General features: G+C 51.0%; 50 protein-coding genes and 1 riboswitch (1 of these 51 running past the window's edge). Of the genes, 17 read left to right on the plus strand and 33 right to left on the minus strand.

The genetic code is table 11. The annotated features are described in order from the left end of the window. Positions 1–141 precede the first annotated feature (141 nt). Positions 142–2,085 (minus strand): acyltransferase family protein, encoded by a 1,944-nt coding sequence (locus JUF10_RS09910; RefSeq protein ID WP_203642018.1) that lies wholly within the window; start codon positions 2,083–2,085, stop codon positions 142–144. A 650-nt stretch (positions 2,086–2,735) separates the two neighbouring features. Between JUF10_RS09910 and add the strand changes: the two genes are divergently transcribed. From add to JUF10_RS09925, 3 genes are all read left to right on the plus strand, one after another. After that, positions 2,736–3,773 (plus strand): adenosine deaminase, encoded by a 1,038-nt coding sequence (gene add / locus JUF10_RS09915; RefSeq protein WP_203642019.1) that lies wholly within the window; start codon positions 2,736–2,738, stop codon positions 3,771–3,773. 261 nt (positions 3,774–4,034) lie between these two features. Then, positions 4,035–4,862 carry a site-specific integrase gene (locus JUF10_RS09920; RefSeq protein WP_203642020.1) on the plus strand — a complete coding sequence of 276 codons (828 nt, stop codon included), beginning with the start codon at positions 4,035–4,037 and terminating at the stop codon, positions 4,860–4,862. Positions 4,863–4,916: 54 nt separating this feature from the next. Next, positions 4,917–5,771: a polysaccharide deacetylase family protein gene (locus tag JUF10_RS09925; protein WP_203642021.1), complete on the plus strand. Its 855-nt coding sequence runs from the start codon at positions 4,917–4,919 to the stop codon at positions 5,769–5,771. A gap of 55 nt (positions 5,772–5,826) precedes the next feature. Here the strand turns inward: JUF10_RS09925 and JUF10_RS09930 are convergent, their stop codons facing one another. Beyond that, positions 5,827–6,726 (minus strand): 3-hydroxyacyl-CoA dehydrogenase, encoded by a 900-nt coding sequence (locus tag JUF10_RS09930; protein ID WP_203642022.1) that lies wholly within the window; start codon positions 6,724–6,726, stop codon positions 5,827–5,829. A gap of 480 nt (positions 6,727–7,206) precedes the next feature. On the opposite strand from JUF10_RS09930, the gene JUF10_RS09935 reads away from it, so the two are divergent. Continuing rightward, a complete protein-coding gene (locus JUF10_RS09935) occupies positions 7,207–7,740 on the plus strand; it encodes a L,D-transpeptidase (RefSeq protein ID WP_203642023.1) in 534 nt (177 codons plus the stop codon). A 381-nt stretch (positions 7,741–8,121) separates the two neighbouring features. Further along, positions 8,122–9,852: a hypothetical protein gene (locus JUF10_RS09940; protein WP_203642024.1), complete on the plus strand. Its 1,731-nt coding sequence runs from the start codon at positions 8,122–8,124 to the stop codon at positions 9,850–9,852. Between the two features lie 152 nt (positions 9,853–10,004). Here the strand turns inward: JUF10_RS09940 and JUF10_RS09945 are convergent, their stop codons facing one another. Both JUF10_RS09945 and JUF10_RS09950 read right to left on the minus strand, forming a co-directional pair. Further along, positions 10,005–10,676 (minus strand): putative quinol monooxygenase, encoded by a 672-nt coding sequence (locus JUF10_RS09945; protein WP_203642025.1) that lies wholly within the window; start codon positions 10,674–10,676, stop codon positions 10,005–10,007. Positions 10,677–10,691: 15 nt separating this feature from the next. Further along, complete coding sequence (locus JUF10_RS09950; RefSeq protein WP_203642026.1) at positions 10,692–11,276, minus strand: DapH/DapD/GlmU-related protein; 585 nt, start codon at positions 11,274–11,276, stop codon at positions 10,692–10,694. A 96-nt stretch (positions 11,277–11,372) separates the two neighbouring features. On the opposite strand from JUF10_RS09950, the gene JUF10_RS09955 reads away from it, so the two are divergent. Further along, on the plus strand, positions 11,373–11,654 hold the full coding sequence (locus tag JUF10_RS09955; protein WP_203642027.1) for a type II toxin-antitoxin system Phd/YefM family antitoxin: 282 nt from the start codon (positions 11,373–11,375) through the stop codon (positions 11,652–11,654). On the opposite strand, the gene JUF10_RS09960 is transcribed toward JUF10_RS09955, so the two are convergent. The 3 genes from JUF10_RS09960 to JUF10_RS09970 are packed head-to-tail and all read right to left on the minus strand — an operon-like array spanning position 11,651 to position 14,209. After that, positions 11,651–12,568: an amidohydrolase family protein gene (locus JUF10_RS09960; RefSeq protein ID WP_203642028.1), complete on the minus strand. Its 918-nt coding sequence runs from the start codon at positions 12,566–12,568 to the stop codon at positions 11,651–11,653. The two genes, JUF10_RS09955 and JUF10_RS09960, sit on opposite strands and share 4 nt — an antisense overlap. Before the next feature lie 12 nt (positions 12,569–12,580). Next, positions 12,581–13,222: an NAD(P)H-binding protein gene (locus JUF10_RS09965; protein ID WP_203642029.1), complete on the minus strand. Its 642-nt coding sequence runs from the start codon at positions 13,220–13,222 to the stop codon at positions 12,581–12,583. A 39-nt stretch (positions 13,223–13,261) separates the two neighbouring features. Beyond that, positions 13,262–14,209 (minus strand): aldo/keto reductase, encoded by a 948-nt coding sequence (locus JUF10_RS09970; RefSeq protein ID WP_203642030.1) that lies wholly within the window; start codon positions 14,207–14,209, stop codon positions 13,262–13,264. Between the two features lie 358 nt (positions 14,210–14,567). On the opposite strand from JUF10_RS09970, the gene JUF10_RS09975 reads away from it, so the two are divergent. Next, a complete protein-coding gene (locus tag JUF10_RS09975; protein WP_203642031.1) occupies positions 14,568–15,719 on the plus strand; it encodes a low temperature requirement protein A in 1,152 nt (383 codons plus the stop codon). Positions 15,720–15,845: 126 nt separating this feature from the next. Here the strand turns inward: JUF10_RS09975 and JUF10_RS09980 are convergent, their stop codons facing one another. Then, the gene (locus JUF10_RS09980; protein ID WP_203642032.1) at positions 15,846–16,199 is read right to left on the minus strand and encodes a MerR family transcriptional regulator; all 354 of its coding nucleotides are present in this window, start codon (positions 16,197–16,199) and stop codon (positions 15,846–15,848) included. Between the two features lie 19 nt (positions 16,200–16,218). Beyond that, complete coding sequence (locus JUF10_RS09985) at positions 16,219–16,596, minus strand: DUF2255 family protein (RefSeq protein ID WP_203642033.1); 378 nt, start codon at positions 16,594–16,596, stop codon at positions 16,219–16,221. A 117-nt stretch (positions 16,597–16,713) separates the two neighbouring features. Between JUF10_RS09985 and JUF10_RS09990 the strand changes: the two genes are divergently transcribed. Next, positions 16,714–17,595, plus strand: coding sequence for a LysR family transcriptional regulator (locus JUF10_RS09990; RefSeq protein ID WP_203642034.1), 882 nt, complete (start codon positions 16,714–16,716; stop codon positions 17,593–17,595). 204 nt (positions 17,596–17,799) lie between these two features. Here the strand turns inward: JUF10_RS09990 and JUF10_RS09995 are convergent, their stop codons facing one another. From JUF10_RS09995 to JUF10_RS10015, 5 genes are all read right to left on the minus strand, one after another. Continuing rightward, the gene (locus JUF10_RS09995) at positions 17,800–18,288 is read right to left on the minus strand and encodes a cyclophilin-like fold protein (protein WP_236008204.1); all 489 of its coding nucleotides are present in this window, start codon (positions 18,286–18,288) and stop codon (positions 17,800–17,802) included. After that, positions 18,281–18,868 (minus strand): sugar O-acetyltransferase, encoded by a 588-nt coding sequence (locus JUF10_RS10000; protein ID WP_203642036.1) that lies wholly within the window; start codon positions 18,866–18,868, stop codon positions 18,281–18,283. The genes JUF10_RS09995 and JUF10_RS10000 overlap by 8 nt, the downstream gene beginning before the upstream one ends. Before the next feature lie 385 nt (positions 18,869–19,253). Further along, positions 19,254–20,261: an aldo/keto reductase gene (locus tag JUF10_RS10005; RefSeq protein WP_203642037.1), complete on the minus strand. Its 1,008-nt coding sequence runs from the start codon at positions 20,259–20,261 to the stop codon at positions 19,254–19,256. 19 nt (positions 20,262–20,280) lie between these two features. Continuing rightward, positions 20,281–21,126: an aldo/keto reductase gene (locus tag JUF10_RS10010; RefSeq protein WP_203642038.1), complete on the minus strand. Its 846-nt coding sequence runs from the start codon at positions 21,124–21,126 to the stop codon at positions 20,281–20,283. A gap of 227 nt (positions 21,127–21,353) precedes the next feature. Next, the gene (locus JUF10_RS10015) at positions 21,354–23,009 is read right to left on the minus strand and encodes an FAD-dependent oxidoreductase (RefSeq protein WP_203642039.1); all 1,656 of its coding nucleotides are present in this window, start codon (positions 23,007–23,009) and stop codon (positions 21,354–21,356) included. A 249-nt stretch (positions 23,010–23,258) separates the two neighbouring features. Here JUF10_RS10015 and JUF10_RS10020 point away from each other — a divergent pair, with 249 nt between their 5' ends. From JUF10_RS10020 to JUF10_RS10030, 3 genes are all read left to right on the plus strand, one after another. After that, positions 23,259–23,960, plus strand: coding sequence for an ABC transporter ATP-binding protein (locus JUF10_RS10020; RefSeq protein WP_203642040.1), 702 nt, complete (start codon positions 23,259–23,261; stop codon positions 23,958–23,960). A 9-nt stretch (positions 23,961–23,969) separates the two neighbouring features. After that, complete coding sequence (locus JUF10_RS10025) at positions 23,970–26,546, plus strand: FtsX-like permease family protein (protein ID WP_203642041.1); 2,577 nt, start codon at positions 23,970–23,972, stop codon at positions 26,544–26,546. Between the two features lie 188 nt (positions 26,547–26,734). Beyond that, positions 26,735–27,841 (plus strand): hypothetical protein, encoded by a 1,107-nt coding sequence (locus tag JUF10_RS10030; protein ID WP_203642042.1) that lies wholly within the window; start codon positions 26,735–26,737, stop codon positions 27,839–27,841. A 225-nt stretch (positions 27,842–28,066) separates the two neighbouring features. Here JUF10_RS10030 and JUF10_RS10035 read toward each other — a convergent pair whose 3' ends face one another. The 12 genes from JUF10_RS10035 to JUF10_RS10090 form a co-directional block, all read right to left on the minus strand. Next, on the minus strand, positions 28,067–28,444 hold the full coding sequence (locus tag JUF10_RS10035) for a hypothetical protein (protein ID WP_203642043.1): 378 nt from the start codon (positions 28,442–28,444) through the stop codon (positions 28,067–28,069). A 14-nt stretch (positions 28,445–28,458) separates the two neighbouring features. Continuing rightward, on the minus strand, positions 28,459–28,767 hold the full coding sequence (locus JUF10_RS10040; protein WP_203642044.1) for a hypothetical protein: 309 nt from the start codon (positions 28,765–28,767) through the stop codon (positions 28,459–28,461). Next, positions 28,760–30,058 (minus strand): Y-family DNA polymerase, encoded by a 1,299-nt coding sequence (locus tag JUF10_RS10045; protein ID WP_203642045.1) that lies wholly within the window; start codon positions 30,056–30,058, stop codon positions 28,760–28,762. The genes JUF10_RS10040 and JUF10_RS10045 overlap by 8 nt, the downstream gene beginning before the upstream one ends. Positions 30,059–30,741: 683 nt before the next feature. Continuing rightward, the gene (locus JUF10_RS10050) at positions 30,742–32,568 is read right to left on the minus strand and encodes a bifunctional metallophosphatase/5'-nucleotidase (protein WP_203642046.1); all 1,827 of its coding nucleotides are present in this window, start codon (positions 32,566–32,568) and stop codon (positions 30,742–30,744) included. Positions 32,569–32,869: 301 nt separating this feature from the next. Then, entirely contained in the window at positions 32,870–34,480 is a 1,611-nt protein-coding gene (locus tag JUF10_RS10055; RefSeq protein ID WP_203642047.1) for a putative polysaccharide biosynthesis protein, read from the minus strand. Positions 34,481–35,002: 522 nt separating this feature from the next. Next, positions 35,003–36,928 carry an ABC transporter ATP-binding protein/permease gene (locus JUF10_RS10060; RefSeq protein WP_203642048.1) on the minus strand — a complete coding sequence of 642 codons (1,926 nt, stop codon included), beginning with the start codon at positions 36,926–36,928 and terminating at the stop codon, positions 35,003–35,005. Positions 36,929–37,672: 744 nt separating this feature from the next. Then, positions 37,673–38,329 (minus strand): thiamine phosphate synthase, encoded by a 657-nt coding sequence (thiE, locus tag JUF10_RS10065; protein ID WP_203642049.1) that lies wholly within the window; start codon positions 38,327–38,329, stop codon positions 37,673–37,675. After that, on the minus strand, positions 38,329–39,144 hold the full coding sequence (gene thiD, locus JUF10_RS10070; RefSeq protein WP_203642050.1) for a bifunctional hydroxymethylpyrimidine kinase/phosphomethylpyrimidine kinase: 816 nt from the start codon (positions 39,142–39,144) through the stop codon (positions 38,329–38,331). Before thiD ends, thiE begins: the two co-directional genes overlap by 1 nt. A gap of 19 nt (positions 39,145–39,163) precedes the next feature. Continuing rightward, positions 39,164–39,952: a hydroxyethylthiazole kinase gene (thiM, locus tag JUF10_RS10075; RefSeq protein ID WP_203642051.1), complete on the minus strand. Its 789-nt coding sequence runs from the start codon at positions 39,950–39,952 to the stop codon at positions 39,164–39,166. A gap of 90 nt (positions 39,953–40,042) precedes the next feature. After that, a riboswitch (TPP riboswitch) is annotated at positions 40,043–40,147 on the minus strand. Between the two features lie 48 nt (positions 40,148–40,195). After that, the gene (locus tag JUF10_RS10080; RefSeq protein ID WP_203642052.1) at positions 40,196–41,032 is read right to left on the minus strand and encodes an oxidoreductase; all 837 of its coding nucleotides are present in this window, start codon (positions 41,030–41,032) and stop codon (positions 40,196–40,198) included. Positions 41,033–41,395: 363 nt separating this feature from the next. Beyond that, a complete protein-coding gene (locus JUF10_RS10085) occupies positions 41,396–42,154 on the minus strand; it encodes an ABC transporter permease (protein ID WP_203642053.1) in 759 nt (252 codons plus the stop codon). Beyond that, complete coding sequence (locus tag JUF10_RS10090) at positions 42,151–42,801, minus strand: ABC transporter ATP-binding protein (RefSeq protein ID WP_203642054.1); 651 nt, start codon at positions 42,799–42,801, stop codon at positions 42,151–42,153. Before JUF10_RS10090 ends, JUF10_RS10085 begins: the two co-directional genes overlap by 4 nt. A 666-nt stretch (positions 42,802–43,467) precedes the next feature. Here JUF10_RS10090 and rlmD point away from each other — a divergent pair. The 3 genes from rlmD (at position 43,468) to JUF10_RS10105 (ending at position 47,244) form a co-directional block, all read left to right on the plus strand. Further along, on the plus strand, positions 43,468–44,823 hold the full coding sequence (gene rlmD / locus JUF10_RS10095) for a 23S rRNA (uracil(1939)-C(5))-methyltransferase RlmD (RefSeq protein ID WP_236008205.1): 1,356 nt from the start codon (positions 43,468–43,470) through the stop codon (positions 44,821–44,823). A gap of 82 nt (positions 44,824–44,905) precedes the next feature. Further along, on the plus strand, positions 44,906–45,349 hold the full coding sequence (locus JUF10_RS10100) for a hypothetical protein (RefSeq protein ID WP_203642055.1): 444 nt from the start codon (positions 44,906–44,908) through the stop codon (positions 45,347–45,349). Between the two features lie 1,037 nt (positions 45,350–46,386). Further along, entirely contained in the window at positions 46,387–47,244 is an 858-nt protein-coding gene (locus JUF10_RS10105; protein ID WP_203642056.1) for a DUF368 domain-containing protein, read from the plus strand. Positions 47,245–47,373: 129 nt separating this feature from the next. Here JUF10_RS10105 and JUF10_RS10110 read toward each other — a convergent pair whose 3' ends face one another. Further along, on the minus strand, positions 47,374–47,841 hold the full coding sequence (locus JUF10_RS10110) for a helix-turn-helix domain-containing protein (RefSeq protein ID WP_203642057.1): 468 nt from the start codon (positions 47,839–47,841) through the stop codon (positions 47,374–47,376). A gap of 545 nt (positions 47,842–48,386) precedes the next feature. Here JUF10_RS10110 and JUF10_RS10115 point away from each other — a divergent pair. Continuing rightward, entirely contained in the window at positions 48,387–48,998 is a 612-nt protein-coding gene (locus JUF10_RS10115) for a hypothetical protein (RefSeq protein ID WP_203642058.1), read from the plus strand. A 115-nt stretch (positions 48,999–49,113) separates the two neighbouring features. Here JUF10_RS10115 and JUF10_RS10120 read toward each other — a convergent pair whose 3' ends face one another. From JUF10_RS10120 to JUF10_RS10135, 4 genes are all read right to left on the minus strand, one after another. Further along, positions 49,114–49,713, minus strand: coding sequence for a hypothetical protein (locus JUF10_RS10120; RefSeq protein ID WP_203642059.1), 600 nt, complete (start codon positions 49,711–49,713; stop codon positions 49,114–49,116). A 326-nt stretch (positions 49,714–50,039) separates the two neighbouring features. After that, positions 50,040–51,581: a glycerol kinase GlpK gene (glpK, locus tag JUF10_RS10125; RefSeq protein ID WP_203642060.1), complete on the minus strand. Its 1,542-nt coding sequence runs from the start codon at positions 51,579–51,581 to the stop codon at positions 50,040–50,042. 134 nt (positions 51,582–51,715) lie between these two features. Further along, positions 51,716–52,363, minus strand: a complete 648-nt coding sequence (locus JUF10_RS10130) for an endonuclease III domain-containing protein (protein WP_236008200.1) — start codon at positions 52,361–52,363, stop codon at positions 51,716–51,718. 90 nt (positions 52,364–52,453) lie between these two features. Next, positions 52,454–52,714 (minus strand): hypothetical protein, encoded by a 261-nt coding sequence (locus JUF10_RS10135; protein WP_048734262.1) that lies wholly within the window; start codon positions 52,712–52,714, stop codon positions 52,454–52,456. 176 nt (positions 52,715–52,890) lie between these two features. Here JUF10_RS10135 and JUF10_RS10140 point away from each other — a divergent pair, with 176 nt between their 5' ends. Both JUF10_RS10140 and JUF10_RS10145 read left to right on the plus strand, forming a co-directional pair. Further along, on the plus strand, positions 52,891–53,625 hold the full coding sequence (locus JUF10_RS10140; RefSeq protein ID WP_203642061.1) for a gamma-glutamyl-gamma-aminobutyrate hydrolase family protein: 735 nt from the start codon (positions 52,891–52,893) through the stop codon (positions 53,623–53,625). Positions 53,626–53,891: 266 nt separating this feature from the next. Further along, positions 53,892–54,548, plus strand: coding sequence for a DUF6198 family protein (locus JUF10_RS10145; RefSeq protein ID WP_203642062.1), 657 nt, complete (start codon positions 53,892–53,894; stop codon positions 54,546–54,548). 73 nt (positions 54,549–54,621) lie between these two features. Here JUF10_RS10145 and JUF10_RS10150 read toward each other — a convergent pair whose 3' ends face one another. Beyond that, positions 54,622–56,460 carry a S53 family peptidase gene (locus JUF10_RS10150; protein ID WP_236008201.1) on the minus strand — a complete coding sequence of 613 codons (1,839 nt, stop codon included), beginning with the start codon at positions 56,458–56,460 and terminating at the stop codon, positions 54,622–54,624. Between the two features lie 155 nt (positions 56,461–56,615). Further along, positions 56,616–57,671, minus strand: partial view of a glycoside hydrolase family 13 protein gene (locus JUF10_RS10155; RefSeq protein ID WP_203642063.1) — the 3' portion only. Its footprint extends 621 nt past the window's final position; the window shows 1,056 of its 1,677 coding nt (coding positions 622–1,677); its start codon lies beyond the right edge, outside the window; it ends in the stop codon at positions 56,616–56,618.

A 57,671-nucleotide genomic window follows, 5' to 3' on the forward strand; every position in this document is an offset into this window, starting at 1 on the left:
GTTCAAAAAAGAGGCCCAATTCGAAAATGAATTGAACCTCTCAAATTCCCCTCATCAACACCCGTTGACAAAGAGCCTTTTGTTATATTACCGGTACGCTGGCAACCTGTTCGCGACCGTTGGTAAAGGTGACGCCCAAAACTAGCCGTTGACCTTCGCAATGGTTTTCGCAATCAGCGACGTAAAGTACTGGTTCCCGGTATTGTTCGGGTGAACGTGATCGTCCACAAACCAGCCAGAATGGTCCTTCGCCGTCGTATACCAGTCGATGACGTGAACGTTCTTGTACTTGTCCGCCGTCTTTTGAATCCGGTTGTTGACGGAGTTTTGCCATTCACGCGTTGGCACGTGGGCCGTGACCCAGAAAATCTGGTGGTCCGAACCGATGGCATGAATGATCTGATCGGACTGGGCCGGCGTGATGTAGCCGTTGGTCCCAATGTTGATCAGAACGTTTTTCGCCAACTGCCCGCGTTGGGCCATGCTGGAAATAACGCCAGGAACATCCGCCGCTTGCCGCCCAACGGCCCCATTGACGATGGCACCAGGGAAGACATCCTGCAAGTCACCGGAGTCATCCAACAACACGGAATCCCCGATGGCCGTCAACGCCGTTTGCTTGCTTGACTGCAGTTCATCAGCAGTCAAGAAGTAGAACTTCGCCGTCTTCTGGTCAGCCTTAGACATCTTGGAAAAGGCCACCGCTTTATCGTGCTTTTGTTTTTTCTGTGAGGCTGCCTTGGCTAAGGCCTTTTGTTTCTTAACCGCGGCTTCGTTTTTCTTCTTCGTTGCGGCTGAACGGGCCGTAATCGTCTTTTGTAAGGCGGTTGGTTTCGCAGCAGCTGGTTGTTGGACAAAGCCCACGGCGGTTAAACCGAACAGCAATGCCGCAACGACACCCAATGTGTTGGCCAAACGATGGGCCCGCGGTTGATGCAGGTAACGCACCACGTCGTTGGTCAACTGACCATAGTGGTAGTGCCGCATTGGATTTTCGATCCAGCGGTAACTGGCTTCCGTGACCAACATGATCAGGGCCACTTCCACTAACGAGTTCAACAGTGGATGGTTCCCAATATTGACGCGTGATTCATAGAAAATCATGACTGGAAACTGGTACAGGTAGATGCCATAGCTCCGTTTGCCAATATAGGTAAAGGCCCGGTTGGTTAGGATCCGGTTCATATCACTCCCCGGATGGGCGACCGTGCCGACCAAGACCGCAGACAGCGCCGTGAACCAGAACATGCCGCCGCGATACGTGCTGGCTGCCTGCCCATTCATGGTAAAGAACATGTGAATCAGTAGCAGTAAGGACACGATTCCCACCGCATCTAACGTTAGGCGATGGGCGCGCGATACGTTAGCATTGAGCTTATGCGCCGGCCAAACGAACGCCATGCTGGCACCCAGCAAAATCGCAAACATCCGCGTGTCGGTCCCGTAGTAGACCCGATTGGTGTTGGCAGGGTCATACATTAAGGCCATTCCCAGCGCCGACAGAACGGCGACCGTTAATAGAATGGTCAAAATTCGTGACCGTTTACGAATAAATAATAGCAGTAAAATGACGACGACTGGCCAGACCAAGTAGAATTGGCCTTCGATCGACAACGACCAGAGGTGGGTAAACGGCGACTCCCCGCTGAAACGGTTGAAGTACGACTGGCCGTGATTGATTTCAAACCAGTTATAGCCGTAAATCAGGTTGGTCATCACCGTTGAACGAATATTGACCAATAAATCGCGCTGGAACAATGTGATATAGGCGGTCGTTCCCAGCAACATGGTGACCAGGGCTGGATATAGTCGTTTCAGCCGTCGCCCATAGAAGCCAAGAACGTCAATTGAATTATTAGTATCCCACTCTTGAATCAAGAGATAGGTGATCAGGTACCCAGAAACAACGAAGAAAATTGGAACCCCCAGATAGCCCCCCTGTAGCGTTGACGGCGCCAAGTGGTAAATGATGACCCCTAAAACGGCCAACGTCCGAATTCCGTCGAATCCGCTGATGTACCGCCGTTTCCCCGCGCGCTGGTTACGTAACAGTGTCCGCGTAAGCCGCGTGTTAGATTGATTCATATGAATTGCTCCTTCTCTTTAAAAGACCAGTAACGATGCTAACTGGTGATACTCCCCCGACGGTTGTACGCCTAGTTACTTAGGTTATGCTGATTCATTAGCTCATCGCTTTAAGTATTGGTTTAGACAGTCGACACCTGCCGACTCGATTTAACATTAATTTTTAATAAATCACAGGCAACTGATAGTTGGTGGCCTTGACATTCACTATGTTAATCCACCTGCCATAGAAAACACCGCGCAACTTTAATCCCGTGGCGACTTGAAATCTTCACCCATCGCAGTGTAAACGACCTGATGATTAGACTTATCATATAATGTTTAGCCCCGCGAAACAACGTTTTTCACTTAAATTTCTCATTTGTAAAATTTGAAATCAGACTGTTAAATCAGTCGTCGCTATTTTACCGGTATTGTAAGGGATTTCAACTAAATAAAATATTTTGTTGAATGGGATTAATTAGTTTAACTAACATTTATAAACGGAAAGTGCGAAATCCGTTGCCAACTACGCCGCTCACTGCGCCAAATGACGTCAACCTAAAGTCTTTTTTTCAGCAAATCCGGTTGGTTAATTTAGTATTTTAAGACTAGATGGCAAACGCTTTCATGGTATACTGTAAGGAAGTTAGTGAAGGAGGAGTTCAGCAATGTCCCAAGTTAAACCTTTTACCGAAACCGCAGTTCGTCAATATCCCAAGGTTGAATTACACTGTCACTTGGACGGGTCCATCTCACTGGCCGCCCTGCGCAAAATGGCGGCCGTTACTGGTGCGACATTGCCGGCCGACGACGCCGACTTGCGCCAGCTGGTCACGGCCCCGCTCGACACCGTCAGCCTGATTGATTACTTAAAACGATTCCAAGTGGTGACCGACCTGATGCAAACGCCGGAACAGCTTCGCATCGCCGGCTATGACATGGTCCAGACCGCCGCTGAAGATGGCATCATTTACTTAGAAACTCGCTTTGCGCCAGCAATCTTTACCGAAAAAGGCCTGTCGATCAAGGAAGCTCTGGCCGCCACGCTGGAGGGCCTGCATGAAGGAACCAAGCACTTTGGTATCCCCGTTAACGCCATCGTCTGTGCCATGCGTGACCGTCCCGTAGACGAATGTATCGAGGTCTTCCAGACGGCCGCCGAATTTGCCGACCAGGGTGTCGTGGGCCTAGACTTTGCCGGCGACGAGTTTAACCACCCCGCCCTCGAGTTGTCTGAGGCGGTCAAGGCGGGCCTCGCCACCGGATTGCCATTTACCCTGCACGCTGGTGAGGCCGGTCCCGTGGACAACGTGGCCGTTTCCCTGACCATGGGGGCCAAACGAATCGGCCATGGCGTGCACATGAGCGGCTTCCCGGCCACCATTCAACAGGCCAAGCGCGCCGGTGCCACCATCGAAATGTGCCCAACTAGCAACGTTCAGACCAAGGCCGTGGACGGCTACGAAAACTTCCCGCTGTCCGAATTTCTCAGTGCGGGCCTGAAGGTGACCATCAATACCGACGACCGGACCGTGTCCAACGTGACGTTGACGGATGAATTTGTCACGTTGCACGAAAAGTTCGGTTTGAACTGGTCGCTGATGGAACAGCTCACTTTAAACGCTATCGATGGTGCCTTCATTGATGATGCGGCTAAAGCTAAATTGCGCGAAAAGGTTCATGCCGCCAGTGAAGCCACTGCCTAGGTTGGTGGACCTGATTACTTAACTTAGTATTGATTTGGAGGATAGTTGCTTTTGGCGGCTATCCTTTTGTTTTGTCCCATTCAATTAGTGTGCGCTGATCGCACTGCGGTTGCCAGGGATTTCGCCTGCTAATGACGATTCTACTGGCATCCACACAACTTTCCGGTAAGATGACCGGGCTCAGGTAGCCTGCCTATCCAATTCCTCACAGAATATTTGTTATAATGAAGCTACTCATTCAATCAGAAAGGAGGACCCCTCATGACCCAACTCGACTATCCCTATCAGGACGCCTTTAACCGCCAGTTGGCTGACCGCAGTATGGCCGCCGCCACGCGTGACGAATACACGGCTACCCTCAAGGACTTTTTCAAGTACCTTGAGAACTTTAACCCGACCTACCAACGGGATCACCGCGTCAATCAGCTTCAAACGGCCGATGTGCAGCAGTACATGGCCATGCTGGTCGACTCGCGCCAGATTCAAAATCAGACTTATAATAAAATTCTGTCGCACCTGAACATCTACTTCAAGTTCCTCTTTTCTCACAATTGGACGCCCTACCTGCCCACGTTGGACCTGAAGAGTAAGCCTAAGCAGGCCGCCCAGCCCATCAACTATCGCTGGGTCGACCACTTGAGCGACCTGCTGACCAATCCACGACTGCACTACTATACGCGACTGACCCTCCTACTCATTTCGCAGGGGTATCCCGTGCAGGTCTTCCTCCGGCCCGATTTCACGGCTAAATTAACCACCACGACTTGGTCCGCGGACGCCCAAACGTTTCTCACTGAGTTCCGTGCGTTCATCACCCCCTTGCAGGACCGTTTTCAATGTGGCGATTGGTTCTTAAAACAGCGGGCGGCCGCCGATCCGCATCTAACGCTGCCCGGACTCCACAAGTATTTGAAACCCGATGAAGCCATCGTGGAATTCGCATTGAGTCCGACCGTTTTGTACCAAGGTTATTTAGTTAACTATCTCCGCCGACACCCGCAAAAGACCGACAGAGAGGTCATCGCGGCCCTTCATTTGGAGCCTGACTCTATCGATTATTACCGCCGCCTAGCGCAACGAGCGGACTAAATCCGCTTAATCCCCTATACTAATAGGTAAAAATAGTCTATTGGGGGGATTATCATGCTCAAAAAATGGCGGCTCTGGGGGAGCTGTCTGTTGTTGATTGCGCTGATCACGGGCGCAGTGGTGTGGACACAAAGCCGACCAAGTCGCGTCCAGACGGCCCCGGCAACGACCAACCACGTCGCACAACCTAGTCAGTCGGGCTCTGCGACGACCACGCTAGCCGAAAAACCGTGGACCAAGCTCAAGCACCCGTTGAAGCTCCCAATCTTGATGTATCATAGCATCTCGACCGGCAATCAGCTTCGCGTGCCCTTGGAGCAATTTGACCGCGAAATGGCCTACCTGAAGCAACACCACTACCGAACGCTGACCACGGCCGAAGCGATTCGCGCACTGACGACGAATACGGTGCCGCAAAAGAAAGTCGTCTGGGTCACGCTGGATGATGCCTACCGCGACAACTTGAAAATTTTGCCGATTCTGCGGCGAAACCACCAGCACGTGACCATCAACGCCATCACGGGCTTTACCACCAAACGTAATCACCTGTCGCTGGCCGCCATGCGGCGAATGCGTGATACCGGCCGCGTGGACTTTGCCAGTCACACGACCCGCCACCTCGACCTGACGACCCTCTCCGCAAAGCAACAACGCGTGGAACTGGCCGACTCCAAGACTTGGCTGGATACGAAATTCGACCAGGACACGCGCCTGTTATGTTATCCCGCCGGCCGCAACGACGCCACGACCCGGCAATTAGCGAAACAGACCGGGTACACACTAGCGCTGACCACGCGTGAAGGTGTTGCCCAGTTGAGTCAGGGTCGCTACAGCTTGGAACGGTTACGCATTGCGCCGGGAATGAGTCTGGCGGCATTTGCTAGCGTGGTTAATGTTACGAATAGCTAAAACATAACGAGGGACCGCGATTTTCATCGCAGTCCCTCGTTGTCTGTCATGGTCACTATCCAAGCACGAACCCTTGCCGCTGGAACGCTGGCTCTGGGTAATCGTAAAATCCATGTCCTGTCTCGACACCAATTTCCCCTTGGTCCAGCAGCTCCGTCTTCATCTTCTCCGCGGCGGCAGCCAGGTCGGCATGGCCCGGTGTCGCACCAACTTCTGTAAAGATGTTGTACGCCGTGCGCAGACCAACGACATCCAGCATGCCAAATGGACCGATTGGTGCTTTGGTCGACAGCATCCAGGTCCGGTCAATGGTCTCCACGTCGGCAACGTCCTTGGCCCATAAGACCAGCGCGGCCCCCACGAACGGAATCAGTAACGTGTTCAACACGTAGGCCGGTTGTTCCTTTTTGAGTTCAACCGTGATCATGCCGATCTTTTTCGCAAAGTCCACAATTTTCGCGTAGACCTCGGGATCAGTGCCCGCATGCCCCATGATTTCCGCCATATTATTTTTCCACACGTGATTGACAAAGTGCAGAGCCAAAAATTTCTGTGGCCGGCCCGTCGCATCTGCGAACTGACTGGGTAAAAACGACGAGGTGTTCGTGGTAAAAATCGTCTTCTCGGGGGCGACCTTCGCCAGCTGCTCATAGAGGCTCTGCTTGATGGCAACGACTTCGGGCACCGCTTCGATGACCAAATCTGCATCGGCCACGGCGTCCGCCAAGGTCGTGCTATAGCTTAGCCGCTCATGCGTGGCGTCAATCGCAGCTGCCGTTGCCTGGACATCGTGGGCATACGCCTTATCCCACGTTGCCACCCGCTTTCTGGCCGCCGCAATCGCATCAGCATTGATGTCATAGATGGTGACAGTGAATCCTTTAAATGCCGTTTGATAAGCAATTTGACTGCCCAACGTGCCCCCACCAACAACCACGACTCGTTTAATACTCATCATGAACACTCCTTTCAAAGCGCCTAACGTCACACCTAAACTCTGCCCCGAGTTTAGCGAAAAACGTTTGACAAGTGAACGAATCCAACTGCCTATGTTAATTGAGTGACACAAAGATTAAGTCGGAATGGTTACGACTTGACTTATCCTTTTGGTGGTCAAACATTTTGTAAGCGGTTCCTATTGCTTCAAATCAGCCTTCGCCGTACAATAGAGATAGTTAAAACGGTCACAAGGAGGTCTTTCAAATGGGGAGCATCGCAACGCTAGCCACCTGGTCGTTCATGTTGATTTTAATTGGCGCGGAAATTGTCCGGGGAATCTTTATGTTTAAGGGTTAAATTTGAAATTGAAGTGGACTGGTGCTGCGTGGGCACTGGTCCTTTTTCGTGTTGTCTTTGTGGTCATGCCGCTGATTCTTAATTCGAGATAGCCGAATAATGCTAAAATGGAAATTAGAACACAAGGAGGAAGACTCACTTGAAAACTGTAAAATTCTACTTAGCATCATTGCTTGTTATTCTGGGGCTTGCTGGCGGTCTGGCACTGACCATCCCCACGACCATCACGGCCAATGCGACCGCCACTTGGAAGCGCCCCTCACAAAAGAAAGCCTATCCTAACTTAAAGAAGTACAAGCACGCTTACATAAAAGTCTCCGTTGCCAAGCAGCGCGTCTATCTCATGAATGGTAAGAAATCCCTCTACACCATGGTCTGCTCAACTGGGATTAAGACCGCGCCAACCCCTAAGGGAATCTTCCACATTCAGAACCGGGGCAAGCATTTCTACAACGCTACGGTCAAGGAGGGCGCCTACTATTGGACCTCATTCAAGGGTTCCGGCGCTTATCTTTTCCACTCAGTCCCGGTCAACGCCAAGGGCAAATACATCGTTAGTGAAGCCCATAAACTAGGCAAGCGCGCCAGTCACGGCTGCGTGCGCCTCAGTGTTGCCGATGCCCACTGGATTTACAGTCACGTTCCCTATAGCATGACCGTCAAAATTCACTAAATATTAATTTCGCATATAGAGAGAGTGGGGCAGAAGGCGGTTAGTCAATGAGCATTAACGTCGATAGACGAATAATCCCGGTTTTGGATTGTTTGTCTATCGGGGTTAAACGGAGTTGACTGCCTTTTGGCGCACGTTTCCGCAATATACGTTCGGAGCGCACAAAGGGTCTGAGACTTATGTCTCAGACCCTTTGCTTATCGTCACCATCACGTTTTATCATTTGTCGTGTTCCCCTATCCCCTCACGTCTAACTAGGGTAAACTAGAGAAAGCAACCGTTTCTAACCAGACGCTGACTAGTTGACACGTGGCTGAATACCAGCTCACTAGTCCCCCACATAGTTGTCACTGTTTTTACATAAAAGGAGTTTAGAAATCTATGCTTTTAGTTGCGCTATTCGGAACCTTAACCGCACTGGGAATGACCATCCTAGCTTGCATCCAGCGGCCCACTCGCTGGCAATTACTGGTCGGTACCTACGTCATTTTCTATTTGGTGGCACTGGTCATTGACTTCGTCAGTCTGCCCAGCAAAGCCCTCTACAGCCTGATTACGATGAATATCATCTATGGCGTTTTTTACTTGCCGCTACTACTTGCAAGTAGCCCCAAGGCCAAGGTCGAAGTCGAGCGCAAGTCGAACTCACCCTTTAATTTTAACCTGCCACGCCTAAACTTTGGCTCAAAGATTGCGGCCTGGGTACTGGCTATCCTGGTCGTGCTCGGTCTCTTCGGATCGTTGCAGACCCGATTCGGCGTCAAAGCCGTCTATGACTCCCTAAAGGTCAAGACGGTCAAGACTGCTCCACTATTGGACAAGTCCGCAACGCCCATCGCCATTGCGCCTGAAACTGTTCGGAACAAGATGAACAAGGCCATGAGTACCGTGCCAAACACGTCTTACTACAAATTAGGTGCGCTCCAAACGCAGGTCGTTAAGGGCAAGACCGTCTACATCGCCCCCGTCGAATTCGATGGTTTCTGGCGTTGGCAACGGGCCCGCAATACGCCCGGCTACTTCATCATTGACGCCACGAACGTCAATGCGGAACCGCACTTCGTCAAACAATCCATGAAATATACGCCGAGTGCCTACCTCTTTGACGACGCTCAACGGGTCATTTATAACCGCTTCCCCAGCTGGGTTCAAGAAGGTCAGCCACAACTGGAAGTCAACGATCAAGGCGAACCCTACTTTATTCAAACGGTCTACAAGGCCCGCGGCGTCTCCAAACGAATCAATTACCGCAGCCTACACGTGGTTGTGCTGAACGCCAAGACTGGGGCTACCAAGCTCTACACGGCCGCCGGCGCACCAGCGTTTATCAATGAATCAATCGCCTCATCGACCGCCGCCGAAATGAACGAGATCTTCGGTCGTTACGGCAATGGCTTCTTCAACGCCTACTTCAACAAGACCGGCGTTAAGTTGCCTAACAGTAACGGAACCGAAGACGGCGTCACACCAGTCGCCGATAAACATGGCAATATTTCCTACTTTAACGACTTCACGTCACCCAAGACCAGTGCTGATTCGACCATGGGTTACTCCATGATCAACGCCCGGACGGGAACCCTGACCTACTACACCGGTAAGAACATTGGGGTCATGGACAGTGATGGTGCCAAGAAGATCGCCGAAAAGGAATACGTCGCGCAGAAATGGTCAGCGACGATGCCCATCATGTACAACATCGATGGCACGCCGACCTGGGTCGTTTCCCTGCTTGATTCCACCGGTGCTTTCCGGAGCTACGCCTACATCAAAGCCGCCGACCAAAGTGTTAAGGCTTACGCCACAACGGCTGCTCAAGCCCTCGACCAATACCGAGTCCAACTCGCAGCGGCTGGCTCCACGGCTAGTTCAACAGCAACGAAGCTGACCAAGGTCAGTGGGACCGTTTCCCGAGTCGCCATCGTTCCTAACGGGAGTACCCAAAGCGTTCTCTTTGCCTTAAAGGACAACGATGTGCTCTGGTCAGTCGGCACCGGCGACTACCCAAAGGCCGCGCTCCTAGAGTCTGGCGACAAGGTTAAAATGACCGCCAACGTGAATAAGCAGGCCAAGACTGGTGCTGTTCAGTCGTTTACGAATGAATCGTTTAAGTAAACCGCGGCGTACACTCAATCCAATCGATTGCTAATCGAATAATTTTCATCTCTCAACTGAAATGACACTCTCCGCTTACTGGAAAGTGTCATTTTTTTACTAAAAAAAGGCACCACCCACTCAACTCAGGTGATGCCCCATTAATTATAGATTTAACCCTTAAACACCAAGCCACCCTGTTGAACCAGCGTGTCACTAAATAACCGCGTTGACGTAACTTGAGAAACCAGTGGCTGACTGTCAGCCTGATACTGCTTGAAGGCCGCCGACTGACTGTGCTTCTGTTCGGCCGCTACATCCTGAAAGACCGCGAAGATGACCCATTTCTGCGGCGCGGAGGTCACGTAGCCAATCTTCAGTGTCAATGTCCCCGGCTCCGTCGCCAAAACGTCTTGCATGGTACGCAGGAGGACTTGCCGATAGGCCGCTGCCTGTCCCGACTTAACAGTCACTTCCAGCAATCGCACGACTTGGTTGACGTTTGTGCTGACCTGCAGGGGTTGCGGTTGTTCCAGCAGTAAGACCGGCGTTAAACTCACCACTTCCTGCTGCACGACAGCCTGTTTGGCGACCGTCCTGAACGCCGCGAACTGCGGTGAGTGCGCGTGTACGTCATAGCTCGGCGCATCGCGATAGACTTCGACGACGCGGTTTTCCGTCCCCGCCTCATCCGCATGTGTGGCGTACATGGCAAGTGTCCCGGGTTCATCAACAATCGACGTCAATAGGTTCTGACGGCCGGCCGCGAGAAAATCAGCGCGTTGGTCAGCAGCAATTTTCAACTTGAACAGCCGAAAGAGTGGCCCACTTTGTTTTGAATCCATCATAGCCACCCTCTCTTAAGCTAGCGGTGCCAACGGCTTGATGACCCGTGCCGGCACACCCGCAACGACCGTATTATCAGGAACATCCTTGGTCACGACCGCACCAGCACCAACCACGACGTTACTCCCAATGTGGACGCCACCAATGATAGTCACGTTGCCGCCGATCCAGACGTCATCCCCAATGGAGATGGGTTTGGTCGTGGTAATCAGGTAGTGACTGCCATCCGGCCGCGTGCCAAACCGTTGGGTCGCGTCCAGTGAGTGCGCGCCACAGTATAATTTCACATCGGGGGCAATGATGACGCGGTTACCCAGCGTAATTCGGTTGGAGTCCTGAAACGTACAGTTGCCGTTGATAAAGACATCGTCACCGACCTCAATGTGGGCACCATAGACGGCGCTAAACGTCCCATTGATGGTCAGACGCTGACCGACATGACCGAATAGCTGCCGAATCGCCGCGGAACGCTGCTCAACATCCTGTGTCGTATTGATCACCGCTAGCCATTTTTTACCCTGTGCAATCATCTTTTGCAGCTCCAGGTCCCGGTAATCGTAATCCTGACCCGCCAATAATTTTTCGTGTTCCGTCATCATTCGCTTTAACACGCTCCTTTATCGCTATTTTCGGCCACTTCCCGCCAGTCATGCTATACTGCGAACAGATAGTTTAAAATTGAAAGGAAGACCGTCATGTCCGTATTCACCACTGATCTTAATAATGCTCAGAAAAATTTAAACGCGCTGACCGATAACATCGTCGCCCATAACGACCACATTATTGTCCGCAGACCCGACAATAAGAATGTCGTCATCATGAGTGAGGCCGAATTCAACTCCTGGCAAGAAACCGTTCACCTACTGAGCACTGACGCCAATCGCCAAGATTTAGAACAGTCCCTAGCCCAAGCTGACCGCGGGCAAACACACACCTTAACGCCAGCCGAATCGGCTCACTTACACGCTCAGAATTAGCCCAGGCTCGCCAACAATCGTTGCCAGTTGCCGCTAAAAATAGCCTGTTTCTGTTCCGTCGTCACCGTCATGTCATTCACGGCCTGTTCAATCACTGCCGTTGGCCCAACCGGTGGAATGCCGAATGGTGAGTCGGTTCCGAATAAGACGTGGTCACTACCGAAGAAATCGGCGGCGAGGTCCAAGGCCAACGGATTGCCTAAGATAGCCGTATCCACGTAAAATTTCTGAAAGTCCGCGTAGTCTTCCGCGGGTTGAATGTACTTGATGCGTTGACTAAAGTACGGCACCATGGCCCCGGCGTGATGGACGATGACCTTTAATCCCGGATACTTGCGGAAATAGTGGGCCGCCACAATGCCATACATGGCTTGCGTCAGCTCGTATTCCCAGCTAAAGGTCAGGTTGTTATCCGGCTTGCGCATGTCAAACACGGGATGGAGCCAGATGGGCGCGTTGATTGCCGCCATCTTGGCAAAAATCGGTTCGTACGCCGCAGCCGTGATGGGTTCCCCCATGGCCTGCGTGAAGAGTTGCACCCCGACCAAGACATCGCTGCCGGCAACCTGTTCGTCGATGATTGCTAACGCGGCGGGCACGTTGTTCATGGGCAACATCGCCACGCCGGCTGGGAAAATATCGCGGTTGGCACGAACCGTGGCCGCAATTTCATCGTTGGCGGCGCGGCAAAGGTCGGCCGCTTGTTCTGGGTCCACAAAATCTTCGGGGTTCAAATTAACCGCCGAAATAATCTGTTGATGATCAGCCGGTAACGATGCGCGGTGTTGTGCCACGTCCGTTAACAGCTGATTTTTCATGTACGGAAAATTTGCCAAAATATCCGGATGAATGGCGTCCATCCGGGCTAAAAATTTCGGTGGTAACACATGCGCAAAGACATCAATAACGGTCATCGTGTCGCCCCCTTAGAACCAGCTAGGTTGGTCGCCAGCAGTCCCGGGCTTGTCCAAACCAACACTGGCATTTTGGAAGGTGTCCGGTGCCTGAATCACGTTGAAAGCAAAGTCCGCCACACTCTGACGAGAAACCTCGGTGCCCTTGAAGCCCTCAGCCACCGTCAACGTTTCGTAGTCGACCTCGTCGTTGTTCGTCAACCAGGCTGGCCGAATTTCGGTGTACGTCAATCCGGACTTGGCAACCAGGTCTGCCGTTCTGCGGAAAGCTGGTAAATAAGCTCCAATCATGCCTTCATTCCACTCGCCAAATTTACCGCCAACTTCGTTCTGAGCGCCGAGTGAGCTGATGTAAAGGAACCGTTGTTTGCCCGTTTGGTGCATGGCATCGACCACGCTCTGCGTCTGGACGTCGAGGTCCTGACCACCCAGGTTAGAGTAAACGATATCGGCGTCTGTCATTGCCTTGGCAACTACCGCCGTGTCATGCACGTCGCCGTCGACCAGAGTCACCCGGTCGTTATCATCGTATTGGCTCAACCGCGCGGCATCCCGCAAAAATAAGGTCAACGTTACGTCTGTTTCGTTTAATAAACGGTCCGTTAAGATGCGGGCCATGGCGCCATGCGCACCAAGAATCATAATTTTAGTCATTATATAATTTTCCTCCAGTTTGTTTATTTCGTAGACAGCTTAGTCCATGGGTGCTTCCCAAGACCCTTTGGTATCAACGTTAGCGGCTTGGGCTAAAGCTTCCAATTTGGCAATATCCGTTACACTCAAGTTTAGCGCCATCGCCTTGGCTTCGCTCGGAATGTACTTAGCCTTGGTCACCCCGATAATCGGTGTGGTGCCCTTGGCAATCGCATAGGCCGTCGCCACCTCGGCAGCGGACGCGTTCTGGGTCGCACCGATTTCGCGTAAACCAGCCGTCAACGCACTGACCTGAGGCAAAACGGCGTTGTAAATGTTCCCGCGCATGCTGTCGGCTGGGAGTGGATGGTCCACGTCGTAGCGGCCACTCAACAGGCCCTGTTCCAGCACCATGTAGGCAAAGAACGTGATGTCGTGCTCGCGACAGTAGTCGATGATGCCGGCTTCTTCGGATGACCGGTACAACAGGCTAAAGTGATTTTGGACGGCGGAAATTTGGATGCCCGCTTCCCCAAGAATCTCGTTGGCCCGCTTGATCTGGGCCAAATTGTGATTGGACACGCCGACGCGTTTGATTTTGCCGCTCTTCACGAGTGGAATCAGTTGGGGCGTCCATTTTTCAACGTCGGCCGGATTATGAATCCAGTAGATATCGATGAAGTCCGTGTTGAGGCGCTTCAAGCTGCCCGCCAGCATGTCGGCGACTTCGTGATCACTGTCGCCCGCGGCCATCTGGGGCGTAAACTTCGTGGAGAGTTGGTAGCTATCGCGTGGATAGTCCTTCAGCAGCGCACCCAATTTACTTTCGGACTCGCCGGAACCGTACGCGTAAGCCGTGTCCCATAACGTTAATCCAGCGGCCATAGCACCGTCCACGACCGGTTTCAGGTCGGCGGCAGTCAAATAATTTCCGAACACTTGACCAGTAGGGGTATCGCCCCAGGCCCAGGTTCCCAATGCAATCTTTGGTTCATGACGAGTTGTCATCTTTAGCGCTCCTTTATTGTCCAAATCGGCCGGTTCATCACACGGACGGGCCTAATTGTCACCATTAAAAGTTGAATCGTCCTTGGTCGCGCGCGATAAATACCGCCCGATTTATTGTGACCCGCAACGATTCAATTAGACATTTGTTAGACTGAATGGTTCCCTTAAGAATCATTTCATTGACATTATCATACCGGTGACCAATAATAATGTAAAATACTTAGTTCTAATGGCTTGCTATTCAATCTATGAATACCTTTTGAGGTGTCATGCCAACCACAGTATCGTAGCATCTGGCGACCGACCCCCTGAGTCCTTTCGAGGCAGTCTTAGAACTAAACCTGACGGAGGTATTCACGTGAGTAATAAGCCGGAATCCTGGTGGGGTGCTCCCCGCACCATCACCAACACTATCGAAAACCGGAAGATCTCCTGGCTAGAGTTATTTTCAGACCTGGTCTACGTGGTCATCATCCACAGCTTCGTGGAGAACCTTTCGGAACACTTTAATCTGTATGGGTTCGTCACGTTCTGGGTGCTTTTCCTATTCTTCTTCAACACCTGGACCAACATGGTGCTCTACTTCGATCTGCACGGTAAAAATAATCTGCGGAATGTCTTCTTCGCGCTTTTACAAATCATCGCGATTGCCGTGACCGCGACCTTTACGCCGGACGTCTTCGCCGGTCACTACACCGGCTTCATCTTGGCTTATTCCTTTAATCAGTTGATCTACATGTATCTCTACTTAAGAACGATGATTGCCGACCCGCTACACGCCACGACGACACGGCCCTTCCTGATTGCTTATGTCGTTGGCGAAGCACTGTTCATTGGTAGCATTGCCGTGTCCAATATGGTCGTCCAACAGGGCTTGATCATCGTCAGCCTCCTCATTTTTGTCAGTACGGTCATGGCCGAAAGTAGCAACTTCGACCGAGAATTCCGTCAACGGCAAATTCCCTTTGAACTTAACTCGGCGATTCTGGAACGCTACGGCCTTTTCACCATGATCGTGCTGGGTGAATCATTGGCTGGCATCATCGAGCACATGGCCGAAGAACACACGCATCTGGCCGACTACACCCACTTTGTCATCGCCATGGTCTGTATCATCGGCACCTGGATGATCTACTACACCTTGATGGACGAGCGGGAGGTCACAGCCCACCGCTACTGGCCGATTTCCCTGTTCCGTGGCGTTCACCGCTTTCTGATTGCCTGTCTGACGCTCCAGTCGTTCTTCATTGCCCAAACGTTGGAATCCGGCGAACCGGTCTACTACCGCGGTTTAGTCATCGTGACGGCGCTGATTCTCTGTGCCTTGCTGGCCCTGACGACGCCTAAGCTGTACAACGTGACGCCGCTCCCGGCAGCTAAGGTCAAATGGCTGTTGCTGGGGATCGTCGGTATCCTGATCATGCTGGTGGCGCCAGTCTTTCTTGGCCTCCTGCTGGTCGACGTGATTCTGCTGGCCATCGGCGTTTGGAACTGGGCAGTGACGAATTAAGCGCTGGCGTGAGTTGAAATTGGCGCCAGATGGCACTTGACCACAATAACCGTTGAAAATATAGACGAAGAATCTCTAAACACTAAAAATCGCCACGCCCGCTAAATAGGACGTGACGATTTTTAGTTATGCCTCTCCGCTCACCTGCAATGCCTGCTCGGGTAACCGGGTAATCTTTGTTTCCAAACGTTCGAGGGAATCCTGTAACTGATCAATTTGGCTGCGTAATTCGGCGGCTTGCGTGGTCAAAATCTGACGTTGGCCCGTGACTGAATTTTCCGCCTGAAGTTGTTTGATCTCCTCAATCGTCACGCCGCAGTCACGGAGATCCAAGATATCCTTGATCTGGGCAATATCTGCGGCCGTGTAATCGCGCATGCCACTGATCCTCGTGACCGGCGCCATAATGCCGACTTGTTCGTAATAACGGAGCGTCCATGCGCTGGTTTGGAGCTGTTTTGCGGCCTCATTGATTTTCATTTGGATTCCCCCTCACTTTCTATGCTGGTAAAATTTCGACGGTCGCCGATTGCGGTCCCGCCTGGAGCATGGGTTGGACGTAGGCGCTGGCCCCATACTTTTGGCGATAGGCGGCGTCGATCTTCACTGTCAATTCAACATTCCCCTGAACCGGGCTAAAGTGAACCTTGAAATTACAGCCATTCAGGTAGATTCGCCCGGCGCGTTGGTTGACTGCCGATTGATACCATGACGAACGCTGACCGTTCCAAGCGCGGACATATAGGTGGTCACCGACGACCACGGACCAGATCCAGGTCGGCGTGCCGTAAGTCTTGCCGTCGCTGTAAAATGGTGAGATGCGCATGTCATCAGCCACGGCGAAGGCCTGGAGGCGTGACGCTGTCCACTTTTCCATGTGATTTCTTCCTTTCTGCTGTTATCTACAATTCCCATCTTATGGCTTGACTTTTGATATGTCGAATGCTTAGATTAAATCAAATGGTATACAAATTAGCTATAGGAGATGGCGACGATGGAACTTCGGGTATTGCGTTACTTTTTGATGGTCGTTCAGGAAAAAAACATTAGCAAGGCGTCGGACCGTCTCCACGTCTCGCAACCCACCGTTTCCCGTCAGTTGAAAGAGCTGGAGGCCGAACTGGGAACCGTGCTTTTTGAGCGGGGAAATCGCACCATTCAGCTCACGGCAGACGGCGACTATTTTGCCAATCAGGCGAAGCAGATTCTGTCTTTGACTGATAAAACGATGGCCAACATCCACCAGGAACAGGATGTCAGTGGGTCCGTCTTCGTTGGGAGTGCCGAGGCACGCAGCATGTTGACCGTGGCCCAAGCCATTGGTCACCTAAATCAAGTACATCCCCACGTGCAGATCAACCTCGTCAGCACCGATGCCAGTGAGATTCACCAACAGTTGAGCTCGGGTGTCTTCGACTTTGGCGTCGTCATGGAGCCCACCGACAAGGCCGACTATGACTTTTTACGGTTGCCCGGCGAGAGCCGCTGGGGCTTGCTGGTCCAGAGCCGCTCACCGTTAGCGCAACAGGCCACGGTGAGTCTCGAGGAAGTCGCCCATACCAAATTGATTTTGCCGCAACAGGGCGGTAGTCGCCGAATTCACGCCCTCTTTGGCCTGGAATGGGACGACTTGGAAGTCACGGCGACCTACAATTTGCTGTATAATGCGTCGCTGCTGGTCTCGGCCGGCGTCGGTAATGCGCTGGGGTTGGATGGCATCATCAACACCAATCAATCCGATCTGGCCTTCGTACCGATCGAACCGCGGACCTCGTCCGGCTCCAGTCTGGTCTGGTTAAAGGGCCAACGCCTGTCCACCGCCGCACAAGCCCTCTTGGAACAGATTCGAGCCGAGTTAACGCCTGCTGAAAATTAAAAGAGCGGGACAGAAGGCGGTTAGCTGGTGAGCATTAAGGCTGACAACCGAATAATCCTGGTCTTGGATTGTTTGGTTGTCAGGTTTAAGCGAAGCCAGCTGCCTTTTGGCGCACGTTTCGACAATATAAATTTAGAAACACGAAAGGCCTGAGATTTCGTCCCAGGCCTTTTTGTATTTCGGGACACCTTGCGCCCATCTTCTCTATTCTGCTGAAATTTTGACCGTAAATGGCCGCTGTTGCTGGCGGATAATCTTGATGGCTCGTTGCCGCTGGTCGAAGTGACCTAAGATGTGGATACCCTCATAGTAGTCGACATCTCCCCAGTAAAAAACGAGCCGTGGCTGTGGCGACCAATAGGCAATGTCGCCCGGTCGTGGATTCGCGCCACTTGGCGTTTGTTGGTAACGTAAAGCGTGTCGCAAATCACTCGTCTTCTCGGGGTCGCCCGCCCCCATGCCGTTAAAGCGAAACGTTGCCGGCAGCCGTTGTCGTAATTGGCGTGCGGATCGACTTCGATTCAACTGCGCCGTTAAATGATGGCCGGCAATGGTCACCTGAACCCGGGTCGTGGTAGACCGTTTAGAACTCGCGGAAGCAGTCGGTTTTGTGGCCTTCACTGATGATTGCGGCGCGGCGCAGCCGGTCAATCCTAAGATGGCCACTGCAACCAGGCTCAAATTTTTAAGCATCACCCGTAGGAGCCCCCTTCACGCGCCGCAGGACTTTAGCTGGTGACCCCACAACGATGACGTTGGCCGGCACATCTTTGGTCACGATGGCGCCGGCCCCTATGATAGCATTTTCGCCAACCGTCACTCCCGGCAGGACCATGGCGTTGGCGCCGACCCAAGCATTCTTTTCAATGTGGATCGACCGGGCATAGACATCACGACGATGCGCGGGGTCTTCAACGTGATTGACCGTAATCAATGAGGCGCCAGGCCCAATCAACGCGCCATCCGCCAAATAAATGCCGCCAAGATCCACAAACATCACGCCCTGATTCACGTAGACATTTTCACCAATAAAAATGTGTGGTCCAAAGTCGCTATGCACCGGCGCATTCACCTCGGCCGACTCGGGGACACTGTAGCCCACAACTTGACTGAGCGTGGCACGCCGCTGCTCGTTGGTCTGGTCAATGTGGTTGAATTTTTTAAGCAACTCCTGCGTCCGTTGCACGGTCTGATTAATGATTTGAAAGTCCTCACCGGTGAAGTCTAATGGCTTACCGGACAAGGCCCGTTGAAAAATTGCTGGTTCGGTCATCGTCGTTGCCTCCTTTTTCTGATACTTGTCAGTATAGGAAGGCTGGTTAGATATATCAAATGCTTAAATTAAATTGCTTCGTATAACTTTTGAGCATATCAATCTGAGAGCCTTGAATTTGACAACCTAGTCGTCTCTTTCGCCTTACCGGCCGCCAGATATGGGGTGGAACGGCGCGGACACAACTTGAAGTCTCGAAAATCGCGAGTCTCCAAGGGAGTGCGATCAATTGAGCAGTACCACTTTGGTTAAAACCAAACAAACCTTCAACATGCACGAAAAAGCCCAACCGAGACCGGGGGATCGTCGGTTGAGCTTCTTTCTGATAGGTAATACTTGTAAGTTCGAATTGTTTTGACTTCGTTACTAAATCCTGTTGCTAGTTTTAACGTTGAAAATTCGTGTCATCCGATGCCAGTGGCCCCACCAGTTCATGTGGAACATAGGGTTCCTCTAGGTACTGAACGTCTTCAGGACTGAGCGTCAACTCTAGCGCCTTCACGGCACCTAATAAATGAGAAATCTTGGTGGCCCCAATGATTGGCGCCGTCACGGTCTGCTTTTGCAGTAGCCAGGCCAACGCAACCTGAACACGGTCGACACCGTACTTGTCGGCGACTTCACCGACCCGCTGAATGATCGGCATGTCTAACTGCTTACTGTCATCATATTTAGAGCGGGCAACCTTGTCCGTGGCATAACGTTTGGTCTCGCCTGCCCAGTCACGGGTCAACCGACCAGAAGCTAGCGGACTGTAAGGGGTCACCGCAATGCCTTGGTCGGCACACAACGGCAACATTTCCCGTTCTTCTTCCCGATACAACAGGTTCAAATGATTCTGCATGGAGACAAACTTCGTCCAACCATGGGCTTCGGCAACGGCTTGAGCCTTTTCAAACTGCCAAGCAAACATCGCGGAGGCCCCAATGTAGCGAACCTTACCGGACTTAACGACATCGTTCAAGGCTTCCATCGTTTCTTCGATTGGCGTCGTATAATCCCACCGATGAATGATGTAAAGGTCAACGTAGTCCGTTTGCAGGCGCTTTAGGCTCTGGTCGATTTGAGAAAAGATGGCCTTGCGTGAGAGACCGGCAACGTTGGGCGCTTCATTCGGCGTAAAGAACACTTTGGTGGCCAGCACGATTTCATCCCGGTTAGCGAACTTCTTGAGCGCTTGGCCCACGAACCGTTCGCTATCCCCGTGTGAATAAATGTTGGCCGTATCAAAGAAGTTGATGCCCAGGTCTAAAGCCTTTTGAATGACCTGTTCGCTGTGTTCTTCATCGACGGCCCAGGGGAACATCCCCGTAGACGCGTTACCAAATCCCATTGTCCCTAGACACAGGCGCGAGACGTCTAATCCCGTATGCCCTAATTTCACGTAATCCATAATACTCGGTGCTTCCTTTCTAATCGCCTACTGGATGCCAACCGTTAGCGTCACTCAAACGGTTCAAGAACGCCATGTCCTTGTCGTTGATTTCAAAATCGAGTTGGGCATTGGCTTCGACATGGGCCATGGCCCGCGCCTTAGGTAGCGGTGCCACGCCATTTTGAATCACGAAACGCAAAGCCAGTTGTGGAATGGAGACGCCATAGTTACCCGCGACCCGTTCCAGTTCAGGACTGTCGACCAAGCCACCGGTTGCCAGTGGTGAGTAGGCTTGGACCACAATTTTATTGGCTTCGGCCGTCTTCACGATGGAGTCTTGCGTGTGACCCACGTAGTACTGAATCTGGTCGACAGCGGGTGTGACCGTTAAACCATCCCAAGTCAACAGGTTCTCCAGGTCATGCGAGTTGAAGTTAGATACCCCAACAGCTTTGGCCCGGCCACTCTTGTAAATATCTTGCATGGCCCGCCAAACGTCGCGGTTTTCAGCGTCATGGTTGGACCCCATTTGTGCCCAAGGCCATGGCGCGTGGATGATGTAGGAATCAACATAGTCCAAGTTTAATGCGGCCAAACTGCTATCAAAATCAGCCATGGCTTCGTCATAGGTCTTGGATTCGGCAGGCAGCTTCGTCTGCACAAAGATGTCTTCGCGGGCAACATCGCTAGCGGCAATGGCTTCGCCGACACTCTGTTCATTTTCGTACGCCTTAGCGGTATCAATGAAACGGTACCCCGCCTTTAAGGCATTGCTGACGGCATCGTAAGTTTCCTTACCAGGCCGCGTCTGCCAGGTCCCAAACCCGACCTTAGGCATTTTCAATCCGTTATTTAAGTCAAACGTCTCTGTAATTGTTGGCATGTGTTCATCCTCCTTAAGTGCTTATGGTTCTGAGTATAATACCTTCGTGTAGGACGAAGGCAAGGGGAAAACTTGAATTTTTTGAATAAAAATTCTAAATGAAAAATTGGCGAAAACTGACGTACGCCGACTACCAGGAATTTCGCCGACTGTTGGGATTGCTTCAACCATTACACAGACTGATGACTAAAAATGGCACCCCCTATTTTCTTGGGATGCCATTACTCTTAGCCTTTAATCAACGCTTGTGGTCGGACTTCCCTATAGAGGGCAAACGCGCCATCCAGATTTACCACGTTAAAGCCGTTCTGCCGTAGGATTCGTTCGGCGATGTAGCTACGTTGACCGCTAAAACAGCTGACCACGTACGGTTGCTGTGGGTCCAGCTCGTTCAGGCGGTCGCGCAATTGGTCCAGTGGAATGTTCAGGCTATCTGGGAAGTGGCCGTCGTCCCGTAACTCGTCGGGATTGCGCACGTCCAGCAGGCGTTTACCCGCTGCCAACGCTGCCGGCAACTCGTGCCACTGAATGGACTTGCTGAGGCCCAACGCCAGATTTTCCGCCGCGTACCCCAGCATGTTCACGGGATCCTTGGCCGACCCAAACGGCGGTGCGTAGGTCAACTCCAATTCTGGCAGGTCATCGATTGTGAAGCCGCACTTGATAGCGGTCGCTAACACGTCGATCCGTTTGTCGATGCCCTGAGCGCCGACGCCCTGTGCCCCGTAAAGTTGACCCGTTTTGGGGTTAAAAATCAGCTTGAGGGTCATCGGCGTTCCATTTGGAAAATAGCTGGCGTGATTCTGGCCCCGGACGTGAACGACCTGATAGGCTAGCTTCTCCTGGCGAACTTGCTGTTCACTGAGGCCCGTCATTGCCGCTGTTAATCCGAACGCTCGGACAATCGCGGTGCCCAAACTGCCCCGGTTAGGGTGATCGATTCCCATCACGTTATCGGCAACTTGGCGGCCTTGGCGATTGGCTGGCGATGCTAACGGAATCAGCGTGGGGTGCCCGGTTAATTGTTGCTTAACCAAAATGGCATCCCCCACCGCATAGATATTCGGGTCACTGGTCTGGTAATGGTTGTCGACTACGATACCCTCGTGCCAGCCTAACTTTAGGCCAGCCGCCTTGGCCAATTCACTGGCTGGCCGCACGCCGACCGCCAAGATGGTCAGGTCGGTGGCTATCCGCGTGCCATCGGTCAGCACCGCTACATGGCCGTCATCGGTAAACGACTTAACTGATTGCTTGGTCAAAATATGAACGCCATTTCGGATTAACTCGTTTTGAACCATCGCTGCCATTTCTTCATCCAATGGGGGTAACAGGTGTGCCGCTCGTTCAACGATGGTCACGGCCAACCCGCGTTGCCGCAAGCTTTCGGCAACTTCTAGGCCAATAAAACCACCACCGACCAATAGCGCACGTTTGGTCGGCGCTTCGTTGACCGTTGCCATGATCCGGTCGAGGTCAGGAATCGTATGTAGCGTAAAAACAGAGTCCGCCGTTGCAAGTCCCGGTAAATCGGGCACGATGGGTCGCGACCCGGGTGCCAGAATCAACCGGTCGTAATGATCCGTCAAAATTTCACCGGCATGGCGGACGTCTACTGTCTTCTCCACCGGATGAATGGCGATAACTTCGTGATTTGGCTGAACATTCAGGTTAAATCGTTGTCGTAACTTGGCCGCCGTCTGGACGATCAAGTCGTCGCGATCGGCAATTTCACCGGAGAGATGAAACGGCAAGCCACAGTTCGCAAACGACACGTACGGTCCCTTTTCGTAAACGGTGATTTCGGCCTGCTCATCCAATCGACGTAAGCGGGTCGCAGCCGACATCCCGCCGGCAACACCACCAATAATGATAATCTTCATTTTGACGTCCTCCTATATGCCCCCACGGGTATTTATACCGCTAGTATACCAATCTTTAGGGGTCATCGCCTATTATTTTCGCAATATCAATTTATCGGCCAGCTGGGGACTTCGTAACTAACACACCGTTGCCCGTTTTCTATCATCCTGTAACCGGTTTCCGTTGTGTTTCCCCGCCCAGCCGTCTACAATTAACGTAATACTTGGGGCTGACCGGACCGCCCCACCACAGAACAGGAGCACACACATATGGCTTACATAGAAATTAAAAATGAAACCCGCAAGTTCGTCCAAGGTGATCAGGAAACCATCGCCAATCACGATATTTCTTTTAGTGTTGAGCAGGGACAGGTGATCACAATTCTCGGTCCCAGTGGTGCCGGAAAATCCACCCTCCTCAATATTCTCGGCGGCATGGACAGCCCCACTAGCGGTCAGGTCTTGATTGACGGCAAAGATATCGCCCAACTCAATGCCAAGCAGTTGACCACGTACCGACGGCAAGATGTCGGCTTCGTCTTTCAATTTTACAATTTGGTCCCCAACCTGACCGCCAAGGAAAATGTCGAGCTGGCCTCACAAATTACTAGCGATGCCCGCAACGTTGACGAAACCCTGGCGCTGGTTGGTTTGGACCAGCGTGCCGGTAACTTTCCAGCCCAACTTTCCGGTGGGGAACAGCAGCGAGTCGCCATTGCTAGAGCCATCGCGAAAAACCCCAAGCTCCTGTTGTGCGACGAACCCACCGGCGCGCTGGATTATCAAACGGGAAAACAGGTTCTCCAGGTCATTCAAGACGGCGCGCGACAAACCAATATGACCGTCATCATCGTGACCCACAACGGCGCGATTGCCAAGATGGGCGACCAGATTATCCATATCAACGATGCCCGGGTCCAGTCGATTCAGCAGAATCCGCAACCCACGCCAATCTCTGAGATTGAATGGTAGGTGGCCCTCATGACAAATTCATTTTGGAAAGTCCTTTTTCGTGAAATCGGCCACTCTAAGGCCCGTTTCTTCTCGATCATGTTGATCATCTTTCTCGGCGTGGCCTTTTACACTGGGATTCGCGCAACGGGTCCCGACATGTCCCAGGCCGCAACCAACTATTATGCGCAACAAAAGTTAGCGACCAACAGCGTTCAGTCCACGGCTGGCCTAACCAAGAGTGACCTCGCCGTTTTACATCAACATCGTAGTCAGTTCACCTATCAATCCGTCAATTACTTAGACATTAATCAGTTAAACAACAATCAAGTCGTGCGGGTCGCCGAACTCCCAACGACACAAAAGTTGAACCGCGTTGCGCTCGTCAGTGGTCGCCTTCCCCGCAAGGCTGACGAAATTGTTTTAGACCAGCAGGCACGCACGCTCCAACCCAAGCTCAAGTTAGGCACCACCTATCGTATTGACACAACGAGCCAGCTCAACCGGCAATTCAAGCGGCGGACTTTTAAGATTGTTGGCTTCGTCAATTCGCCACGTTATGTGGAAACGACCGACCGGGGCGTCACCAATGTCGGCAAGGGAACGTTGGATTACTTTGCACTCGTCAAGCCCGGGACACTGACCGCCACGGTCGCCAGTCGAATCGATGTCGGCTTCAAGAACCTGCGGCACGTGACCCCTTACACGGCCAAATATAATCGAATCAATCGCGCCAACACTGCTAAACTCAAGCGTTGGTTGAAACCACAAGCAGCCAAACGCCAAGCTCAGTTACAAAAACAGGCTAAGGCCCAACTGGCCCCTCAAGCCGCCAAGGTTCAGCAATTAGCTCAACAATTGCCAGCCAGTTCACCTATTCTTCAAAAGGCCCAAGCCCAAATCAAACAGACCCAAGCAAAGATTAATGCGATTGGCCAGCCAACTTACCTGTACACCAGTCGCACCGCCAACCCCGGTTATAGCGAATATCACGAGAACACACAACGGGTCGTGGCCTTGTCCACGGTCTTTCCACTCTTCTTCATCGCCATCGCTGCATTGATCTGTTTGACGACCATGACCCGGATGGTCGCTGAGCTCCGCATTCAAATGGGAACGTTGAAAGCCCTGGGCTACAGCAACGCCGTTATTGGGAGTGAATTTTTACTCTACGGCGGGCTAGCCAGTCTCCTCGGCACCCTAGTCGGCGTGAGGTTTGGTGTCAATTTCTTCCCTCGCTTCATCGCCCAAGCCTACGGAACAATGTACAATTTGCCACCGATCTCTGCGCAGTATATCTGGACGGATATTTTGATTGCATTGGTCATCGCCCTCCTCTGCACCATGGGCAGTGCCCTCATCGTTTTGCGGGTCGACCTGCGTAGCTCGCCAGCGACCCTGATGTTGCCCAAGGCCCCCAAAGCCGGTAAAACGCTATGGTTGGAACATTGGCACGGTCTTTGGAACCGACTAAATTTCAATCATAAGGTGACGCTCCGGAACCTCTTTCGCTACAAGCAACGCCTGTTGATGACGGTACTGGGCATTGCCGGCTGCATGGCGATGATGATCACCGGCTTTGGCCTGAAGGATTCCATTGGCGACATTAGTCTCAAGCAATTCAACCAGCTCTGGCACTACGACGCCATCGTCGTGCGTAACGGCTCACAGACTGCTAAGCAGCGGCAAGCCCTCCACTCGGAAAAACTCTACCACAACGACCTCGTGCTCAAGCAAGCCCAGGTCACCGTGGAAAAGTCCGGGGTTGCCGACCAAACCGCCACTCTGAGTGTTCCTCAGCATCCCCAACAGCTGAAGAAATTCGTCGACCTGCGTGACCGCCAGACTCATCGGGCCTATCAACTCGGCAATCACGGGGCGATTATCGACGAGAAACTCGCCAAGCTTTACCACGTTAAGGTCGGCGACCAGCTCCCTATCAAATTGGGCAACCGCCCCACTCAAAGTGTCCGGGTCGCAGCCATCGCCGAGAACTACATGGAACATTTCATCTACCTCTCACCGACCTATTACCAACGGTTATTTGACCAGCATCCGGTCTATAACGGGAACCTGGTCCAGTTCAACGCGCACCATCAAAAGCAAGAGAATACCTTTGCCAATAACCTGCTCAAGCACACCGGGATGTTGAATGTGACGCTTCTCAGTACCCAGAAGAAAACTAGCTCCCAGATGCTGGATAGTATGAACCTCGTCGTCTTGATCTTCGTCGTTGCGGCTGGGGCCTTGGCCCTCGTTGTCCTCTACAACCTGACGAATATCAACGTTTCCGAACGTATTCGGGAGCTATCGACAATTAAAGTCCTGGGCTTCTATGATGGCGAGGTCACCATGTATATCTTCCGTGAGAATCTGATTCTGACCGTCATGGGCATCGTGGTGGGCTGCTTCTTTGGAGATTGGCTCCACACCTACATTCTCCAAACGGCCGAGACCAATAACCTCATGTTCTCACCGGGGATTCATCCCCTCAGTTACGTCTACGCGGCCATCTTGACGCTGGCTTTTAGCCTCTTCGTCATGTTCTTTATGCACCGTAAACTGAAACGGATAAATATGCTCGATGCCTTACAATCGGTCGATTGACCCTGTATTTTGGGTAAAAAAATGGCGTTATCTGGTCTTCCTTTGAAAACGAGATAACGCTTTTTTGTTCGTCATTGTTGCGACTAAATTGTTCTTATTGAAATTAAATGCACCACAATGACTAATTTGTGGTTAAATAGTTATGTAAACCGTTTCAAATTACATATTTCGGAGGGGAATCATTGATCATGAGAAAAGCAGCATTATTCACGGCATTCGCCGCAGCTGCCCTGTTTGTCGGGGGAACCACTACATTGGCTCAGGCCAAGACGTATACACAACATGGGAGTGCGTTAGCCAACTATAACGTAAACCAGTACAAGACTGTTAAGAACCAAAACATGTTTGTCCCACGTTATGCGTTTAAGCAAAGTTACAGCTACATTTTCCAAACCACACCTACTAGTATCAGTAGCACTAAGGGCAAGAAGGTTGCATTTAAATCTAACGTCTTTCTTCCTGTCACTTACAACAAGTCCGCTGACTGGGGCAATCCCCAAAGCGAAGTGCTGTCAAAGGATGGCAACACCCTCTACGAACTGATTACGACGAGTAGTCAAAGTACCCGTGGCTGGATCGTTCGCTACAATCTTGGCGCGCTGCGGAGTAAATTCGGTATCAGCACGAGCCACATGGACGCCCTACGCCGCGCAACGTACGATCACTCCGTTGGTAAGATGACCAGCACCGATAAGGCCATTATGGCCAACGTTAAAATCGGGCCAACCTTCAACACCGGCCATGGTCAATCGCTGGCCATGAACCCCAAGAACGGTCAACTCTGGTTCATCGGCAAGCCCGTTGCTGTGAAGACCAACGTCCAACAGGTTTCTACGAGCTCACTGAAACCCGTTAAGCAGATCAATTTCACCCTGAAGAGCACGGTTACTATGGGGTCTAACCTGACGTTTGATAAGAACGGCAACGCCTACTTCTTCACTTACTCCAACGGTGGCTGGTCACCTAAGGGCGCCGTTAAGATCTACAAGGGGAAGATCAACAGCAAGTCCGTCAAGTTCCACCTCGTCATGCAAGGACTGCGTTACCGTCCAGGGACGAAGCCTCAAGCCATGGCCTACAACCAGAAACGCAACCGGTTATACTTTGTCTCCGACAGCAGTATTTCCTCCGTTCCCGTTTCCAAGCTGGGGAAGTTGAAGCCTAGCCAAGTCGAGGCCACGAACCTCAATGGTCAACGTGAATTCGAGGGTATCCAATTCACCTCGAACGGCGCCGGCTATCTGCTCGTCAACAGGGGTGCTGAACTCATGCAAACGACCAGCAACAATTTCTAAGACTTTTTCACAAGACGCCATTCCCGTTAAAACGCGGGCTGGCGCCTTTTTTTGCCAAATTTGGCTACCGAAAAACTGCTCAATTGACCAGCACAATGTTATACTTGCCCCGAGGCGAGCTAGAACCCGCCTGAGAAACACACCATAACTCAATCTCCAACAAGGGGAACGCGAATACCGGTCGTGCGGTAGGAACGTTCCCCTTGCTAACTTTTTCGGCCAATATTACGACTGCACACACCGAATCTCTCCCAATCTTAACCGGCGATAGCGCCCGGACGCTAGCCGCATAATGATTTGGTCATCGTTGATGCCACAAACGATGCCATCCACCAGCTTGAGGACTTGATTATCATCCATGACATTCAACTGGAGATGCACCGTTTTTTTGGCGTGCCAAGCCGTTGCTAATTTCTGGCTCACCTCGACAATTGCTTGTTCTGGCAAAGGTGCTTCTACCTGTTCCGCCGCGTGCATTTTAGCCAATGCACTGGTGTGATCAGACAAGTAAAAGCCGCCCCACTTTAACATTCCCCGATCTTGGTAATCACGTTGAAAGAAAACCGTTGCTGTCTTATCATCTGGCAGTCGTTTTAAGTGCATCGACCTTCACGTCCTTACCGAATCCACCGCTGACTTTCTGGCCAGCGAACGTGACCAAAATCGACGAAGTTCAGCGTCAGCTCGGTCTGTTGCCGCACCTCATTGATCACCTGTTCCAATACCGTTAAATCCGTTGTTTGCAAGCTATGCAATGGAATCGACCGTTCCCGGTGATTTTTGCGCTTGATATCCAAAAAGAAATTGAACTCCGACCCGTACTGGTTGTTGACCACGTCGATGCGGTACTGACAGTGCCACTGCGGGGTGAAATGTTCTTGCAACCGACTACCAATCAACTTTGCTTCCTGCTCATAATCAATCAAAACTATTCCCCCCATTGTGTCCACCGACTAACGCCGCCCGACGAACCATCGTCCCTCCAGGCATCAAGCTACTAGCTGGAATGACCGCCGTCTTGCCAAACCGGTCTCGCAACTCATCAATGACCCGATCAAACTGGTCATTTTTAATCTGCCGCTGCGGGTCCTGAAACAGGTCTAGCTGTAGTTGGTGGTTTGCACTTAATCGTGACAACCCCACCCCAATATTACGGACGGGCTGACCATCCCAATGCTCACGAAATAGAGCTAGCAGCGCCGCAATAATCGTTTGTGCGTTGTCAGTCGGGTCAATGCGCCGCGTATGATTCATCCCACTACGGCCATCTCCGGACTTGCCATCCCAAGCAAATCCGATACCTAGACTGACACACGCCGCCTGTTGGCGATGGTGCCGCATCCGTGATGTGACCTGCTGACCAATCTCGCGAATAACCAACTCAATTTCATTTTGAACGCTATAGTTACGTGGCAACACTTGTGAGTTACTCCAACTCTTTTCTTTAGCCGGCCGGAGTTCGTGGAGCTGACTGCGGTCGATTCCCCAGGCCAACGCAAATAGTTGGTCGCCAATGATGCCCATCTCTTGATGAAGCTCATAGGGATTGATTTTAGCTAAATCTTCCATACTGTGAATCCCTAGCCGCTGTAAATGGGCGGCCGTCCGATGGCCGATGCTCCAAACCGTCTCTAAGTTGGTGATTGGCCAAATTTTTTCCGGAAAGGTCTCATAGGTCAGCCGACCAATCAAGTCATGGTCATGCTTGGCCTGTAAGTCTAACGCCAACTTGGCCTGTGCTGGATTTTCGCCAATACCGACCGTCGTGTAGAGGCCTAATTCGTGACGAATCCGCAGTTGAATCGTCCGCGCAACGGCTTCCGGTGTCTCCCCAAACAACCGCCAAGAGTGCGTCATGTCTAGGATTGATTCATCAATCGAATACGGAAAACAGTCCGCGTCTGCCACAAACTGCCGGAAGATACGATTGACCACCAAGTTCATTTTAATATAGTGGTTCATCCGCGGCGGGACGACTAAAATTCGGGGGTCATCTGGCACCTCATATTGCCGCGACACGTTACTGATACCAAATAATTTCTTGGCCATCGGTGAGGCCGCCAAAACTAGGCCACTTCCCGTATTGTCGGCCTCAGACATGACGACAATGACTGACCGCAACGGGTTCAATCCCCGCGTGACGCTCTCAACACTGGCATAGAATGATTTGTTATCGATCATGAAAAATAGTCCATGTGGTTCTTGACGATAATCCATTGTGACGACCCCCTTTCAGCTGTTGTTTATATTATACGAACACTTGTTCGAGATTGCAAGACAATTTTTTAATTAATTTTTTTATACGGTGACTATCAATTCTTACCTCCCGTTTTGCCGCTATTTACATTTTTCAGTCCCCCCACAAAACCCGTCACTCTCTAAACTAACTCCCCCTTGGGTGTTGCTTGATATTGCAGGTCGTTTATTAGGTAAACCCCTAACATAACAAAACGATTAGGTTCGCTTTTGCCCACGTTACGTGTTAGAATGTACTTGTGAAGTTAGCCCTAGTCAACTAGCTTCCTCAACTTAGAACATCAAAATCAGCCCGACCGTCACTTAAACGCGGTCGAGCTGGTTTTGTCTTTTAGCTCAGTATTTACCTGAATTTATTAAGGTTACAGGCAACTAAATTTGTTACAATTTTCCAACTTACATATTTTGACGTTTCATCCCTGAAACCGATTGCACTAAAAGTGAAACAGCAACTAACGCACCGTTTGTTGGTTAGTCTGATAACTGATAGCCGACTAATCCTGGACTCACCCCGCTCAGCTATCAGTGCCAAGTGCCTCCCGTTTCGTTCAAATATAATGCGACCATCTACATTCGGCGCGCAAAAAGGGTCTGAGACTTTTGTCTCAGACCCTTTGCTTACTTTGGAGGAGAAATTTAAACCCTTAGTTGGCACCCAAGTAGACTTTTCGGTCCAATTTCGGTGCTTGAACCGGTGTCCCTGCGCCCGTCATGTCCTTGATGTAGTTGACGAACGTATCGGTATCGGTCCCAATTGAAGACACGATCTTGGTGTCCTTGAAGGCTGCGAAGTCATCCCCACCGCCATGCAGGAAGTCGTTGATGACCACATTGTAAGTGGCGTCCATTTCGACTGGATCGCCGTTAGTCTTGGTGATCTGTTCAACCTTGTAAGGCGTGTCGGCCCCACCGGCTGGATTGTCAGAGTAGGTGTACTTCAAGCCAGAAATTTGCAGGTAGTACTGCTGCTTTTGGTCGTACTGTTGGTTCAGCGCGTCCTTGATCTGTTGACCGGTCATGGAAACGACTTGCAGGATGTTCCCAAATGGTTGAACGGCCGTGGCGGCACCCCAAGTGATGGACTTGTCAGGTTGAACCACGAGGTCTGAACGGACCCCACCGTTGTTGGTCATGGCAAAGTCAGCTTTGCTACCAACCTTGTTGGCTTCGTAAAGTTGACCGTCAACGACCAATTCACCGGCCGCATTTTCCATGGTCTTCGAATTGTTCAACCGACCCGTAATGGTTTCGGCAGTTGCGGCCTTCCCAATCACGGCGTTAACTTGTGGCGCAACCCGCTTGTCAGCATCGGCAACGATTGCTGAAACCTTAGCGTTGTCCTTGACCTTTGGTGCTAACGTCTTGGGCAAAACAGGGTAAACGTGCGAAACGAGCCGCATAAACTTACCCGTCTTCGGGTTGATGTATCCCTGTGTGTTGTTGTAAGCTTTCCCGGTGTAAACGGCTTGAACGACGTGGGTCTTGCCGACCGTGGCGTTTGCGTACTGGTGAGAATGCCCCGCCACGTACAGCCCAATGTTGTTCTTGGGATCAGTCTGGTTGACCTTCTTCAAGATGTCAACGGCCGTCCCAGTGGTCTCTTTGCCGTACGTTGAAACCCCAGTGTGGGCTAAGACGACAACGGCCTTAACCCCCTTCTTGTTCAAGATACGGTCATACTTTTTAATGGTCTGGGCTTCGTCCAAAATCTTATAGTCTTGGTAATTTTGGAGTAAGGTCAGGGTTGGCAAATCGGTGGTTTCGATGCCGATAAAGCCGACCTTGGCCGTCTTGCCGTGGGCCTTCACCGTCTTAATGACGTATGGCTTGTACCCATATGGCCGCTTATTGTTGCTCTTCTTAACCACATTGGCAACGACTAATTTAATGTTGGAATTTTGATGCGGGTAATCCTTAATCAATTGTGACGCCGTGGCGGCTGGCTTTTGGCCCGTCAGAATCCGGTTAAATTCACCCAGGCCGTGGTCAAACTCGTGGTTCCCCAACGTCCCGATTTGAAATTTCATCGACCGTAGCGCATGCATGGTCGATTCGTGCGCCAGCAATGTTGAGTTGGCTGGCGACGCACCGACCATATCGCCGGCTTCAACTCTAAACGTGTTGTTCGAGTGTTGAACCGTCTTGAAGTGGTGCTGTGCTTGGTCCAATCCGGCTGCTAACCGGTTGACCGTCCCGACACCCTGATAAGTGCTCGAGCCAATGTTCACGGACCCCGTTGTTTCCAGACCCCCGTGCAGGTCATTGATGCCTAAGACCTGAACCGGAATGGCCTTCTTGTACTTCTTTGGAATCGACTTGTAGCCGGGTTGCTCCGTTGGCATGGTGTAGTTGTCGGACTTAGTCGTGACCTTTGCCGTGCTGGCATTGGCTGATAAATCAACCCCACCCGCGATTAATGCGGGAACTAGAACCGTTCCCATAAGTATATGACGCCAATAATGTTTCCCCATAACTAAAATGCCTCCCTGGAAGATAAAATTATGCACAATCCCAGCGTAGCAATGAAAGCCATTACAAGCAATCGCTTTTTAGGATTAAAATTGGCGGTTCATTTCAAGACGGCCACCGGTGGGGTTAGTGCCCGTGAAAAACTAATTCAGGGGGTGTTTGACAAGTCAATAAATAAACTGGGAGCAAGGCTTTCACCCGCGTGACGATGCTCTGGGTTGAACGTTTTACTTTCATGATTTCTCCGACGCGCTACCATTTTAGCCGAAAAAAAACGCGACCAAATCGTCAGCGTTTTTCGAACTACCGGTGAAGTGCGACCTTTAATGGCCGTTTAAAAATCAACTGCGCAACGCCTAAGCGGTTCGCGAGCCAAACGTACAAGCCTAATGTGATCAGGCCGAGCACGCCGACGTACCCCATCGTCAACAGTTTGCCGGTGAAGAAGACGTGACCGAATAACCATTGGCAGCCATCGACCAGTATCGTGGCCGCCACCGCAAAGACCAAGTTGAGCTTGACGATCGGCAGAATGGCGTCCAATTTAACCGCATAGCTGCGCCGAATCAAGCGCCAGCTGGCAATCGTGATCCAGCCAAAGGCAATCGCCGTGGTCAACAACGCACCGTAGCCTTGGAAAACATAGACTGCCGGTAACTGCAACACCAGTTTAATCCCTAGCCCGATCAGCAGGTACGTCGTCGCTTTTTTGCTCATTCTCAGCGCCTGTAAGACCGTCAAGAAATCCAACGCCAGTCCTAAGACCAGGCTCTGCCAAACGTTGGCCACCAAATAAGTTGCTCCGGCACCATCGAAGTTAAAGAAGATGCCGTAAACCGGGTAGGCAAAGGCACTGACCATGATGACCAGCGGCAAAAGGACAAACGTTAAGAGTTGAAAATTGTTCGTCAGCAACGCGCCGATCTGGGTCCGGTTGGCCTTGATATCACTGAGCTTACCGGCCAACAATGGGAGCGACGTTTCCGCCACCGCCATGGCCAGCGACACAATGACCGTGGTGATCTTATTGGGATTGGCCGAGAAAATCGTAAAGACGTACTGGGTCATCGCTGCCGTCTGGTGCAACAATCCTTGCATAATTTGCTTAAAGAACAACTGATCCACCAATTGACTCAGGGTAATACCGGAACCGACGATCACAAACGGAATCGATTCGTAGCCAATCATTTTCAACAGGTGACCTGCGCCATGTTGCTTACCGACCTGGCTCTGGGCCGTTAATCGGCGATATTCGCCGCGCTGGCGCCACAAGTGACCCAACAGATATAGGTAGCTCGCAATGGCCCCCACGAAGGCCGCAGCCACGCTCACGAAAACCGCCTGCACGTAACCTTGATGACCGACTTCAATCAGCCAGTACGTCCCACCTAAAATAACAATGATTCGAATAAACTGTTCCCATAATTGGGAAATCCCGAACGGCTTGAGGTCCCCATTTCCCTGAAACCAACCGCGTAAGATACTCATCGACGGTAAGACCACAATGGCCGGTACCAAGCACCGAATTGCAATCGTCGCGTTGGCCACCGAACTAACGGGACTATTCGCTGCCAAGACTGGCGCCAGGCCGTAGAGTAAGGCGCCACAGATGACCCCGGACACGACCATGAAACCAAAACCAGCGACCGCAATGTGCTTTGAATTAATAAAACTGTCTTCACCATTAAAGAACGCGACTCGCCGGGCAATCGCGGACGGAAAACCCGCGGTCCCCAGCGCAATGAACAACGCGTACGGCGTGTAGGCCGTGTTGAACAGCGCCTGCGCCACGGTTTGGTGTTGCGGCGAGCCAATCATCGCCAACCACGGAATCAGGTAAACCACCCCTAAAATCCGCGAAAAAATGCTCCCAAATGAGAGCCAAAATGATCCTGAAATAATTTTTTTATCCATAAGTTGCGCTCACATTTCTAGTCTAGAGTGTTAGGCATCATTAGCTAGGATACGCCACTCCTTAGCCGCTGTACATAACCAATGCACGTGTTTGGTCTGAGCTTTATTCCGGAAATGGGCGCTTCGGCAGGCAGACACGCCACCCTATGGGAACCGCCCGAAGCCTAAAAAGCGGTCTTCGGGCTTGGTTTTAAGCCTCAAAAACCATGAGTCTTAAAACGCATCCCGTGCTGTAAGGCCGGAAATTCACCGGCCCAACACCACCGACATAGGGTTCTGTGTCCGCCTGCCTTCAGCTACGATTGTCCAGAAACTCTAACCTAACGCCATGCCTGACTCAACTATTATTGAGCACGCACTCTAGCGACAAATTCCGCCGTTATTTCTCTTGATTGACGCCAAAAAGGAACCGACCTTTGTCTCAAGTCGACTCCTTTTTGGTTTGAAAACTATTTTGCATCAAATAGCCACTTACACAGCAAACCGGATCTCTGACAACTGCTATGCGTCAAATCTCCATCATCATTCGTAAGCCAACGACTCGATTGGGTCTAGCTTCGATGCTTGACCCGCTGGCGCTAAGGCCGCTAGTAAGCTGATGATGACCGCGACGACGATACCGAAGATCATGTAGTTGCTGGTGATTTCAATAATCGTGTAGCCAATGTACTTATTGGCGACGTTATTGGCCAACAGCGCAACAATTTCGGTGAAAATCAATGCCAGCACACTGGAGAACAGCCCCAAGAAGAAGGCTTCTGACAAGAAGAGATGGCGAACATCTTTCCGGCGAACTCCCAGTGCCCGCAGAATCCCAATTTCCTTGGTTCGTTCGGAAACGCTGATGTAGAGCACCACGATGATCATGATGGCCGATACCAGCAGCGAGATGCCGGCAATGGCGGCTAAGACGTAGAACGCCAACTGGATGTAGGTATTCAGCGTCGAAACAATCGCGCCCGCTCCCGTTAACTGGTACTGCTTCTTGCCGTTATCCGCCTTGAGCGCCTTGATCTTATCCTGGGCACTCGTCACGTTCTTCAGTGAATCGATCATGACCGTCGCAAAGTTTGCTCTGAAGGTCAACTTTTTACTGCTGTACATGTTGCGAATCGTTTGTAAATTGGTCTGGAGTTGACCCGAACTATCATCGGTAATCCCACTGACCGTCAGCGACTTCGTCATCACAACGGGAAGATGCTTGCTATTCATGCCCGTAATGGACACCTTGACCTTCTTGCCGATCAATTGGTACGGATGTTGCTTGTTGAATTTTTTGGCAAAGGCCTTGGACAACATCACTTCGCCCGTCTTGGCCTTGGTCCCCTTCTTCACACTCTTGGCCAACATTTGGTCAGTCATCGTTTGGAAAACAGAAGAGGTCGCGGAAGTCCCACCACGTTGAACCTGAACGCCTTGCCCATAGTAGCCGAGCTCGACTTTCTTCACGTGACTGACCTTCTTGATGCGGGCCACATCTGACTGCCCCATCTCAAGTTTCGCGGCATTTTGACTATCCGTGTTCTGGGCCACCTGCACCGCGGTCGGCTTGATCTGCGAGTAAATTTCGTGGTTGATGTAGCCCTTAACTCCCCGGCCGAGTCCCAGCATCAGAATCACACTGAAGATCCCAATCGACGCGCCAAAGATGATCAACAGGTTCCGTTTCAGATTGTAGCGCATGTGTTTCAACGCCATCTTGACCATCGCCGTAAAGCTCAGGTGCTTGGATGGCAACACGCTGTGGTCCTTCACGGGAAAGGCTGGTTTGAGCTGGGTATCGTGATCAATGACCCCATCTTCCATGTGCACGATTCGCGTCCCGTGGTCAGCGACCTCTTGGGAGTGGGTCACACAGATAACCAATTTACCGTCGGCCGCAATCTCATCCATCAACGCCAGAATTTCCTTGGTATTCTGTGAATCCAGCGCACCAGTCGGTTCATCAGCAATGATAATATCGGGATCAGACGCCAGCGCCCGGGCAATGGCGACCCGTTGCTTTTGCCCACCAGACAATTGGTTCGGGTGCTTGTGGATATGCTCCTTCAAGCCCACCTGTGCCAATAATTTCACGGCCCGGTCGTGCTGTTCCTTGTGACTCAGTCCGGTCATCTGTAGCGAAACTAGCACGTTGTCCAGAATGCTCAGGTGACTAATTAAGTTGAAGTTTTGGAAAATAAAGCCAATCGTTTGTCGACGAAAGGCATCGAGTTTCTTTGCCGAAATGTTGCGGACGGACTCCCCATTCAGGAGCACATCGCCCTCGTACTGGGCGTCCAGGCCACCGATGATGTTCATCAGCGTGGTCTTCCCGCCACCAGATTCCCCCAAAATAGAAACGAACTCACCACGCTCGAACTGCAGGTCGATTCCCTTTAATACGGGGAACGCCGTCTTATTCATGTAGTAAGACTTATGAATATCCCTTAACTCTAAAAAGCTCATAGACTTCCTCCTCATAACCGGTATGCCTTGAAGAATACCCCTTTTAGGCCTATGCGACAAGTCCTTCACCCTATAAATTCTTCGTTACTTTGGCGACTTGATTAGGCGTCTTTGGCGGTCAAATTAAGCTATCATTCAAAAAGAGCTATCCAACTTGCAGATAGCTCTCAGAATGCTTTTAAATTAATGCTAACTAAAGGTTGAAAGTATCTAAATGCTGTTTAAGCCCAGCATAACAACGATATTACCGTGAAAATTAGGCAACCTAGTCCATCCTTCGCCTTACCGGCCGTCATATATGAGCTGGAACGGTGCGGACACAACTTGAAGCCTCGAAAACCGCGAGTCTACAAGGTTGGTCTTCTGCTAAGCCGACGGGAGATCACCGTCAACTAAGCAGAACGACGCGCCTGAGCCCATATCTGGCGACCTCTCGGCTTACACGGTGACTTTCTGTCGACTCGGAGGATGAGCGTAAAATCGTTATCCGTTGAACCAAAGCCGTTGAGTCCACACAACTTTCAGCAGTTGTTGCGATAAAACACAATCTGAGCCGGAGGAGGCCAGGGATGTAGCCGGCCGTGGTAATGGTATTGGCTGGCGTCCTTTGCTAGCCTAGACCATGGGCGACTTTTAAGACGCGCGTTTTTCGCGGCTTAAAAGCGAGCGAGAAGACTGGTGTTCTTCCAGCCTGAAGCGTCCCCACAGCAGGCGGAATCCCTGGCAGCCGCAGTGCGGACCATACTACGCTTGTTGAAATGCCCGCTGCATCGCCGTCACGTCCGCTGCCGGTTGCACGCTGTTGGTCAATAACGTAATAACTGCCACACCGGCCGCACCCGTCTGCGCAATCGCTGGCAGTGACTCCACGGTCACGCCACCGATTGCCACGATGGGCACGTTGGCTTGGTCGACTAATTTTGCCAGTCCCGCCGTCCCAATCACCGGGTCAGCGTCATCCTTGGACGTGGTCGGATAGATGGGACCACTGCCCAAGTAGTCGATGCCGCTAACCTGGTTGGCCGCGGCGACTTCTACGGCCGTTGAGCAGGACAAACCAACAAAAAGGTTTTGCCCGGCGACCGCATCGATCACGCGTTGAACGCCCTCATCGCTTTGCCCTACGTGAATGCCATCGGCGTGTAAAGCCAACGCCATGTCGACATCGTCATCCACAATAAATGGCACGCTGGCCGCACGACATTGTGCCCGCAAATCGCGGCCCAACGCCAAGCGTTCATCCGCGGTCAATCGACTGGCACCCTTGTCCCGAAATTGATAAGCCGTGATGCCGGCCTTTAACATCGTTGCCAATACGTCACGCAAGTCACGGCCGGGAACATCTTGGCTCCCCGCAACGAAATACGCACGTAGTAATCCTGATTCAAATGTCACTGACATTATTCAGCGCCTCCTTGACGATAAGCCCAATGGTTTAATGGTCCATGACCATTGCCGACTGCGATTGGGTTGGCGATAGCCGCCGTCACGTAGTCTTTGGCCACGCGAATGGCCGACTCAACATCCGCCCCCTTCGCAATCTCAGCCGTGATACACGAGGACAAGGTATCGCCCGTCCCGTGTGTCCGCACCGTGTCGACCCGGGGTGCCGTCAGCCAAAACGACCGGCCATCTGCCAGCAAAACAAAGTCGCTGGCCTGATCTGGCGTGGCTTCATGACCGCCCTTGATGACAACGTTGCTGGCCCCCAAGTCTTGCAAGGCCACGGCCGCTTGTTCCATGCCGACTGCGGACGTGATTTCTTGGCCCGTTAGTCGCTCTGCTTCAGGTAAATTTGGCGTCAATACATCTGCTAGGGGCACCAATTCGTTGCGCACCGTTTCCACGGCGTCGTCAGCCAATAGTGCCGCGCCACCCTTGGCAATCATTACGGGATCGACCGTTAATGGGCCAAAATCGTAACGTTTTAAATTCTCCACGACCCCGTGCACGTGCTCGGCATCCGCCAACATCCCGGTCTTGCACGCCCGAATTTTTAAATCGGCCGCTAACGACGCGAATTGTTCATCGATCAGCTTTTGCGGCAGGGCCATAAAGTCCTGCACGCCGAGTGTATTTTGTGCGGTCACCGCAACGATAACTGCCGTGCCGAAGACGTTGCGTTCCTGCATGGTCTTTAAGTCCGCCATGACGCCGGCGCCACCACCGCTATCGGTTCCCGCTATCGTTAAGGTCTGTGGAAATTCATTTGCCATATTGTCTCATCCCTTCTACCTATTCATACGCTGCCACCGTTTTAATCTCATCGACCGTGGTCAGTTGTAATGCGTCCAGTAGCTGCACTGTAAAACTCCCCGCAGCTAGATTCGGCGTTTTTTTCGTGATCAGCTCGCCAATGGCCGCAAAGACCAGACAAGCCGTTTGGGCTGCTTCAAAATAGTCGTCTTCAACCGCGCAGAATGCCGCAACGATGCTTGATAACATGTCGCCGGAACCCACGTGGACCTGAAAGAGCGGCGTGCCGTTCATGACCTTGACCGTCCGCGTGCCGTCGGTAATGACGTCGGTTGGACCGGACAAAATAACCGTGCAGGCCAATTTCTGCGCACAAGCTTGCGCAATGGCGACCAAGTCACCGTCACCCTCGCCGGCATCAATTCCCTTGGCCTGCCAAGATACGTCGGCTAATGCCGCAATTTCACCGGCATTGCCACGAATCACATCCGGATGAAATTCCTGAAATAGTTTAGTAGCAACCTGCTTTCGATAGGCAACGGCCCCCACCGCTACCGGATCGACGACTAAAGGACGATGTTTCTCATTAGCCAGCTTACCGACCGTTCTAATTTGCTCGACTTGGTGCTGTGTAAAAGCCCCTAGGTTTAAGCAAACCGCACTGGAAATATCCAGCAGTTCGTCGGCTTCGGCCACTTCTTCGGACATGATCGGTGACGCGCCCAACGCGTTCAACCCGTTGGCCACATCCTGGACCGTGACAAAGTTGGAGATGTTAAAGACGATTGGATTTTGCTGCCGTAACTCATTCAACAAATCTAATTTCATGGTGAATCCCCCTTATGATTGCCGGTCAGCCGGCGTTTCCAAGCCACTAAAAAACGGGCCGTCAGCTCACGATAGAACTGGCGGCCCGAGACGGGTGCCACGACACGTTCCCTTCGCAAGTCTGAACTTGACAGGTTCCAAGGGATCGCGATTACTCGCATCTCAGCCCGCTAACGGACACCCCTAGTGTTCTTGGTTACTTCAAGCATAACAGGTTTTCCATCAACGTCAACGACTCTTAGATTAGTCAATGATTCGTTGAGCAACTTCACCAATTAGCCGCCAGCCCCGGTCGATCGTCTTATCAGACAGGAAGCGCCGCAGATAGAGAATCTGGCTCCCAGAACCGGCATGATACCGGGTCTTAGGCCGCCGAGAAAGGGCCGCACGGTCGACCAATCGGGCAATCACCTGTGGTTTGCTGGAGAAACGTTTAACTGCCCGCAAGATAGTTGCCGCCCGGTCAGCAGTTGGCTTGTAGGGCCCGTTACCAGAGATTTCCTGCAAGTGACTGGCCGCAATGTCGGCCCACTCAGACTGAATCCCACCGGGCTCGATGACGACCGTGTCGATTCCCAGCGGCTGAAGTTCCAGCCGGAGCGTATCGGACAGACCTTCCAAGGCAAATTTAGACGCCACGTACCAGCTGGCCATTGGTTGCGCCACTTTGCCATCGACGGAGGTAATGTTGATGATCCGCCCCGCGTGTTGTTGGCGCATCATCGGCAACACGGACTGAATCAGCCGCGCCGCACCGAATAAGTTCACGTCAAATTGGTCCTGTGCTTCGGATAACGGGACGTCTTCCAACGCCCCCATCAGCCCATAACCGGCGTTGTTGACCAGAATATCAATGCGGCCGGTCTCGCTAACGATGCGGTCAACGACACGCTCCACACTTTCCGGGTCCGTCACGTCTAGGGGCAACGTGGTGATTCCCAAATCGTCCAGGTCATTCATGCGGCTGACCCGCCGTGCCCCAGCGTAAACGATGACCCCATTCCGATGCAAACTCCGAGCAATGGCGTTCCCAATCCCGGATGACGCCCCAGTAACCAACGCAACTTTTCGATGTGCCATAAGTATTTTCCTCCTTGAATTATCTGTTTATTTTTTAAATAACTTATTGATAAATTCCAATCTAAGATTGCCTCTATTGCTGATAGTTCAACGCCCAAAACATAGGCCCGAAGCGAATCAAGTATCACACAAACCACCAACAGCTCTCCACGACAAACAATCAACGACACCCTGACAATTATCGTAGCCGGAGGATGCCAGACAGAATACTGTGTCGGTGGCGTTAGTCGACGTTCTTAGTCGGCTGACACCACGGGCCGAGCTTGAAGACTCGCTTCTTGAGGCTTCAAGTCGCCCTGGGGACCGCTCTTTGGCCCCAGGTCTGCCCCACAGTATGGCGTCTGGCAGCCGCAGGCGGTAACACTAAATCGTCAGCTGTTTTCGTTCGTTGTAGAACCCGCGATAGGCCCAGTAACAGGCGAGAACGGAGCCAATACTGGTCGCTGACATCAGCATAAAGGTCACCATGATTTGATATTTAATCGCCCGCACCGGGTCAACCCCGGCAAAGATCAACCCGGACATCATCCCCGGCAAACTAACGATTCCCACGGTCTTCGCGGAATCAATCGTTGGCTGCATACCAGTCTTAATGCTGTCACGTAAAATTTCCTTTGAGGCGTCTTTCAGGTCGGCCCCCAAGGCTAGCTTTTCCAGAACAGCCTGTCGTTCCTGCTTAAATTGCGCGTTTAAATTCCGGTAACACAGGCCAATCGCGACCATCGAGTTGGAGGCGATCATCCCCGAAATCGGGATCATCTGTGACGGGATAAATTTAATAGCCCCCGCCAACATCAACACACCCAACGTGACGGCCGTACTGATGAGAATGGCGCCTATGGAAATTGGCAGGGCTCGTGGAATCCCGTCACTACGCTGTTTAGCGTTGTAGCCGGCATTGAAAATAATGATTAAGATCAGAATGGCCGTCAACCAGCCATTGTTGAGGCGGAACACGTATTTTAACAGGTACCCGACCACAAACAGCTGAATCACGGCGCGGACAACCCCGACGATCATGTCACGGTCAATCCCTAATTTTTCGTGCCACCCAATAGCTAGCGCAATCATGACCAATCCCAAAGCGAGCACCAACGACTGATTATTTACAGCAAGGTTCATGCTTTTCCTCCCACGATGCGGCCAGCTTCAATGGTGATCAACCGTTTAGCCGCATCAATTTCTTCTTGATCATGGGTGATGGCGATGATGGTCAGCCCGTCATCCTGATTGAAATGCTGGATCATCGACCAGACGAACGCCTTATTTTCGGCATCCAATCCCGCTGTGACTTCATCTAGAATTAATACTTCCGGGTAAATCATGACATTGCGTAGCAGGGCGACCCGCTGCCGTTGCCCACCGGACAAGTCATTAACGGCCTTATTCAGATCACTTTCCGTCAGGCCCACGTACTCTAATCCCGTGATGGCCCGCGCCTCGTCAAAATCCAACTGGCGAATCTGATAGGGAAAGGCTAGGTTATCCCGGACCGTATCACCAAATAGCGTCGGCTGCTGAAAACTATACGAAACGCGGCGCCGGTAAATGATGGGATCGTAACTCTCAATTGGTTGCCCATCAAAAATTAGGTCGCCACTGGTCTTACTCAGCAGTGACGCGATGATCCGGACCAGCGTTGATTTTCCGCTACCGGAGGGTCCTGCGATTGTCACCCATTCGCGCGCCTCAATTGCTAAATTGATATCGGTCAGAATAGGTGTCTGATCGACCTGATATCCCACATTTTTCAAGGTGATCAAGCTCATAACCGCTACCTCCTCCGTAAAAATCGTCTACACGTTCTCATTGTACCCAAATCGCTTAGGATTGCCTATGGAAACGGCTTCATTTTAAAGAAAAATGTTTTTTCTTACGGTCACCAGCCGCTGAGGTCACGGGCAAACATGCGCGAACACCCCCGCGACCAGAAAAATTTGGTATACTAGTCAGGACCGTAACTACTGAACGACTTAATAATAGGAGAAAACATGGCAAACTATGAATCCAGAAACACCCGTGGGAACAGCAGTCGCAACGACCGCAGCGCCCACAGTAATCAACGTGACCGCAACAATGATCACCGTAGTTATAACGACCGTAATAGTCGGGACAATGACCACCGTGGCTACACTGGTCGCAATGATCGGAATAGCGACCAGCGCAGTTATAACGACCGTAACCGCGATAATGATCATCGTAGCTACAATGACCGCAACCGCGACAATGACCACCGTGGCTACACCGGTCGCAATGATCGGAATAGCGACCATCGCAGCTACAACGACCGTAATCATGGTGGGCGTTATGAGCGGAACAGCGATGACCAACGCCAAAACAATCGTTACGACCGTGGCAATGACCGGCGCGGTAACGACCGGCGTAGCGGCTTCAGCCGTAACAACGACCGACAAGCCGAGAGCGTTCAGGTCGAAGTGGGCCAACGTTTCCCTCTGACCATCAAACGCATGGGGATCAACGGTGAAGGAATTGGTTATTACAAGCGCATGGCCGTCTTCGTGCCGGGCGCTTTGACCGATGAAGAAGCCGTGGTGGAAGTCACCAGTGTTGCCACCCGCTTCATGCGGGCCAAAATTCACCGTATCCGTAAGGCCAGTCCCCACCGCGTGGAACCACGCGACAGCTATGCCGATCAGGTCGGTGGTTTCGAACTGGAACATTTAGACTACCCTGAACAACTGAAATTCAAACAAGACATCGTCGCTCAATCCCTGGAACGCTACCAACCAGAAGGCTACCGGCACTATGACTTACGGCCAACTCTAGGTATGGACGACCCTTACAACTATCGGAATAAGGCGCAATTCCAAGTCCGCCGCAATGCCGAAGATCAAATTGAAGCCGGCTTGTACGCTGAACGAAGTCACGATTTAGTCGACCTGCCAACGTGTTCGGTCCAGATGCCAGTCACGATGACCGTCATGCGCGCCGTTGTTGCCATGATGCAGGACTTGGATATGCCAATTTATGACGAAGAATCCAAATCGGGTATCGTCAAAACACTGGTTGTCCGGGCCGCAGCGCATACCGATGATGTCCAGTTGGTCTTCATTACCAACTCACAAAAGTTACCACACAAGCACGAACTGTTGGAACGGATCGCCGCTGAACTTCCTCAGGTCACTTCCGTTATGCAAAACATCAATCCGGGCGAAACTTCCCTGGTTTGGGGCGACGATACGCGGCATTTAGCCGGCGAAGAAACGATTACAGAAAAGTTGGACGGCTTAGCATTCAAGCTCTCCGCCCGTGCTTTCTTACAATTGAATCCCTACCAGGTAGAGGTTCTGTATGGTGAGGCAAAGAAGGCCCTCGACTTACAACCAGGCGAAACGGTCGTCGATGCCTACGCGGGTATTGGCACGATTGGGTTGTCGCTGGCTAGTGTGGCCGAAGAGGTTCGCGGGATGGATATCATTCCCGAAGCCGTCAGCGATGCGAACGAAAACGCCGCGGCTAACGGCATCACCAACGCGCACTACGAGTTAGGAACCGCTGAAGAACTCTTGCCAAAATGGATCATGAGCGGCTTTCGGCCGGATGCCATCGTGGTCGATCCACCACGTACCGGTCTGGATGGTGCGTTGATTGAAACCATTTTAGCCGTGCGTCCTGAGAAGCTGGTCTACATCTCCTGCAACCCATCGACCTTGGCCAAGGACTTGGTTGAATTAGCCCACGATTACCGGGTCAACTATATTCAATCCGTGGACATGATGCCCCAAACGGCCCGCTGTGAAGCTGTGGTTAAACTAACTCGGCGCCAATAGATTAATAGGCAGTCGCGACTTTTCGTGTTAGACTTTTAACTAACGATAAAGGAACGAATTCCGTAGAAAGTTGGCAAATGACATGCAAGATCCTTTTAAGGGCTTTAACGACGACGATGATCAAAACAACCAAAATGGTAACGGCCCTCAAGGACTCCCATTACCGCCGAACTACGCCACCGTCGTTAACGCCGATGGGAACATGCGCATCGCAAAGGTTGGGTTTTCATGGACCATGCTGTTCCTCTCTCCGTTTCCTACAATCTTTCGGGGAGACTGGTACAACCTCCTTTGTATTCTGGGGGTCGAACTCGGCGCATCCATGTTGCTGGTCATGACCGTCAGCGTTAATCAATTAACCCAAGTCACACCGATTCTCCAATCGACCCTCGCCCTGGTGTGGGGTTCCCTCTATAACATGATGTATTTTAAGCATCTCTTTAATCGCGGCTTCGTGCCGGCAGATGACCGATCACGCGACTTGTTGACGCAGGCCCACTACTGGTCGCAACCTAAGGAAAAGTAGCTTGTGACAGTTTAAATTGATGTGAAAAACCCCACTACAATTTTTGGTAGTGGGGTTTTATTTGCGTTGTCTACTTTCGTTTTAAAAATCAGGGTAAATAAAAATCGCCCTCTAAACTTTGGCGAGTTTGGACGATTTTTGTTCATCTAGTGTCAACCGTCATTGACGGTCTCTCTACATTGGCGGGGGTGCAGCGACCTTCGCCTTTGTTACGTTTAATATACCATACCCTAGCCATATATTCTCACTATTCTGATTGATTATAAATCATATAATACGAAATAACTAAATGTTGATATGGAGGGCTTTCGCGCTGGTTTCTACGTATAAACTGGTACACTGAAATCTGTAGAGAAGTTAATGACGATTGGCAAATCTTATCGTAAGGGAATGAGGCCTATGACGAATTCTGTCTGGGTGCTTCGCAAGACTAAACGAAAGGAGGTTGCCTTGTCTTGGTTAGTTGTCATGCTAAATATTGTCGGACTGCTTGCCCTTCTGATATCGCTCTGTACGTTACTCATACATCGATTGACGAAGCTGGTGGACGCCCTGATGGTATTGCGCCACGCATGGCATCGTTTTAAAAATCAGGGTAAATAAAAATCGCCCTCTAAACTTTGACCGGTTTGGACGATTTTTGTTCATCTAATGTCAACCGTCATTGACGGTCTCTCTACATTGGCGGGGGTGCAACGACCTTCGCCTTTGTTGCGTTTAGTATACCATACCTATGCTATACAATGTATGTTTAGCCTTTGGCCGTTAGCTTGGATTTATTGCGGAAAACACAGGCGTATCAAGCCTTCGAACTATATATTATAAATCTACTTATGATCTTTTCAGTAGAAGTTATGCCTAAAAATACTTATGCCATAGGTATTTTGCAAAACGAAGCTTAAACGACTAATCCTATTTCACCCGACCAATCCATCAGTCCATGATATTTAAGTTATCTTAGCATTCTACTCTTACAGGTTGTCTCACCCGCCTAATTCTGGTATGTTGGTGAAAATGAGTCAAATAAGGAGATTCTCATGCAAACAACTCGCTCCGATGGCCCAGTGAAACGCTTCTTCAAGGGCGTCATTATTGCCCTGGGCTTTATTCTACCCGGTGTTTCTGGCGGTGTATTAGCTGCTATTCTTGGTATCTATGAACGGTTGTTGGGTTTTATGGCCCACTTTAGACAAAATTTCAAACGTGACTTCTGGTATTTCGTGCCGGTTGGGCTTGGTGGCATCGTCGGGATTGCCTTGCTGTCGGCGCCGCTGGAGTATTTACTGGCTCACTGGCAGGTCATCGTCTTGTGGGGCTTTGCCGGCGCCATTGTCGGGACCTTACCGGCGTTGACCCAAACGGCCAGTTCCAAAACGCCTCGCGATGGGATCGACTACCTGTGGTTCTTTGGCACTCTGCTGATCAGTGGCGGTCTCCTCTACTTCATGAGTGACATCTTCGGCACCCTGCCAGCTAATTTTACTGGATTTATGGTGGCCGGTGCGCTGATTGCGCTGGGCGTGCTGGTTCCCGGTCTGAGCCCCTCCAATCTGCTACTTATCCTGGGATTATTTACTCCCATGCTAACTGGCTTCAAGAACTTCGATCTAGTTGGTGTCTATCTGCCGATTGCACTTGGCGGTATCCTCTCCATGATTCTCTTTTCAAAGGGCATGGATTACCTCATTCATCGCTACCATTCGCGTGTTTACAACTTCATCTTAGGCATCGTGACGGCCAGCACCATCCTGATTTTGGTCCCTAACAGTCATGCCGCCGAAAGTATCTCGTATGCCAACGCGACATGGGCAACATTTGGGTTTAGTGCCTTAGCTCTTGCGCTTGGAGTTGTCCTCGGCTACTGGATGAGCCAACTTGAAGAAAAATATAAATAAGCAATCAGATTTCTGTTAAAAAGGAACCGTTAAAGAGGAACACACTACAGCCGTATGAAATTAAACCATGATCATATTAAAAACTCTGCGTAACTACTAACCGTCAGTAGTTATGCAGAGCTTTTTATCTTACAAAGACTTGTCTTCCCCATTAACATGAAAACGTCTTCGTGACTTTTGAAGCAGCTTTTGAGATTTTTGAGAGATTGATACTTGCCCAGCTTCATCATTCATGGCATAGCCGGGAATACTACGAAGTTCTAATAATTGAAGAATAGCATTAATAGCCTTATTTTGAGTACTCTTATCCATTTGGCGTAGCTTATTAAGAAGCCTTTTTTCTTGAGTTGTCTTTACATCTTCAGCCGATGGTGTTATCGGATAGTTTCCTAAAAGATCTGCAATACTTATATTCAATGATTTGGCAATATTAGTTAGCACTTCAAAACTAATATTTTGTCCCTGTGTACGTTCAATTTTTGAAATATAATTTACAGACAAGTTACTTTGTTCTGCAAGTTCTTCTTGCGTCAAGCCTAGCTGTTTCCTACGTGACCGAATTCTCTCTCCTAAAGGGCTATATTCTGATGTACTCATTTTATGTTCCTCTTCCTTTTTAGTGTTTCTATTTGTGACCATATAGGATTTGACCTTCAAAAATAAGTTACTATTGAAACACTTTTAAACATGTAATATAGTTGTAGTTAGGATACTAGAAGCTTATACACTATGAACTTCAACGTTATATTGATGCAAGGTATTAACGACTACAAATTTCTTAACGATATTATTCTCAGCACAAAACATATCATCATCAATACATCTCTAAGGTGAACAAACTTACATAGCGTCCCATATAAATTTCGGGCATCCCATCACGTAGTAACATGCTAGATCCAATTATTGTCTCAAAAATTTTATGCCTATCAACAAAGGAGCGTGTAATTATCATACTAATTATTTTTGCCATCTTCTGGGGATATCTAGCCTACGTTTCATATCAGCGGAACGGTCTAAACTTTGTAACCATAGTTTGCCTTGTTGCAGCTATCTTTGAACTTCTAACCCCAGTTATTTACTAATAAGATAGCTTTGACAGCCGTTGATTTTAGAAAACAAACTAAACTTTTGGAGGGGTCTCAATGACTCAATTTATTGTAGGGATACTTATATGGTGTGTCATTCTTTTTGGAGCATTTCTGATTTGGGCTGGAATAAAAAAGCCACGTAGTATAGTAAGCATTACAATTGGAATTTTTGTTCTACTTTTTGGAATTGGGCTCCTATCTCCAAGTAAAAGTGGTCACACACCTCATCCACTACCAGCAGGAATGGACAACAATTCCTCAGTACTCGCGAAGGGCATCAGACAATCTAAGCTTTCATATGAACCGCAGGTAGCCGCAGCATTGGGAGAAGACATGGATGACACCAGTAATATTGAAGTCATGAAGAATCCCAAAACCAAAAGATTTGTTTTTAACTATAAGATTCAAGGAAAAACTATACCCGTTTATGCAATCTATGCCCGTGTTAAAGGCGATCAATTCAATGCTTACCTTATTCCTGTTAAGGACAACAAAATATATTCAATTTTGATTGACGGAACTACCGCTGACAAACAGATTAACGCTACAACTTATTATGGATTCAGTTATGATGATATGATAGATATGAACATAGAGAATCCTTTTGATGGTTCAGACCACCCAGATAGTAAAGAGGTAGGAGATTATCTTGTTTATTATAAATAAGAGTACTCATTAATTGGCCGTAAAGTAATTTACATCATCTTCACCTAAAGCAAACACATTGTTTCCAATTTCTGCTAAATATGAATTGTTTAAAAACACTAGTTAAATCCTATTTTCAGTTAAAAATACCAATCGAATGCAGATACTTCTGACTGATTTTCGTATACTTAATCGTTGGCCGTTTCGCATGTAACCGTTCGTGTGCCGCTAGCGGTTTCGCGCTAAATCCCTTAGCATTGCTCGACCCTTGAAAGAACAAGTTAGTCTTCCCCTTCGCAACTTTCAAGGCATAACGTCCCGTAATATAATTCTTATCGCCATTCTCCGCAACAAATAATGCGTGTAAATTCCAACGATTGCGACCGACCTGATAGAACGTATTTGTCCGATTGGCTTTTAATTTTTTAGTGATCGGTGCCCCTGGATTAAGGTTAATCTCGCTAAACGTCTGTAAGCCTAATTTCATTGTTTTCCGAGAAATGACACTGCCATCGATCTCATGAGCTGTGATATGGAGGTAGACGAGGTCACTCGCATGCCGGTTTTTCGTCTTGGTTCCATAGGTATACCAATACCCCTGTAGCTGCTTGGGAATTGCTGGTAGTTGCTTCTGTGCCGCCTGGGCATGCGTTGTGGGGACCATTAAAAATACTGCTGCTAGTGAGAAAATCGCCAATAAACTCATCATCATTTTTTGCCAGTTGCTCGTCATCATATCTGCCTCCCGTCGATTGTGCCGGTCATCGCCTAATCTGATTGCTGACTAAAGTATCACTTACCGATGCGTCCATGTCAATCTAAAACAGCAAAAGAATGGTTATGAGAAGGGTTCCATAAATATTGGCATATCAGGTGTTTCGACCGGTCTGCGGAGAGAAATATCCCCCTTTATGATAATGTTTATCGCTAAAAAAGACTGCGAAAATTTCATTCACAGTCTCTCTCTAATTCAGATTGTCGAAACGTGTGACTAAGAGCAGCTGACTCCGCTTAACCCCATTAAGGAATGAACCCAAACCCAGGGTTCATCCCTTAATGACGTTAATGCTCGCCAGCTAGGCGCTCTTGGTCACACTCTGGCTTAAACGCCCTAGTCGCCGCCACGGCCTGTTGCCAGCCGGCGTACAGGTGATTGCGCCGGTCTTCGTCCATGTTTGGCGTGAATAAACGCCCGGACGTCCGGATCTCTTTGACCTCATCCAGATTTTTCCAGTAGCCAACGGCCAATCCCGCCGTAATCGCGGCACCCATGGCCGTCGTTTCTTCATCGGCCGCGCGTTGGACCGGCGTACTTAAAATGTCGGCTTGGAACTGCATCAAATAGCGATTCCGCGAAGCCCCACCATCGGCCATCAACTCGGAAATATCGATCCCGGTATCCTGCTTCATGGTCCGCAAAACGTCCCGCGTCTGGTAGGCAATCGACTGCAGGGTCGCTTTGACAAAGTCATTACGGTTCGTCCCCCGCGTCAGGCCGAACACCGCGCCTTTAGCATCCGGATCCCAGTATGGCGCGCCCAACCCGTTAAAGGCCGGCACGACATAGACTTCATCCTCATCGGTCGATGCCATCGCCGCCTGTCGTGATTCCGGTACGCTGCTGATGATCTGCATGCTTTCGTGCAACCAAGCCAGCGCGGTTCCGGCAACCAAGATGGACCCTTCCAACGCATAAGTCACTTCACCATCGAGTTCATAAGCGATCGTGGTCAACAGGTTGTGTTTGGAAAGTTGCGGTTCATGCCCCGTGTTCATCATGACGAAGGCCCCATCCCCGTACGTGTTTTTCACCGTCCCGGGTTCCAAGGCCAGTTGTCCAAGGAGTGCGGCTGATTGGTCACCAATGATACCGGCAATCGGCACTTCGACCCCGTAGAACTGGAAGTTTTGCGTGACGCCGTAGACTTCCGAACTGGATTTGACCTCTGGCAACATGCTTACCGGAATATTTAACCAGCTCAAAATATCCGTATCCCATTTCAAAGTGTGGATGTTAAACATCATGGTCCGGCTGGCGTTACTGTAGTCGGTGACGTGAATCTTACCACCGGACAACTTCCAAGCCAGCCAACTGTCAACGGTCCCAAATAACAGCTCGCCATTTTCAGCGCGTTCCTGCGCACCCGGCACGTGGTCTAAGATCCAACGCACCTTGGTGGCACTAAAGTAAGCATCGACGACTAACCCGGTCTTTTCCTTGATAGTCTCCGCACGCCCCGCCGCCACCAATTCTTTGGCAAGACTGGCCGTTTGTTGACTTTGCCAGCCAATGGCGTGATAGATGGGCTCGCCGGTAACCTTATCCCAAACAATCGTGGTTTCCCGTTGGCTACTGATGCCGATGGCTTGAATATTTTCCGGGTGGATCGATGCATCGATCAATGCACTCGCAATCACCGACAACACGCTGTTCCAGATCTCATTGGCATCGGACTCGACCCATCCCTTGCGTGGATAGTATTGCGGAACTTCCTTATAGCCTTCAATCACCTTACGTCCGGAGTGATCAAAGATCAGTGCCCGCGTGCTACTGGTCCCTTGGTCGATCGCTAAGATGTAGTCTTCCGGTTTTTTTAGTGCCATATGTAAAAACTCCCTCCAAAATGTCTCTGTTTACGAAAACGGTTTCAAATTCACTGCGCTAATCATAGCACGTCCCTTGTGAAAAACGCTAAAATTTGACCCAGACCACTTCCGCCTTGAAAGTTTCTTAACCTTTATACCGTTAACTTTCGCCCCGCCAGAAAGGACTGATCAAAGTCCGCGGCCGATTTCACTTGTTTGCCGAACTCATCGATCAACGCGTGAAACTCTTGGCAATCGCTGAGACCCAAGGAAAACTGCGGCAAAACTTTTTTCTGAAACGCCGGATAGGTCTTCGGCATAGTCACTCCCAGCCACGTAAATAGCCGGCGCGCATAGGTATCGACCATGAACGTGCCATAATCCAGCGTGTACATCAAGATGTAATCGGCCGTTTCGTTGCCAATGCCCGTGATGCTCAGTAGATCCCGGCGTAGGCTGGCCCCGTCTTGGCGCTTCAGCACGTCCAGGTCATCATCGACCGTTCCCAAGAAATCGGCCAAAGCTAAGATAGCTGCGCCCTTGCGGTGATAGAAACCGCTGGTCTGAATCAACGGGAGCAGCTCCTCTATGGAAAGTTGCCGCAGCCGTGCTGGGTCAAATCCTGTTTCGCGTTTCAAATTGATCAAGGACGGCTCCACGTTACGCCAATTGGTGTTCTGGACCAAGATAGCGCCCAGCATAATCTCAACGGGCGTTTCGGCCCAAAGCGTCCCCGGCCGTAGCCAAGGTTGCGGGCCCATCTCCTGCGCCATAGTGTGGTACAACTCTTCAATGGTCACGCAGCACGTCTCCCTTCTATTTTCCGTTCCGATACAAGACAAAAGCCAGCCGCGTTTGCCGTGACTGGCCGTTTAGCCAACTCTGTTGCTTTATTCAGCGTCGTCGTTACGCTTGATGACCAAGCGAATATCGTCATCGACACCTTCAGGATTTAACTCCTCTTGGTAGTCGAAGTTGGCGCTTTCAAAATACTTCTTGATTTCGTCGTTCAATGTTTCCACGGCACGTACATCCTGGTCCTGCCGTTTTAATAAAAGCGTGTATTCCTTGGAATCCTCATCGACATTCTCGAACTTGTATTCAATCGCTTCGGAATTCAAAATTTCTTGAATCAACTGCCGTTCTGTCATCACGTTTACCTCGCTTAAATTTTTAGTCTACTACCTTACTATAGAGTTATTCACGAAAATTGTTAATTATTTCATCAAGTTTTTTTCGGTGACCTAGCCAAACGGCCCTTCTCGACAAGCTTCATAGCGGACGCGTATACTGAGCATTAACCGAAATTTTGAAAGGAAGCGACGCTATGCGCCCACGAATCGCCTTACCCGCCGATACCCTCGACGAAGCCACCAACATCATCAACGAACGAAATGCGGCCTTTGCGCCCCGACCAGCTGTCGAAGCCATCGTTAAAGCCGGCGGTCTCCCCATCATCTTGCCCAGCGTCGATCCGGCCGACGTTGCCGACTACCTGCCCCTATTTGACGGGGTCATCTTCCTGGGCGGCGCCGATGTTGACCCCACCTTTTTCGGCGAGGAACCCCACATGCGCCTGGGAAAGACTTACCGGAAACGCGACTTATTTGAAATTGAACTGTTGAAACAGGCCGTGGCCGCCAACAAGGCCATCATGGGTATCTGCCGCGGCCTTCAGCTGATCAACGTTGGCTTGGGCGGCACCCTCTACCAAGACCTCAGTGAGGACCCTAACGCCACGCTTAAGCACAGTCAAGCGGCCATGGGCAACCAGCCCAGCCATCACGTGACCGTCGTCTCCGGGAGCACCCTCGCCACCCTGACAGGTGAACGGCCCTACGTCAACTCGCGGCACCACCAAACCGTCAATGTCGTGGCCCCAACGTTGACCGTGACGGCCCGTGCCGATGATCAGGTCGTCGAAGCCCTCGAATCCAAGGATAGTGACCAGATTCTCGCAGTCCAGTGGCACCCGGAAAACATGTACAAACACCACGATGAGTCGCGACAGCTCTTTAAAAATTTTATCGACCGGGCGGCTAAGCGAATCGACAGGGATTGACAACGCTGGCTGAGCAGAACACCAATCTTATAGACTCGGCCTTTTCGCGACTTCAGGTTGTGCTCGCACCGTTACTATTGGTAAGGCGCAGGACGCACTAAGTTTCCCAATTTCATGCTTAGCATCCCATCGGCTAAGCCATTCAGCCGTTAAACAACTGACGTTATCCTGACGATTTCCATGTAAATTTGTTGTAAAAGACCTTTTAATCCACCTCGTCTTCGACTAAACTAAGAAATAGACTGAAAAGAGAGGGATGAGTGCGCGTGGCGAAGATGCAGGATTTTGGACAACGGATGCGTTTTTTAGGGTTTTCTATTGTCCTTAATTCCGCCGCTAACGCGTTAACCATCTCAACTAATTTGGGGAGTGCCGTTTGGACGGGGTCATCCGTGAACCTGGCCAACTGGATTCACGTCCCCTTAGGCTCGACCTTATTCATGTACGGTATCGTCATCACTCTGCTGAACCAGGTTTTGCTGGGCCAATTCGACCGGCGGCGATTCATCTCAAACCTGTTGTACATCATCCCGTTTAGTTACCTGGTCGAGTGGATCGGGTACTTCTGGAACTGGATTGGTGTTGACCAGCTCGCCTTACCTTGGCGCGTAGTGGTCGACATCATTGGGCTCTTTGGGGTGGCGTTTGCCGTCTCCATTTATAATCGTTGTAATATTATCATGCACCCCAACGATGACCTCGCTTATATCCTGCGGTTTAAATACCTGCGGGGATCCGCCGTCATTGCCCAATGGGCCAGCTACACGCCCCCATTGATCATCATCATTCTATCGTACCTGTTTACCGGTCAGCTCCACGCTATCGGCTTCGGAACGGTCTGGGCCTTGGTCACCCAAGGCATCGTGATGGCGTGGGCGGACACGCACATTTTTCCGCAACTCAAACACCACGTTGACGTTTAACTTACAATTTAAAACCGGCACCCTGACCACTTATAGATTAAGCGATTAGGATGCCGGTTTTTTTAACCTATTTTCACTTAAATTCCTGGGCCAGTTTATCAAAGTTGACGGTTCCTAGACCAGCCGCCTGATTGTACGTTTTCCCGGGCTGACCGACGTAGTAGAGATTGCTGTTGGCCGTCGATGAATCCAACCGCGTAAAGGGTGAATCGGCCGATTGGGCCAGACTGTAGAGTTGCGGATTCCACAAGCCGACGCGTTGACTGCGGTCACTGTTGATATCCGCCGCCACTGCCGCAAACTGTGGCGCCACAAAGCTCGTGCCGCCCATGGTCTCCCAGCCGTCGGCACCGGTGTAGACGTCATACCCGGTCAGCGGATCGGCGTCGGCCACCACATCCGGATAATTGCGGCCATTCCCCGTTCCCTGAATTAATTCGGGGTGTAGCCGTGGCAGCCCATTTCCGGTCAAATACTGCCGGGCCGCATACGTGTTCACGCCAGAAATGCCTTGCTGATACTTAGGCGTCGCGAACAACGTCGAAATCCCACCGCCACTGCCGCTTTGCAACATTGATAACAGGTCCGAGCTCCTCATAAAGAATGACCGATCCTGGCGATAAGCGCCGAACAAGGCATCCCCGCCCCAGGTCCGTTCCTGAGAAATGTCGACCTTTGCCCCATCCGGCAACTGACCGGAAATCGGCAACGTTGTCCCACCAGTCGCCGTGACCCACGGATCATCCGCCGGGAAATTGGTATAAATACCATAACCCACAGATCCATCACGCGACAGGTCTTCGCTATAAGCGCCCGAATCACCGGTCGCAGCAAAGGTTGAGATTCCCTGCGTCGCACCTTGAGCCAGCAACGTATTCATAATGTTCCCGTAAAGGGGCGTCAGCAGGTGTGCGCTGTTCATCTCCTGCAAGATGCCCTCCGAAATGCCCCAGCTCAACGATAGCGAACTAGCCCGATTCTCACCAAAAGCACTGGCGAAGGCGTTGATCCAGCCAACGTCACTCAAAGCCGCGGTGTAGACGCGAATCTTAGCCTGCGGCGCCAACGCACCAGCCTGCTCCACATCCAACGACGTTTCGGTATTGCCCGGATCGACGTTGCCCCAGACATTGGCGCCACCGGTCGCGGCAACACTCAACCGATTAGCGCCGGCCGGAACCCCTTCAGCCGACCAAAAATGAGTAATGTCTCGCGTGTCGACCTTACTAAAGCTAATGATGCCAACGGTTTGACCCCTCCCCTGATGCTGATCAGCCACCGCGGTCGCGTGATACTGAGTCAAAAAGTTTTGGGGCGCCCCATTCTTGGTCGGACCATCCGTCGACGTGCCATCGGTCGCCAAACTGGTCATTTTTACCAAATTGGTCATCCCGACAATTGCCTCGATTGGTTGAGCAATGGTCTTAGGCAGCCGCGGTTGTTTAGCCGAATATTGTAGGCGCGTTCCGTGATACCGGGCCGTTTTAAGATTGGTCGCAAACGTCTTATCCACGGCGGACGCAGACCCTTTCAATTCCATAAATAAACCATCGTTGAACGTCGTGACGGTCAAATGCTGTTTCTTAAAGTAGTTGGTCAACCGCTGTGTGGTGCTCGTTGATTGACCGAAGCGCTGCCGAAATGTTTGTGGCGTCAAAAAATCCTTAAACGCCGAATTTCCTGGCGTATTCACAGCCAAGGCCGTCTGCGTCAATTGTGCTGAATTGCGCGGCTTTAAGACTAAGTCTAAGGTAACCGTCTTACCCCCAGCTAATTTTTTGATTTTCTTTAAACTGGTCAACTGACTTGCTCGATAAGGCGTTGCCAGCGGCGTGGTCTTGGCGGCATTGGCCACCACGCCAAAGCTCCCCAGACCCACCAATAGGCTGGCCATCAATATTCGAATTTTCATGCCGTATCCCCCCATCAGCATTATTATAGGCACGACCCCCGAAAAGTAACGTCCCACTCGCCATTTCCGGACGGTATCGTTACTCAAGTTAACAAAAGGAGCCCATCCAGCAACGGATTGGCCCCTTAAAAGGTATATTTAAGACTCATTACTCATTAAAACTGATAGACTTTCGCTTCATATGGCCGCAACGTGTCGCCTTGATCATCCGGGTAATTACCGATCAAGACCCGGGCATCAGCGGGCACGTCATAATGCCGACTCAGCGTTTCCTGCGTATCATTGAGAATAACTAGTAAAGTCGTTGTCGCATTCTGCCGCGTGTAGGCGTAGACCTGTTCGTCGTCCTCATTACCCGCGACTAACGCGTAGGTCCCATCCGTGATGACGGGTAGCGTGTGCCGCAAGCGAATCAATTTTTGATAGTAGTAGAAAATGGAGTTCGGGTCAGCCAGCGCCTGTTCGACGTTGATGGTCGGATAGCTGGCATTGGCCTTTATCCACGGCGTATGTGTGGAGAAACCGGCGTTGGCGCTCGCATCCCACTGCATCGGTGTCCGCGCATTATCGCGGCTGCGCATGCCTAAATACTTCAGCATCTGCTTACCCGTCAGCACGTGTTGGTCATCCACCAACACATGATAGGCGTTAATGGCATCTAGGTCGCGATAGTCATCCAGACTTGCGAAATGGGCATTGGTCATCCCAATTTCTTCCCCTTCATAAACGTACGGCGTCCCCTGTTGCAGGTGCAGCATCGTCGCCAACATCTTAGCACTCAGCACCCGGTAGTCCTCCGTCGAATCGTTGCCAAACCGAGAAACTACTCGTGGTTGGTCGTGGTTATTCCAGTACAACGAATTCCACGCCGTACCAGCCAAACCAGTTTGCCATTTTGTCAGATTGGCGCGTAAGTCCTTCAAGGATGCCTTGCGGTCAGTCCAGCGTCCCAGGACAGGATTGGTACTTTCATCGAGCCCCATGTGTTCAAATTGAAAGACCATGTTGAGCTCATCGCCGTCAAGATTGGCGTATTGTTTAGCCTCCTCGACGTTGACACCGGGGGCTTCACCGACCGTCACCATCTTATGTTGGCTCATCACATTTTGATTCATTTCTTGTAGGAATTCATGGATGCGCGGTCCATTAGCAACGACCGAACCGGCGTCCCCGTAGACTTGCCCCGCTACCTTCTTTGCATCTGGGAGTCC

Origin of the sequence: Levilactobacillus andaensis, from assembly GCF_016861695.1 — a bacterium.
Taxonomy (GTDB): Bacteria; Bacillota; Bacilli; order Lactobacillales; family Lactobacillaceae; genus Levilactobacillus; species Levilactobacillus andaensis.

Bases quoted from the DNA above. Each gene is read 5' to 3' on its own strand.
- JUF10_RS09910 (WP_203642018.1), bottom strand. From the start codon at position 2,085: ATGAATCAATCTAACACGCGGCTTACGCGGACACTGTTACGTAACCAG.
- add (WP_203642019.1), top strand. From the start codon at position 2,736: ATGTCCCAAGTTAAACCTTTTACCGAAACCGCAGTTCGTCAATATCCC.
- JUF10_RS09920 (WP_203642020.1), top strand. From the start codon at position 4,035: ATGACCCAACTCGACTATCCCTATCAGGACGCCTTTAACCGCCAGTTG.
- JUF10_RS09925 (WP_203642021.1), top strand. From the start codon at position 4,917: ATGCTCAAAAAATGGCGGCTCTGGGGGAGCTGTCTGTTGTTGATTGCG.
- JUF10_RS09930 (WP_203642022.1), bottom strand. From the start codon at position 6,726: ATGAGTATTAAACGAGTCGTGGTTGTTGGTGGGGGCACGTTGGGCAGT.
- JUF10_RS09940 (WP_203642024.1), top strand. From the start codon at position 8,122: ATGCTTTTAGTTGCGCTATTCGGAACCTTAACCGCACTGGGAATGACC.
- JUF10_RS09945 (WP_203642025.1), bottom strand. From the start codon at position 10,676: ATGGATTCAAAACAAAGTGGGCCACTCTTTCGGCTGTTCAAGTTGAAA.
- JUF10_RS09950 (WP_203642026.1), bottom strand. From the start codon at position 11,276: ATGATGACGGAACACGAAAAATTATTGGCGGGTCAGGATTACGATTAC.
- JUF10_RS09955 (WP_203642027.1), top strand. From the start codon at position 11,373: ATGTCCGTATTCACCACTGATCTTAATAATGCTCAGAAAAATTTAAAC.
- JUF10_RS09960 (WP_203642028.1), bottom strand. From the start codon at position 12,568: ATGACCGTTATTGATGTCTTTGCGCATGTGTTACCACCGAAATTTTTA.
- JUF10_RS09965 (WP_203642029.1), bottom strand. From the start codon at position 13,222: ATGACTAAAATTATGATTCTTGGTGCGCATGGCGCCATGGCCCGCATC.
- JUF10_RS09970 (WP_203642030.1), bottom strand. From the start codon at position 14,209: ATGACAACTCGTCATGAACCAAAGATTGCATTGGGAACCTGGGCCTGG.
- JUF10_RS09980 (WP_203642032.1), bottom strand. From the start codon at position 16,199: ATGAAAATCAATGAGGCCGCAAAACAGCTCCAAACCAGCGCATGGACG.
- JUF10_RS09985 (WP_203642033.1), bottom strand. From the start codon at position 16,596: ATGGAAAAGTGGACAGCGTCACGCCTCCAGGCCTTCGCCGTGGCTGAT.
- JUF10_RS09990 (WP_203642034.1), top strand. From the start codon at position 16,714: ATGGAACTTCGGGTATTGCGTTACTTTTTGATGGTCGTTCAGGAAAAA.
- JUF10_RS09995 (WP_236008204.1), bottom strand. From the start codon at position 18,288: ATGCTTAAAAATTTGAGCCTGGTTGCAGTGGCCATCTTAGGATTGACC.
- JUF10_RS10000 (WP_203642036.1), bottom strand. From the start codon at position 18,868: ATGACCGAACCAGCAATTTTTCAACGGGCCTTGTCCGGTAAGCCATTA.
- JUF10_RS10005 (WP_203642037.1), bottom strand. From the start codon at position 20,261: ATGGATTACGTGAAATTAGGGCATACGGGATTAGACGTCTCGCGCCTG.
- JUF10_RS10010 (WP_203642038.1), bottom strand. From the start codon at position 21,126: ATGCCAACAATTACAGAGACGTTTGACTTAAATAACGGATTGAAAATG.
- JUF10_RS10015 (WP_203642039.1), bottom strand. From the start codon at position 23,009: ATGAAGATTATCATTATTGGTGGTGTTGCCGGCGGGATGTCGGCTGCG.
- JUF10_RS10020 (WP_203642040.1), top strand. From the start codon at position 23,259: ATGGCTTACATAGAAATTAAAAATGAAACCCGCAAGTTCGTCCAAGGT.
- JUF10_RS10025 (WP_203642041.1), top strand. From the start codon at position 23,970: ATGACAAATTCATTTTGGAAAGTCCTTTTTCGTGAAATCGGCCACTCT.
- JUF10_RS10030 (WP_203642042.1), top strand. From the start codon at position 26,735: ATGAGAAAAGCAGCATTATTCACGGCATTCGCCGCAGCTGCCCTGTTT.
- JUF10_RS10035 (WP_203642043.1), bottom strand. From the start codon at position 28,444: ATGCACTTAAAACGACTGCCAGATGATAAGACAGCAACGGTTTTCTTT.
- JUF10_RS10045 (WP_203642045.1), bottom strand. From the start codon at position 30,058: ATGGATTATCGTCAAGAACCACATGGACTATTTTTCATGATCGATAAC.
- JUF10_RS10050 (WP_203642046.1), bottom strand. From the start codon at position 32,568: ATGGGGAAACATTATTGGCGTCATATACTTATGGGAACGGTTCTAGTT.
- JUF10_RS10055 (WP_203642047.1), bottom strand. From the start codon at position 34,480: ATGGATAAAAAAATTATTTCAGGATCATTTTGGCTCTCATTTGGGAGC.
- JUF10_RS10060 (WP_203642048.1), bottom strand. From the start codon at position 36,928: ATGAGCTTTTTAGAGTTAAGGGATATTCATAAGTCTTACTACATGAAT.
- thiE (WP_203642049.1), bottom strand. From the start codon at position 38,329: ATGTCAGTGACATTTGAATCAGGATTACTACGTGCGTATTTCGTTGCG.
- thiD (WP_203642050.1), bottom strand. From the start codon at position 39,144: ATGGCAAATGAATTTCCACAGACCTTAACGATAGCGGGAACCGATAGC.
- thiM (WP_203642051.1), bottom strand. From the start codon at position 39,952: ATGAAATTAGATTTGTTGAATGAGTTACGGCAGCAAAATCCAATCGTC.
- JUF10_RS10080 (WP_203642052.1), bottom strand. From the start codon at position 41,032: ATGGCACATCGAAAAGTTGCGTTGGTTACTGGGGCGTCATCCGGGATT.
- JUF10_RS10085 (WP_203642053.1), bottom strand. From the start codon at position 42,154: ATGAACCTTGCTGTAAATAATCAGTCGTTGGTGCTCGCTTTGGGATTG.
- JUF10_RS10090 (WP_203642054.1), bottom strand. From the start codon at position 42,801: ATGAGCTTGATCACCTTGAAAAATGTGGGATATCAGGTCGATCAGACA.
- JUF10_RS10100 (WP_203642055.1), top strand. From the start codon at position 44,906: ATGCAAGATCCTTTTAAGGGCTTTAACGACGACGATGATCAAAACAAC.
- JUF10_RS10105 (WP_203642056.1), top strand. From the start codon at position 46,387: ATGCAAACAACTCGCTCCGATGGCCCAGTGAAACGCTTCTTCAAGGGC.
- JUF10_RS10110 (WP_203642057.1), bottom strand. From the start codon at position 47,841: ATGAGTACATCAGAATATAGCCCTTTAGGAGAGAGAATTCGGTCACGT.
- JUF10_RS10115 (WP_203642058.1), top strand. From the start codon at position 48,387: ATGACTCAATTTATTGTAGGGATACTTATATGGTGTGTCATTCTTTTT.
- JUF10_RS10120 (WP_203642059.1), bottom strand. From the start codon at position 49,713: ATGATGACGAGCAACTGGCAAAAAATGATGATGAGTTTATTGGCGATT.
- glpK (WP_203642060.1), bottom strand. From the start codon at position 51,581: ATGGCACTAAAAAAACCGGAAGACTACATCTTAGCGATCGACCAAGGG.
- JUF10_RS10135 (WP_048734262.1), bottom strand. From the start codon at position 52,714: ATGACAGAACGGCAGTTGATTCAAGAAATTTTGAATTCCGAAGCGATT.
- JUF10_RS10140 (WP_203642061.1), top strand. From the start codon at position 52,891: ATGCGCCCACGAATCGCCTTACCCGCCGATACCCTCGACGAAGCCACC.
- JUF10_RS10150 (WP_236008201.1), bottom strand. From the start codon at position 56,460: ATGAAAATTCGAATATTGATGGCCAGCCTATTGGTGGGTCTGGGGAGC.